We start from the raw sequence: 57,671 nt of genomic DNA on the forward strand, positions 1-57,671 counted from the left end.
ATATGCCCCGATGAAGAACATTATTGACATCATGCCCATGGAGCGGGATACCCTTGAATTTGCTGCGACAGAGCCGGGCGGGGACTGGTTTTTCCACTGCCATATTCTCTACCACATGATGAGCGGTATGGGAAGAGTTTTCAGTTACGAGAATTCAGCACCAAATCCCGAAATTCCGGATCCTAAGCTGGCCCAGCGCAAACTCTTCAGTGATGACAGGGCTTTTCATCCAATGGCACGCATCGGAATCGAAACCAATGGTAGCGACGGGGAGGTTATGCTTGCCAATACTCGTTACCGTTTTACAACCGAATGGCGCATTGGGTTTGACAAGGAAATGGGTTATGAAAGTGAAAGTCATTTTGGAAGATACATCGGACGAAACCAATGGCTATTACCGTATGTTGGATGGGATTTTAGAAAAAGGACGGTTGACCCGATGGACAAGAATATTTTTGGACAATCTTTATCGCCTGGAAACAATCTATTTGGGCAGGGAAATACCAAAAATTTCAGGCAGGTATTTCATTTGGGAGTTCAATATACCCTACCACTGCTGATCGTTGCAGATGCTTCCCTCGATCACAAGGGGAATGTCAGGTTTCAGCTGATGAGGGAAGATATCCCTGTTTCCAAAAGGTTGCGTTTCCAGTTTATGGTCAATACCGATAAGGAATACATGGCCGGATTCAGGTACATCGTTACGAAGTACTTTGGGCTTTCAACACATTACGACAGTGATATGGGCTATGGCGCCGGATTGACATTAAGCTACTAACAAATCAAAACATGGAACACACCTATAAAATAACCGGAATGAGCTGTCAGGGCTGCCGGAGCAAAGTTGAAAATGTGCTGAATGCGATTGATGGCGTTTCTGCACATGTAACCCTTGAACCTGCTGAAGCCGTCATAACTATGCAAGAACATATCCCAACGGAAAAGCTGCAGGAGGCTCTTTCTGCCGCCGGAAATTACGGTATTGAAATGGCAGTTCAGGGAAAACATGTTCTAAAATCGTCAGAACATCATAATCATGATCACTCAGCCAATGAGCAAAGTCCAGCGGCTCAAAATGATGATAAAAATGAAGCGGGAGGCCTGTTTTATTGTTCGATGCACTGTGAAGGTCAGAAGACTTATGATAGGCCAGGTCATTGCCCTGTATGCGGTATGGACCTGGTAAAACAGCCTGAGAAGAAACAGGCATCGCAGTTTACCTGCCCCATGCATCCCGAGATTATCAGGGACAAACCAGGATCATGTCCGCTTTGCGGAATGGACCTGGTACCTACGGGGACAAACCTTGAAGAAGATAAAACTTATGATACCCTGCTCAAAAAGTTCAAGATAGCAGCAGGTTTTACCATACCCATTTTTGTTATTGCCATGACGGAAATGATTCCCAGCAATCCTTTGTTTGATCTATTGGAACTTAAATACTGGAACTGGGTTCAGTTTTTTCTTTCCATTCCGGTAGTTTTTTATGCTACCTGGATGTTTTTTCAGCGTGCATGGCAATCGATTGTTACCTGGAAACTGAACATGTTTACCCTGATCGGGATTGGTGCGGGGGTAGCCTGGTGCTTCAGTATTGTTGCCATTCTATTCCCTGGAGTTTTTCCTGATCAGTTTAAAACACATCATGGTACCGTTTTCGTTTATTTCGAGGCGGCAACCGTGATACTTACACTGGTACTGCTCGGTCAGCTTTTGGAAGCCCGGGCCCATGGCAAAACGAACGGCGCCATTAAGGAACTGTTGAAACTGGCCCCTAACACCGCTACAAAAGTGATTGGAGATAAGGAATCATTGGTATCTATTGATGATATCCAAAAGGGAGACCTGCTGAGGGTAAAGCCTGGTGAAAAAATCCCGGTAGACGGGAGTATCAAGACCGGGGAAGCTATAATTGATGAATCCATGATCTCGGGAGAACCCGTTCCTGTCGAGAAAAAAATAGGGGACAGTGTAAGCTCGGGTACAATCAATGGCAATAGGACCTTTGTAATGCTTGCGGAAAAGGTTGGATCAGACACACTTTTATCCCAGATCATCGAAATGGTGAATTCGGCAAGCCGCTCAAAAGCGCCAATCCAAAAAATGGCTGATAAAATCTCAGGTTATTTCGTGCCTGTTGTGGTATTGATTTCTATTGTAACGTTCGTGGTATGGGCTGTATACGGCCCCGATCCGGCCTACGTTTATGCTTTTGTAAATGCAATAGCTGTATTGATTATCGCATGTCCATGTGCGCTGGGCCTGGCTACGCCAATGTCAGTAATGGTGGGAGTAGGTAAGGGCGCTCAGTCTGGTATACTGATCAAGAATGCTGAATCCCTTGAGAAAATGAATGCGATTGATGTAGTGGTCATTGACAAGACAGGTACGGTAACCGAAGGTAAACCTTCGGTAGAAAAGGTGCATAGTATAAATCCGGATTTTACGGAGCATGGTATACTTGAAAAAATTGTGGCTTTGAACAGCAGTAGTGAGCATCCGTTGGCTCAGGCAACCCTGCGTTACGGGCAGGAGAACAAAATAGATGTTAAGCCCATATCAAGCTTTGAGGCCATCACTGGGAAAGGGGTAATGGGTCTTTTGAATGGAGAAAGGTTGGCTTTGGGGAACCAGAAATTAATGCAGCAGATTAAAGCCATAATTGATCCTAAATTAGAGAAAGAAGTTAGTGCCGCTCAAAAGCAGGGTAAAACAGTTTCTTATTTAGCCGTAGGAAATAAAGCTGTTGGCTTTGTTGTTATCTCTGATAAGATCAAGCCTTCCAGCGCAGCTGCCATCCGAAAACTCCAACATGAGGGCATCAAGGTAATCATGTTTACCGGCGACAACGGGGATACTGCGAAATCAGTAAGCGAAACTTTGAATTTAGACGGTTTCAAAGCTCAGATGCTCCCAGAGGATAAACTGAATGAAATAAAAAAGCTGCAGGCCGAAGGCAATAAGGTAGCCATGGCAGGCGATGGCATCAATGATGCACCTGCACTTTCCCAGGCCGATATCGGGATTGCGATGGGCACGGGAACAGATGTCGCCATTCAGAGCGCAGCCATCACATTGGTAAAGGGAGATTTAAACGGGATCGCAAAAGCCCGTTTGTTAAGCCATAAGGTTATGGCCAATATCAAAGGAAACCTGTTTTTTGCTTTGGGATACAATGTATTGGGGATTCCCATAGCTGCAGGTATTTTATATCCGGTTTTTGGGATTTTACTTTCACCAATGATAGCTGCACTCGCGATGAGTTTTAGTTCAGTTTCTGTTATCTTGAATTCTCTGAGATTGAGAAATGCAAAAATTGACTGATATTTTTTTCAAGCCCACCAGAAAAAAGGTAGTTGCTGTTCCTGATAGATGTTTTTGAAGTATTTAATGTTCGTACAATTTGGTTTTTCCAAGAGGTTGAAAACGTAAATTGCCCCTTTTGATTTCATCGCCACATGATGGACGAGTTTCGAAGGGTAGGTAAGCTGATCAAGGTCTTTTTAGCACATTTGCAAACTAGTACATAAACAAATAAACAATGAGCCACTAACATAAAAACAGTACGTACGTCTGTTCTCCGAAATGGGCCAATAGTTCCAATGGACACTGTTCTCATGCTCTTGGGAATTTTCATCTATTTTTTTCCCTATTTTTATTTGTTCGAAGTAAAAACATACAAATAAGGTTATGGTGAATTTTAAAAGCAGTATTCCGGCGCTTCCAGTTGTTAGCATAAAAAAGGCAGTAGACTTTTATCAGATAAAAATGGGCTTCCAAACCCGCCATCAGGAAGATACTTTTGCCGTGATGGTAAGAGGTGGAGTTGAAATACATCTTTGGCAAGCCTGCGATCAGAGCTGGAAATTCAGGAGTTTATTACTTTTTCTAAGACTTATCCGGAGTGGGGCCGAAACATTCATCGCAGGGACTGCAAGCTGCAGGATCAAGGTTGAAGGAATTGAAGAACTTTATCAGGAATACAAGGACCAAGGTGTCCTGCATGGGGAACATAACACCATTGAAGAGCAATACTGGGGAGACCGGGACCTATCTACCTTGGATCTTTATGGAAACCTTCTCACTTTTTATGAAGAGATTGGCTAGCCGCAGCAAGAGGTTCCCTGTTGGATCGGCGGACACTTGATCGTTCCATAGCTACAGAAAACGCAGCAGTCTCCAGCGTTTGGCTTGAGGATGGTGCGGCAGTGAGAACACTCGTAAAAATATTGGCAGGAGTCGGTAGACATCTCTTCCTTTTTTGCAAAGCCGCACTTTGGACAGGTAATTGTTGAACTGAGTACAATTGTCATAATTAATTTTTCTCTATAAGGCTATTTCGATAGCCGATCTGCTTGATTTTTTTACTGATACTGTCTGCCGAAATACTATCAGGGTTATAGATGACAGTAGTCATTGCCTTTTCAAAGGATGTTGTCGACCTGGCAATTCCGCGAATGCCCGAAAGTCCTTTGTCTATATGGTCTGTGCACCCAGCGCAGCTCATTCCATTTATAGACAGGCGTGCCGTTTGAAGTTTTTCCTGCGTTGTTATGCTAGATTTCATCCCTTGGCCGGCAAACAAATTTGAATAATACGGAAAGGCGATCAAAAGCCCGCAGACAACCGTTACGATCCCAAGGAATTTTTTTGATCCCATGAAGTTTTTCCGCTCATTCTCACACCCGCAGTTGTCGCTTGGCATTGGCTTTTTTGTCAGTATTTTATACCAGGAAAGTCCAAATAGTATAAATGTCAGAACGATCATATAAGGACGATACGGTTCTATCCAGTTGAAATATATTGAAGCACTTCCAGCTGAACCTCCTACGGCAGCGATAAAGGGCACGATGCAGCAAAGTGAGGCAGTACATGCCGATAATAGTCCGGCAATCCAGCTTTTTTGGATTTCTTTGTTCATATCTGTATAGATATAGGTTTTTGAAGTTGATCGAAAAATGGTTGTAACAGTCCAAGCTGGCTGCCTTTGATAGAATAGAATATAGTCTGGCCCGATTTTCTTTGGTGGACCATATTTCCATCCTTCAGCTTTCGAAGGTGCTGCGATATTGCAGGTATAGTCATTTCCAATATATCGCTAAGGTCGCAGGGACAAAGTTCGCCTTCCCTGTTCAGCATGAACAGTATCTTTAGCCTGACCTCGTTTCCGGCGAGGGCCAATAAGCCCGAGAGGTCAGAAAAAAGCCCATCGCTTCCGTTTAATAACTCTTTACAGTTATTGATCTGGCCTTGGTCAGCGAAAATTCTTTTACAGGTATTCATAGGGAGTCAAATATAAGTATTTAAGCAATTACTTAAATATTATTTTGAAAATAATTTTGGAAGATCTGTTTTTTCAATTTGATTTGGTTATTAAATATAACTATCGTAATATTGCGATATAAAATTATGGGACTTACAAGATCAGAAATATTCACCGACGAGCAGAACCAGCTTTCTACATTGCTGAAAGCAATTGCGCATCCTGCCCGCATCGCCATCCTGCAAAGAATCCTTATATCAAATACCTGTATCTGCGGGGATCTGGTAGGGGAACTGGGCCTGGCTCAGGCGACCATTTCTCAGCATTTAAAAGAACTTAAAATGGCAGGGATCATACAGGGGACAATTGAAGGCGTGAGTGTCTGCTATTGTATCAACCCCAAAACCTGGAAATTATTGGAAGAACAGTTGGGAACCTTCTTTGGCTCGTACAAAGGCGAAACCAGCTGCTGCTAACCTTTTTTTATTTATATCAATCGTTAAATTGCAATATTATGAACAATGCAGAATTGACCAACTGGCAAACCTTTAAAGCCACATTAGAACATCATCCAGATTTAACCTTACAGTTCCAGTATGCGGAAGGAAAATGGGTAGATGCTTCATATCACATCACCGAAATCAAACAGGCACCGATCGTATCTGTGGACTGTGGTGGGAAAATGAATACCTGGACAGAAATCATTGTGCAGCTTTGGGAGCCATCGGTACAGGATAGCGAAAGGGCAATGCAGGTCAGCAAAGCCTTGTCAATTGTAAGTCTGGTAGAAAAATCTTTACCTCTTAACCCGTTGGGAACGGTTAAGATAGAGTTTGGAAACTCACAGTTTGATACCAGACAGATGTATCCCGGCGAATTTTTGATCGATGGCGATAACCTGATCGTTAACCTGATCCCTGATTTTACGCAGTGTAAAGCAATCGGACGTGGGGGAAGTTGTGGAACAACAGAAACTGATGAAGAATGCTGTGCACCAGCGGTGAAAGAAGAAAAACCAAAATTACAGATGGTAAACCTTGCTGGGGCGGGACAGACCTGTGAACCCGGTTCGGGCTGCTGCTAATCAGCGTATGGAAATTACAGCATTACTCCCCTTGCACTGGAAAGAAGTTAGAATTATTTATCTACAAGGTATCGCCACTAAGCAGGCTACCTTTCAGACCGATGCCCCAGCATGGGAAGAATGGGACAAAGGCCACCTGGCTGGTCTCCGCTATGTCGCTATCATTGATGGCAACGTGGCAGGCTGGGCAGCTTTAACCCCTGTTTCAGGCAGATGTGTCTATGCAGGGGTCACAGAAGTGAGCGTTTATATACATGAAGCTTTTCGGGGCAAGGGGGTAGGTAAGGCGCTATTGCAAAAGCTGGTCACCGAAAGTGAGGCCAGTAACATCTGGACGCTGCAATCAGGCATCTTTCCTGAAAATACGGCAAGTATCGCCCTCCACGAAAAGCTCGGTTTTAGAAAAATCGGTTATCGCGAAAAGATCGGCAAGATGGACGGGGTGTGGCGGGATACAGTGCTGATGGAACGAAGAAGTAAAATAACAGGACAAGAATAAAAACATGAAAAAAATATTAGTACTATGCACAGGAAACAGCTGTAGAAGCCAGCTGGCAGAAGGTTATTTAAGGCATTTTGCCGGAGACAATGCAGAGGTCTATAGCGCAGGGATTGAAACACATGGCGTAAATCCGAAAGCTATCGCAGTGATGGCTGAAGATCATATCGATATTTCGGGACATACCTCGAACCATGTGGATGAATATGCCGGAATTGATTTTGATGCAGTGATCACCGTTTGCGATAATGCGAATGAAGCCTGCCCTTTCTTTCCGGGCAAGGTAGACCGCTTCCACCAGAATTTCCCTGACCCTGCAAAGTCAACAGGAACGCCAGAGGAAGTGATGGACGAATTCAGAAGGGTACGCGAGCTGATCAAAGCCTATTCAGCAGATTTTGTAAACCAGTATATAAACCGATAAACCATGAGTGCAAACAATTGTGCCCCCGCTGCAGAACGAAAAAAACTGGGATTCCTTGACCGTTACCTGACCCTGTGGATCTTTATCGCGATGGCGATCGGGGTTGGCATCGGATATTTTATCCCCTCATCTTCCGGCTTTATCAATTCCTTTTCCAGCGGTACAACCAACATCCCATTGGCCATCGGCCTGATCCTGATGATGTACCCGCCACTTGCCAAGGTAAAATACGAAAAGATGGGCGAAGTATTTAAGGATACCAAAGTGTTGAGCGTTTCCCTGGTACTGAACTGGGTGATCGGCCCTTTGTTGATGTTCTTTCTTGCCATTACTTTTTTAAGGGACTATCCTGAATATATGGTTGGCCTGATCCTGATCGGTCTTGCCCGTTGTATCGCCATGGTGGTGGTATGGAACGAACTGGCAGAAGGAAACCGCGAATATGCCGCTGGCCTGATCGCATTGAACAGCATTTTCCAGGTATTGTTATACAGCGTGTTTGCCTATATATTTATTACGGTACTGCCACCTTTCTTTGGCCTAAAAAGCCTCGAGGTAAATATCACCATCGGTGAGATTGCAAAAAGTGTCGGTATCTACTTGGGACTACCTTTTGCAATGGGTATTATTTCCAGGTACACACTCATTAAACTCAAAGGTGAAGACTGGTTCCAGAATAAGTTCGTGCCATTTATCTCGCCTATTACCCTCATTGCACTGCTGTTCACCATTGTCATCATGTTCAGTCTGAAAGGTAACCTGATCGTGCAGATACCAATGGACGTGGTTCGTATTGCCATACCGCTGGTGATCTATTTCTCTATCATGTTCATCGTCAGCTTTTTTGCAGGCAGGTATTTCGGGGCAGATTATTCTAGAAGTACTTCCATTGCTTTTACAGCTACCGGGAACAATTTTGAACTGGCGATTGCTGTGGCCATCGGTGTATTCGGCATCAACTCCGGACAGGCCTTTGCAGGGGTAATCGGACCTTTGGTAGAAGTTCCCGCATTGATTGCCCTGGTGAACCTGGCCTTCTGGTTCAGGAAAAAATATTACGCACCGGTACAGGCACCCAATTAATCAAACTGAATAAACCTCAAAATAACTATGAAAATTGCTTTATTCTCTGACATCCATGCCAATCTTCCGGCACTGGAAGCATTCTTTAAAGACGTTGAAACCAGAAATACCGATGTCATTTATTGCCTGGGCGACCTTGTTGGTTACAACATCTGGCCCAATGAAGTGATAGATGAGATCCGCAGGCGTGGCATTCCGACCATTGCGGGAAATTATGATTGGGGCATTGGCCGATCCAGTGATGATTGCGGCTGTGCCTATAAAACTAACGAAGAAAAAGAGATGGGCAAGGTGTCTATATCTTATACAAATGAAATTGTAAAAGATGAACAGCGTGCTTACCTGAAAACCTTGCCTGCCCACATCAGGCTTGAATACCAATTAAACCACGACAAACGGAATATCCTGTTCGTACATGGCAGTCCAAGAAAGGTAAACGAATACCTTTTTGAAGACCGTGAGGAGAAAAGCATGATCAGGATCATGGAGCAGGCCGATGCAGACATCATGTGTTTTGGTCATACCCATCAGCCTTACCACCGCATTTTAAATTCCGGAACTGATGGTAACGATCACTTCAGGCATGCGATCAATATCGGATCGGTCGGTCAGCCAAAGGACAAAGACCCGAGGGGCGGTTATGTGATCCTGACCATTAACGCGGACAGTACGGTAACGGTTAAAGACAGCATCCAGGTTGAATTTATCCGCTTTGACTACGATATCGAGAAAGCTGCAAAAGCAGTTGAGGACAGCCCGCTTCCCAATGGATATGCTGATATGTTACGTAACGGATAGTGATCAGAAATGAGTTATTCCGATAAATATAATTCGGTTCCGGAGCAAAACAGCTTTGGGAGATTTATCAAGGAACAACGTTCCTTAAAAATGATGACCCAGAATGATCTCGCCAGCATGCTGGGACTTAACAGGACGCTTATTGCGAAGATAGAAATCAATAGGGTTCCTTTTAACTACAAAAGGCTGGATAAACTGGCAGAGATATTCGGGGCCGATCTTACTGAGGTTAAGCTTAAGTTTTACAGCTGGCATTTTACCAGCTTAATTAAAGAGGGGGCTGCCCATTAAAAGCACTTGATCTGGCAAAAGCAAATTTTAAGAAACCGGATTTAAAATAATAAAAAAATAAAGGAAATGAAAGTCGCATTATTTTCGGACGTACATGCTAATATCTTTGCTTTTGAAGCTATGCTCATGGATATGGACAGCCAAAAGCCCGACGCCGTTTATTGTCTAGGGGATCTTGTAGGTTATCACATCTATCCCAATGAAGTCATCGACGAAATCCGCAGGCGAGGGATTGCAACCCTGAAAGGCAATCATGACGAAAAAGTTGAAAATATCATTACCACTCCTGAAAGTTTAAGTGAACCGGGCAAAAAATATGCTTATCACCTAATCCGTGAGGATAACAGGGAATATCTGAAAACACTTCCGGGACATATCAGGTTAGAAAATAAGCTGAATAATGAAAAACTAAATCTTGTTTTTGCCCATGGCAGCACCAGAAGCATAGATGAATACATACTGATAGATACCGATGCAGGTTATGTTTTGGAAATGCTTAAAGAAGCGAATGCAGATATGCTTTTTGTCGGACACTCGCACAAACCGTATCACCGAATCTTAGAGTCACGAGATGGAAGGTTTAAACATGTGATCAACCTGGGGGCAGTCGGAAAACCCAAAGATGGCAATCCAGATGGATGTTACGTCATACTCCACCTAAATGCAGAAAGCTCTACAACTAATAAAAATAGCATTGAGATAGAATTCAGGCGTGTTGAGTACGATGTGGAAGCATCCGCCAAAGCTATTGAAAACAGTCTTCTGCCCAAAGAATTTGCGGATGCATTGCGCTTAGCAAATTAAAAATTAACCGCCGGTAGAAATGATGGCTTTTTTATTTTATAGTTGATAATGCTGAATTTTATTTCAGAGTTTACGAGGATATGTGCAAAAAAAAAATTGTACAAAGCTTATACTTAGCTTATTTTAGAACCTACGCTCAAATATATGCATACCTTGGAAACGCCTTCAAAACCCCGTGGGTGGAACGACCTGACCCTACAAGAATTTAAATCAATATATCCTGTCATAGAGGAAAATGCAAATAGGCATTTCCGCTGCGCTGAAATACTTGGGAAATCTGACGAACCTCAGAATGCAATCGCTCATTTGATTTTGGGTACGGAAGAACTCATAAAAGCTTTTGCCTGTTTGTTAATGTCTAGAAAAGTACCCCTGAGACAGCAATCATGGTTTAAGAAGATTTTCCTTCATCACAAGGTAAGGCATGATCTGGTTAAGGATTTTTTTTCGATGTATCTTTTGTTTCGCTTTTCTTCGTCTACAAACTTAAGGCCAACTGGAATATTCTCCTTTTTAAGGGCAGCATTAATGAATACTGCCATGGCTACAGCTAATTACTTTTGGTGGAGCAATGCCGATAGTTTGAAACAGAGGGCTTTCTATGTTGATTTTATTAATTCAATTGTCGATCCCTCTACTATTACGGCTGGCGACTATCAGGTAGCCAAAGCTTATGTCAATCTTTTCCAAAAAGACATTGCTAAACTTATGAGATCCATTGAGGTAATGTCCGATAAAGAATTAAAGTCTTGGACTCCATTTAACATTAACGAGTTGGAAAGCTTCGGGAACAGGCATACAAATTGCAAAAAGAAAGAAAAAAATCATGAGGCCATGGAACGTTTGCTTTCCGTATTTTGCAGAAAATTATTTTGCCATTTTGGAGTTTTTCAAGTCACTCAATAAATCAACGATAAAGAACAGGTTGGTAGCTTTTTCTAAGATAAGCTGAATAATTCTTATAAAGACATCTATAGGTTTATGTGCTGGAATGACTTTCAAAAGCAATTTATGGGTGGAGTGGAGGGAATTTACGACATCAAAACTTTTGCTGGGGTACTAACTGGCTACTCATTAGAGTAAAAAAGCTGCAAAAATAAAACCGGGCTTGTAATAATCCTATTGGACAGCTCTGTTTTACGAACAGTTTTTTGTTGCCTAAACAACTAATTCTGGTTAATATTTCCTAGATTGGGATTCACGCTTACCTCAAATTTGACTTTTTATGACTCTAGTAATTGCACAGAGGAACGACAAAGGTGTATCGTTCTCTTCAGATTCCAGGATTTCGTTTGGTGAGGCTGGTTTCTTTGATAAGGGGATCAAGATATTTACTGTTCCTTTTAAATTAAAAGGGCCTGCAAAATCCAGGGAGGATTTCAATAAGTATGAACATGAGCTAAGCTATGGGCTTGCGGTCGTGGGAAGTTCCATTAATGCGAATACAGTTAAAGACTCCATTGCCGAAATTCTCCCGAATGTAACCTATCTAACAAACATGTCTGATGTATCTATCATAGGGATCAGCTCCCTTGTTCTTAAATACTATAGGGAGGTTTCTCAGGAGCTAACCGCTGTTCTGGGAAAAACAGGCCTTTCGGAAATTCTACTTGGAGGCTACTGCATCGTCGAGAAGCGGGTGCGTATAGTGCGTTTTTATCCGGATATAAAGGAAGATCAAGTCGATTACCAATTTGAAGAGATACTGCCAGAACATGGAATGATGTTTTTCGGCTCGGGTAAAGCGTATGCTGAACAGGTCTTTAAGGAAAACGAAACTCTAGATCCATTGCAGATATTAAAAAAGGTAATTGAATCCAAGGCCGATGCTGCGGTAGGTGGAAACATGCAGCGCGGAAACTTTTATGGTGAAAATTTTAAAATCAGTGGAGTCGTAGAGGTCCAGCTAGACGAAAAAGGTAATTCAATTAAGAAGACAAATTACAGAAGAGCCTTTCTGGTTGAGAATGAAATTGAAGAATTCAAAAAGCCACCATATTTGGCATTAACATATGGATATACTTCGGTCAAACTGATACCCTGAAGCTAAAGCAGTATGGTACTGGCTAAGAACTAGCCTGCAGTAAAATTTGCCTCCATGCGGATTATATATAATACTGATTTGCAAAACCAATAACAAACGATATGAAGAAAGGATCTCTGGAAGAGTTGTATGACTACTTTAAAAAATTCCATTTATCTGATACGCTCTATTTATTCGGGGCAATTAATGCTGTTTTGAAATATGGTGAGCAAAAGCTCCACAGCTCGAATGTTCCAGAGCATCTGTATAGATGGATAGGTCGGTTGTCAGAGCAGGAAAGAAAGTTTGTTGGATTAAATCTGACCCGGATGGCAAGATTTATGATCTTGAGCGGGGCAAATGATCATAAAGGACAACGTATGTTGCTTGATACCCCAGCATTTCATAAGGCTTACGAAATGGTAATAGAGCTTTACGATACGGACGTTGACATTCCAATCGACCAAGGTCCGGAGGCCATATCTCAATATTTCTCTCGCATTGGTCAAATCCAGTTCCCCCTGCAAGCAAGGCAGCATACCGTTATTGGAAGAGGTTATGCCATGTTCATATCAAATCCTTCTATTGCAACTTCTGCATATGATTTTAACAGAAAGCTAATGGAGTTTTACAAACTGGATTGTTTTCAGTTTATGGCTACAGGTATTGCGATGTGGTTATTGGTAAATGGGATATTAGACTACGAAATGACCATAGAGATCTCCAAATTAAAAGATATCGTCACCCCGGAAGCAATATCTATTTTCACAGAATTGGCAACAGGAACTGCAAAACAATACAGGGAAATGGTTCGTGGCCCAGGTCGAGGCAATCAGATGGATAAATTAAAAGACATTTATGGACATGACCCCTTCACCGCCATGCCCGCAATACGCGTAGATAGATCCAGCGTTCTCAGGGCTGGTACCGTAGTCGTCCCTCAGCCTAAATATTTTCTGGAAAAGGCAAGTGCTGGGATATTTTATTTATTGGCAAATAAAGAACAACAAATCGCAAACGTTGCTGGAAAAACGGGCGAAAATCCCTTTCGGAATGCGTTTGGAATCGTTTTCAGGGAATATATTGGACGGCACCTCAAGACGCCAAGCAAAGCACACACATTTATTGATCTGGACGTTGATTTTTCCGAGCCTTGGACTGGACTTCTTCCTGATTTTGCACTTATTAATGCTGAAGTATGTTTGCTTGTGGAAGTTAAAACAACCTTATTAAAACTTCCGGCAAGGAGTTATTTTGAACCTGAAATCATCAAAGGGGAGGTTCAGGCTGGAAACCTAAAAAAGGCCGTACGGCAATTGGATTCATTTAGGAAGGCTATATTAGAAAAAAAAGTTAAAGATGTTAGGTTTGGAAAAGTAACGAGAATCCTAAATATCATAGTCGGATATGATCAGGTATATGTTTTAAACTCTGCTATTCTTCCAGATCTAACCGCAGCTCACAGGGAAATCTCTTATGATCTACAGCTCGCAAGTATCGCTGATATTGAAATGATGGGCAGCGCATTGGAGCAAGGATTCAACCTAAATGAGCTCATGGGCAAGAAAGTTGCGGACACTGGTGCCGTCCGATGGTCTATCGCTACTTATTTACAACATTGTCATGTAACATCAAAAAATCAAATACTGAATGAGGCTTTTCTTCAATGTATGGAAAGGTTAGGGCTGAACAAGTAAACCTTAAAAGGCCCAAGTTTAGTAAAACCCCTAGTGATCACGTATCTAGAAGGAGGAAAGAATCAACAGAGAAATGGAAAAAAATTAATGGCATTTATAATAAATCTGCTCAAGTTACGTCTTTATATATGAGAGCGTTAATTTAGAACGGGGAATGATCATCACGATTGTTCCCCGTTTTTTATTTTGTGTCTGAAAGTTAAGCGCTTGACTACTATTAGTTTCTTGGATTTTTTCCTTAATTTTAATCGTGAGGAAAATTGAACCACCATTTGAACTAGTGCTTGATGGGCGGCAGATTATGGTCTCTGAACATGAGTTCGGTTCGAACAGGGTGTTCCATGTTAACTTTGGCGGTTGGAAAAAGCCGCTGGTGATTGCTATCGGAATTGGTATCCGGGATCAGAAGTTCTGGACTTCAATCCCTCAAGGTAGACAGGCCGAAGCGCAGGAGATAGGGAAATTAATTGCGGAGCATATCCGCGCTAATAGGAAATAATCATGTGTTATTACAACGGACAGAAAGTGACCAGAGCCGAGTTTATCCAACTCAAGCAATTGGAAAAAGCGGTCAGAAACTATGATTTTTTGGACAAGGGGGTACATAATGGGTTCAACTATGCGCCATGTGCAATTGTTGTTGCGACTGATGACCGCAGGGATTTTGAGATCCAGCAGGCCGAATGGGGATTTATTCCAGGTTATGCAAAAGACCGCGAAGAGGCCAAAAAGTTTAGGGGCATGTATACCACGCTCAACTTTAAGGCGGAGAATCTTTTTACTAATGAGGCTGGTAAAAAATCCATGTGGGCAGAGGCTGCGCGCCAGCGTCGATGTCTGGTGCTCTCAACTGGTATCATCGAATCAATGCATGTACCTACCTATGGTAAGAAGGGTCAGTTGCTGAAGGCAACAGATAAAGTTCCCTATATGATTGGTATTGTGGATAAAGAATATTTCTGGTTTCCCGGAGTATATAATGATTGGTTTGATAAGGAAGCCGGGCAATGGGTGCGCACGGTTGCCTTTGGAACTACCGCGGCAAATGGAATCATGCAGCAGATCCATAATTCTAAAAAAAGAATGCCAACTATCCTTACGGATGATTTGGCCTGGGAGTGGCTAATGGAGGAACCGAGCGAAGAACGCCTGACCGAAATTGCACTTACCCAAATCCCATCAAAATTAATGGAGGCATGTACCATCGATAAGGATTACCGTTTTGCAGGCGAGGCTACGCCGGCTGATTATCCCGATCATCCAGCTCTTGACCTTACCTTTGTGGATCAGGAACAACTGGATTTTGATCATTGGAGAAACTAGCGGTTCTTTTTTAATTTAGCACAAAAGATAGAAACGAAATGTCAAGCCAAAAGCCGCTCCAACCACAGATGGCAAGCCAGGGATGGAAACCGTTCCTCGCCGCAAAAACCCGAATGCTTGCTGCCTATGATCTAGCGAAGGATCTGGAAAACAATAAGCTGGTAAAAGTCAGACATGGTCTTGTAGCAGAGGCCGAATTTCGAAAATGGCTAAGCGAATTTCTGCCAAAAAGATATGCGGTAACATCTGGATATATCATTTCACCCGGGATTTCCAGCAAGGAGCATATGGTGCATTATGATGTGATCATATATGACCAGTTGGAATCTCCTGTGCTTTGGGTCGAGGATAATCCAGATTCTTCCGGTCAGGGAAAGTCGCTGGCAATACCTGTTGAGTATGTCCATGCGGTATTTGAGGTGAAATCCGCATTTAACAGGCATTCAGCGAAGGAAGCGGTCGACCAGCTTTCCAAGCTTAAGCCATTATTGGCGCGGGTAGACCCGCCGACCAGTCGCGCCAAGATGTATCTTCCTGCCAATTTCTTCTGTGCAACTGTATTTTTCGAACTCCGTAAAGAGCATGATAAAGATTTTGCAGCTATGGATGAACTAGTTAATGCCACAATGATTCGAAGATTCTACGGGGGAATTATACTCCGGGCCGAAACGCTTGATAGATACAACTGCGGAAAAATAAGCTTCAGAAATGAAAATGTCGATTCTAAGCCAAACAACAACTCATCGTTATCCTTTTGGACAACATCGAAATGCCTAAAGTATAAGGATGATCAATATTTCAGCCTGCTGCTGACATTCTGGGAACAGCATTTTTCCGAGTTTGCCTTTGACATCTTAGCGCTTTTGAAAAACACCTATCAGCCCAATGTTCTGTCCAGTCTATATTGCACGGGTTCCACCTCTTTGGAAAATGGCAGTATCGTAGAAACCAGGTACTCTGATCCGGAGGGCTACAAGCGATACCAGGAAGAAACGGCGGCAATTCTTAAAGCACAGGGTTTCGTTGGATTGGAGCCATCGGATATCTAATTTTACGAGTTTTCTTATTTAGCAACACAAGGGGATACTTATTTTTCTTTTTGCAAGATAAAATAGCAATCTGTGTGCGCAACATTAGGCTATGTCCTAATTGGAGTTCTCCACCAAAAGCACAATCTTTTCAACATTTTGTATTTCGCTAACAATTTTAGCTTTATGTTTGTTGTATAATTTTATAATACTAAAAATAATAGTATAAAATTAACTCGAATACCATGGATGCTAAAAGGGAATTGTTTCAAAAATTGCAGCAGGATATTCTGTTGTGGCAGGGCTTTAAGCCCGTTGCCTCGGGCAAGGCTGAGCGAATCGGCCTAGGAGAGATTGAAGATGCTTTCCCTGGTGGAGTATTCCCCAAAAAAGCGATCCATGAGTTTATTACTGTAGTCCCGGAACAATCAGCGGCAAGCGATGGCTTCATCGCAGGTCTGCTGGCCGTGCTTATGGAAAACGGTGCGGCATGCGTATGGGCAAGTACTTCGCGTCGTCTTTTCCCTGCCTCGCTCGGCCTGTTCAATGTCGAGCCCGAGCGCATTATTTTTATGGATGTACAGACCGAAAAGGATGTGCTATGGATTACAGAAGAGGCCCTCAAGTGCGAGGGGCTCGCGGCCGTAGTCGCTGAGGTAAATAATCTATCACTTATCGAATCTCGAAGATTGCAGCTGGCTGTAGAGTCAAGTGGCGTAACAGGATTTATCCTTCGAAAAGATGAAAATAAAACCGCAAGTACAGTGGCCACCGCTAGATGGAGGATCAGTCCCCTACCTTCGCAAACAGAAAACGGAATGCCAGGCCTGGGTTTTCCACGCTGGCAGGTTGAGCTGCTAAAGGTGCGCAATGGGAATCCTGGAAACTTCGTGTTGGAATGGGCGGGAGAAAAATTCGAAGAAGTTAAGAAAGTTAAAAAAGAAAGTGTTTGGTCTGAAATGGAGGGCAGGCAGATTGGATAGAGATCATGCAAAGGCGTTTTGTTTCCATATGGTTCCGCCAGCTGCTGGCTGATTGGCAGCTTATCCGCAGGCCCGAGCTTTCCGGTGTACCTTTTGTTTTTGCTGCGCCCGACCACGGCCGAATGATTATAACAGCGGTGAGTGAGCTCGCGCTCGGATTCGGTGTCGAGGTTGGAATGCGTGCGGCAGATGCAAAGGCCATTTGTCCCGGACTTGAGGTGTTGGATGATAAACCTGGAAGGTCCAGAAAACTGCTCAAAGGGCTTGGTGAGTGGTGCGTGCGCTATTCCCCGATAGTAGCCATCGATGAATTTGCTATGGATGGGCTTTTGCTTGAGGCAACCGGATGCAGCCATCTTTGGGGCGGGGAAAGCGGATATCTAAAAGAAATCGTTTCCAGGTTAAAAAGCAAGGGTTATACCGTCCGCGTAGCGATAGCCGATACGCCCGGAGCCGCATGGGCAATATCCCATTACGGAAAAGTAACACCATTGATTCCCGTCGGCGGGCATGTGGATGCGCTGCTTAATCTTGTGCCTGATGCACTGCGACTTGAGGAATCGGTGCTGGCCAAACTTCGAAAACTTGGATTCTATCAGATCAAGAGTTTTATCGGGATGCCCAGATCGGTTTTGCGCAGGAGGTTCGGTGAGGATTTTCTGCTGCGGTTGGGCCAGGCAATAGGCACAGAAATCGAAGTGCTTGCTGCCCTTCAGGTGCCTGTGCCGTTCAGTGAAAGGCTCGCTTGCCTGGAGCCAATTAAAACAAGAAACGGGATAGAGATTGCTATCAATAAATTACTGGAAAACCTGTGCAAGCGTATGCAGGCTGAGGGAAAGGGACTGCGATTCGGTGTGCTTACCTGTTACCGGATCGATGGCAAAATGGTACAGGTTGATATCGGTACAAGCGGGGCATCGCATAATATCAGCCACCTTTTCAAGCTATTTCAGCTGAAGATCGATCAGATCAGGCCAGCCCTTGGCATTGAGCTCTTTGTGCTGGATGCGCCAAAAGTGGATGATGTCGAGGTTCCACAAGAAGAAATGTGGACATCAAAGCCGGGCCTGGATGATCAGAGCGTAATCAAATTGCTTGACCGCGTAGCTGGAAAGGTAGGTTTTCAGGTGATACATCGCTATTTGCCTGCCAAAAGATACTGGCCAGAACGGGCAATACTCAAAGCGGTTTCAGTAACCGAAAAACCAAATGCGCCATGGCGGGTGGATAAGCCAAGGCCTACAGAGCTGCTAAAAACTCCGGTTGCAATTGAGGTAATGGCAATTATCCCAGATCATCCCCCTAAGTTTTTTATCTATGAGGGAGTTCGACATATCGTTGCAAAAGCCGATGGCCCGGAGCGCATCGAGCGGGAATGGTGGCTGGATCATGGCGAGCATAGGGATTATTACCAGGTAGAGGATGAGCAGGGCGGCCGATACTGGCTGTTCCGGTCTGGACACTACGGAGGAGAAAATAAATACAAATGGTTTATCCATGGATTTTTTGCGTAAGGAAGATAAGTTATGGCGTATAGCGAATTACAGGTTACATCAAATTTTAGTTTCTTGCGGGGTGCATCCCATGCACATGAGCTGGTGGAACAGGCGGAGACCTTTGGCTATCAAAAAATAGCGATCACGGACCGTAATACCTTGGCGGGGATTGTCCGCGCACATGCGGCTTGCAGGGAAAAAAACGTGAAGCTTATTCCGGCTTGCAGGCTGGATCTGCTGGATGGGCAAAGCCTTTTGGCATATCCAACCGACAAGGAAGCGTACGGCAGATTGTCGGCGCTGCTTACCCTTGGCAATATGCGCGCCGATAAAGGTTCCTGCCATATTTCAAGGGCGGATGTTTATGCCCATAGCAAGGGGATCATCTTCTGTGTAGTGATGCCCGGCGAGCTCAACCGGAGGTTTGAATATGAGGCTGGTTTTATTAGTGCGCTTGCAGAATACAGTCAGGCACTGAATGGCCAGTTATATTTAGCAGCTACCAGATCTTATATGGGAAACGATGATAAGCTTATCTTCCGGACCTCGCAGCTTTCAGATTTTTACGGAATTCCTGTTGTAGCAACGGGCGATATCCATTACCATGATCCCTCGCGCAGGGAATTGCAGGATGTGCTAACATGCGTACGGGAGAAATGCACCATCCAAGATGCCGGGTTTCGCTTGCATCAGAATGCAGAGCGATATATGAAAGAGATCGCCGAGATGGAGCGATTGTTTAGAAAATACCCAAGTGCTATCAAAAATACGATGATCATTGCCGAGGCCTGTAATTTTTCATTGGATGAGCTAAAATATGTTTATCCCGAAGAGATCAATCAAAGCGGCAGAAGTCCAATGGAAGAACTAGAGTTCCTGACATGGAAAGGAGCGCATGAGTTTTACGGTGAAGAAATCCCTGAAAAGGTGGTTAAAATGATCCACCATGAAATGGAATTTGTGAGGCAGATGGATTATGCCAATTATTTTCTTTTTGTTGAAGATATTGTACGCGAAGCCAGATCGAGAGGGATTCTTTGCCAGGGAAGGGGTTCTGCGGCCAATTCTGCGATATGTTTTGTTCTGGGAATTACTTCGGTTAATCCCATGAAATTCGATCTGCTTTTTGAGCGCTTTATTTCGCCCGCCAGAAACGAGCCACCCGATATCGATGTGGATTTTGAGCATGAGCGTAGGGAAGAAATCATCCAGTATATCTACAATAAGTACGGGCGTGACCGGGCGGCCATCGTAGCGACAGTCACCCAGCAGCACCAGAAGGGCGCAATTAGGGATGTGGGAAAAGCGATGGGACTTTCAGTGGATACCATCAATAGGTTGTCGAGTTCTATTTGGGAGTTTACCGATGAATGGTTCGAGGGAAAACGGGTTACAGAACAGGGCTTAAACCCGGATGATCCGCACCTTAAAAAAACGCTGGAGCTTACTTCCCAGATGATGGGCTTTCCTCGGCAGCTCGGCCAGCACACCGGGGGATTTGTGGTAACGCAAGGCAAGCTTACCGACCTGTGCCCTATCCTAAATGCGCGGATGGAGGACCGAACAAATATCGAGTGGAATAAAGATGATATTGATGCGCTGGGCTTTTTAAAAGTGGATGTATTGGCGCTTGGCATGCTTACCTGCATACGAAAGGCATTTGACCTTTGCCGTGACCACTATGGAAAGCAGTTTACCCTGGCAAATATCCCGCAAGACGACCCCGAAGTCTATGATATGATCTGTCTGGCTGATACATTAGGGGTATTTCAAATTGAGAGCCGGGCGCAGATGTCGATGCTTCCAAGGCTTAAGCCTAGGGAATTTTATGATCTGGTGATCGAGGTCGCAATTGTCAGGCCCGGGCCAATACAGGGAGATATGGTACATCCATATCTGCGCAGGCGAAATGGCGAAGAACCCGTGGTGTATCCATCGCCGGAACTCGAAGAAATATTGGGACGGACATTGGGCGTTCCGCTGTTCCAGGAACAGGCGATGAAAATTGCTATTGTCGCAGCTGGATTTACCCCGGCCGAAGCAGATGGACTGCGGCGGAGTATGGCAACGTTCAAATTCAAGGGCCTGGTTAATCAATACGAGCAGAAGCTAATAGATGGAATGCTGGCCAAGGGATATACTTTAGAATTTGCTAAGCGAATATTCAAACAGCTGGAGGGATTTGGAAGCTATGGTTTTCCTGAGTCCCATGCGGCAAGTTTTGCGCTGCTGGTATATGTATCCTGCTGGCTAAAGCATTATTATCCGGATGTTTTTGCTACGGCATTGCTTAACAGTATGCCGATGGGCTTTTACCAGCCCGCGCAGATCGTTATCGATGCGCAGAAACATACCGTAGCGGTGCGCGAGGTGGATGTTAACCATTCGCTGTGGGATAATAAGCTCGAAGAAAAATCGGGCAAATATTTCGCGCTGAGGTTGGGATTCCGGCAGATCAGTGGCATCCGGTCTGATGATATTGAGACCCTGGTGAATGGTCGTGGCGAAAGATATAAATGCATTACCGCGCTTCGCGATGCTGGCGTTTCACTAACGGCGCTTGAGAGACTGGCCGATGCGGATGCTTTCCGATCCATGGGAATGGATCGGAGAAAGGCCCTATGGGAAGTTTCGGCTTTGCAGGACATGCCGGTGGAACTTTTCAAGGGACAGGCATCTGAAAGCGTGCTGGAAACGCAGGTCGAGCTTCCGCTTATGGGAAAGGGAGAACACGTGGTGCAGGATTATGGAACGGTTGGACTTTCGCTCAAAGCTCATCCGGTGAGTTTTGTGAGGCCGCAACTGGATATGCTCAATATCCGCAGTTGCCACCATATCAACAATGATTCTACAGATGGCCAATTGGTAAAAGTGGCGGGATTGGTACTGGTACGCCAGCGTCCAGGAACTGCGGGTGGAGTTTGCTTTATCACTATCGAAGACGAGACTGGGTATTCTAATCTGGTGGTCTTTGAAAAATTGTTTGAAACCTATCGCAAGGAAATATTGCATGCAAGGCTGCTGATGGTAGAAGGCCGATTGCAGCGAGAGGGAAAGGTAGTACACGTGATAGTTAGCAAATGTTTTGATTTCACGAAGATGCTTGGAAAGCTGGTGCAGGGTGAAGTTGATGACCTGCCTGTGCTGACTTTGGCTAAGGGGGATGAAAAAAGTGCACCATATACTTCGCAAAACAAAAGAGCGCAGGTTCGTAAAGAAACGCCGAAGGATGCATTTCATGGGGGTCGCAATTTCAAATAAACCCTAGTTAAAATGTTAAATGAATTCTATTTACAAGTTGTTGACATTAGGAAGCAAATCATCGTCATAGAATTATTTTTATTCCATTGTATTTGCTTTGATAATTAAATCGATATAAAAATGTAAACAACATACTTTCTCGCGGATATGTGAAATCTTAAATAAATATACTTACTTTGATAATAAAACTTAATACGCGTTCAAAAACCAAAATGAATATTGCTAATAACCCGCACTCACTAAATTTGATTCCTAAACACTGGGCTATAGCTAAAATGAGCGATTTGGTAGTCGATCCAACCGTCGATCTAGTTGACGGCCCGTTTGGCTCAAACTTGAAGGCAAAAGACTTTAAAAAAGCCGGAATACCTGTTTTTAAAATCCAGAATATAAAAGCAGGATATTTTTTAGATAAGAAAATTGATTTTGTAACTGAAGAAAAAGCGGTGGAGCTTTCTAGACATAGCTTTAATATTGGAGATATAATAATAACAAAGCTAGGGGAACCCCTAGGATTGTGTTGTAAAGTTCCTACAAAATATCCCTACGGAATTATTGTTGCTGATTTAATTAGGTTAAGGCCAAATTCAGAGATTATAAATTCTGACTATCTTGTATATGCTATCAATAGTGCAGTATTGCAGCGACAATTTGAAGAAATTACCAAAGGAACAACCCGTTCAAGAGTTAATCTAGGAGCTGTTCGGGAATTGTTAGTGCCCTTACCGCCATTGTTAGAACAAAAAGCAATAGTAGATAAAATTGACGAGCTTTTTAGCGATTTAGATAATGGAAAGCGAATCTTAGAAAAGGCGCAGCAACAAATTTCACCGTATAAACAGTTGATATTGAAGAAAGCATTTCAAGGAGATCTTACTGCTGATTGGCGAGTGAATAATCCAGGTTTTACGGGCTTTAGAACAATCGTTTCAAATTTGCTCAACTATGATAATTATGTTGGAGGAAAAAAATATGTTGGAAAGAAACAGGTGTTGTTAAATGCGGATTTTCTAACCCCGAAAAGGACGGATTGGGAACGGTGGCCGAAACTACCTGAAAATTGGGGTTACGTATATAATGACTTAATGCTTCGATATGTAACAAGTGGTTCGCGTGATTGGAAAAAATATTATAGCTCTACAGGTGCGTTGTTTATTAGGACTCAAGATATCAATACGAATGCTTTATCGAAAGAGAATATTGCGCACGTGAAGCTACCAGACACAATCGAGGGGAAGAGGAGCCTTGTAGAACAATTTGATTTGCTAATGACGATAACGGGGGCAAATGTGGGGAAAGTTGCTCATATAGATACAGAAATTGAGGAAGCCTATGTTAGCCAATCCGTGGCATTAATGAAATATCGCATAAAATCTTTTTCAAAATTTGCCTATTATTATTTTCAGACTACAGATTTTGGAAAAACTTTCGTCGAGAACATGGTCTATGGTGTAGGACGGCCAGTTTTAAATTTGCAAAATATGAGAGATGTTCCGATGGTGATTTGTAGTGAAGAGGAGCAATTGGAAATTGTAAAAATTATTGAAAGTAGGTTTAGCTTCATTGAAAAAGTAGAAGAAACGCTTTCCCGTCACTTTCAATCGGCAGAAATTTTAAAAAAAAATATACTAAAACAAGCTTTTCAAGGAAAGCTTGTGGAAGAAATGACAGAAGAGTTATCTGGATACAAATTAATAGAAAAGGCTTTAACTAAACGCGAATTGCATTTAAAGTCAAAAAATAAATCAAAGAAAAAAATGGCTAAAAAACCCGTAAAGATTTTACCCAATAAAAGTACTATCGATTTGATTTATGAATCATTTTCATATGATTCTTTTGAATTTAAGGACCTAAAAGTAAGATCAGAATTGGAATACGAAGACTTGAGGGACGATCTCTATGCTTTGTTAGAGAATGGTAGCGTTGAAAAGTATTTTGATGAGAATGAAGAGGTAATGAAATATAAAATTATTGTTTATGAAAATACTCCGGTTAAAAATTCATAGTATCGCCCACCGCCCTCTATTAGACAATCTTGAGTTATTTTTTAATCCGGAAGAAAAATTTCCTGGAGAAAATAGTCCAAATTGTTTCATCGGAGTTAACGGATCAGGGAAATCACAGGTTTTGGAAACTATCGCCGAGATATTTTACTATTTAGATAAACTTTATGGGGGTCCTAGACTAATCTTATATGCAAATTCACCTTCATTGTTTGAACTGGATTATGTTATAACGTTCCAGAAAAAGGAATATTTAGTAGAAATCAAACAATTGGAAATTAAAGCTAAAGCCCCAAAAATTACCATAACGCATAATGGAAAAGAAATAGAATGGTTCGTAGAAACATTTAAAGACTTTTTACCATCGAAGATAATTGGATATACTTCGGGCGCCAATGAGACTTTAAGTTTTCCATTTATGGACTACTATGATGAATACGCAGATTATACTGCAAAGCGAGCATTCGGAAATAAAGATTACAAAGAGGATTATGATCCTCGTTTTTATTTGATGGATTATACCACCAATATTGGTGTCGTGATTGCAAATTTACTTTATCCCCAAGAAAAAAACGTAGCGTCAGTATTAAAGGTAATTGGCATTAAAAACCTGAAGTCATTTCAATTAGTCATTCAAACAAAACATTCTGCAGCGCCACAAAAAGGGATTCGGCTCACTGAAGAATTACAAACTTGGATTGAATCATTAGTCAAAGTAGCAAGTTGTTACGAATATGTCAGCTCCGAAAACCGTTATGTTCTAGATTTTTATAACGATCCAAGCACAAGAGATGCAATAAAGTTATATTTTAAACATCCAATAGACTTTTATACAGCTCTTTACAAAATTGAACTTCTGAATAATCTTATTATAGATGATAACTATTTAAAAGAAATTAAAAGAAAACGACGTTTGCGGAAATCGATGATAAAAAATCCTAGCGTACAGGACAAGGATAAAGTATTAAATTATTCTGAGATTAAACTTGGCTTATCTACAGGGCAGGTCATTAATTATTTAGAGTTGAGCGACGGGCAACATCAATATATGAATGTTTTTGGCACAATTCTGATGACTGGATTTGAAAATGCATTGTATCTTTTAGATGAACCGGAAACCCATTTCAACCCTAAATGGCGAAGAGAATTTATTCAAATTCTAAATACTATAACGTTAAAGCGCAAACAGGATTTTTTCTTAACAAGCCATTCTCCTTTTATTGTAGCCGATAGCCGAAAAGAAAAGGTTTTTATTTTTAAAAGAGACACGAAAAAATTAATTGTCAAGCAACCTGATAATGAAACGTATGGTTCAAACTCTGATTATATTCTAAAAATGGCATTTGGAATGGAATCAACAATAGCCGAAAAATCTTTGTTGGAAATCCAGAAACTACAAAAATCTACTGATATTGATAAAATTGAAAGTGAGATAAATGATTTTGGTGAATCAGCAGAAAAATTTTATCTATTGAGGCGAATTGAAGAATTAAAATCTGAAGAATAATGCTCTTTCTCTATCCATTTTTACGCAATCATTCTGCCAATAAGCTTAATCAGCATCTAATATTTTTTTTTCGACAACTAAGGAAGGTCAGTAGGACAAGTTCTTTCCTGCCGTATAATACTTATTTTCATCCAGACTTTGTTCTACATCTAGACAACTCTCCAACGTTGGTAGAGAAGTTTCAAAGTTTTTTCAATGCATTTAGAAATCTTTCTGCAACAAACAAAGGCATTGTTATTAAATGTTTTTTTGATTGCCAGTCGATTTCCAAAATAATAGAGGATGAACTCTTCGATGCAAGCCACTTAAAAATTAGTGCAATGCCTGCTTCTATTCGCAAATCGATTAAGGAACTATTTGCGCACATGTACCCAAGTACTTTAAATAGCATTGGGAATTTAAGTGATCACTGGCAACAAATTTATGGTGAAATATTCGGGGTTAGGAAGTTAAAAGTTTGCCCTTTTTGTAGTATAGAGCCATTATATCCGCCTAAGATAAGACGACAGGATTATGATCACATCCTAAAGCAAGAAACCTATCCATTTGCGTCATTAAATATGAAGAATTTGGTTCCTATGGGAAGAGATTGCAACCAAATTTTTAAAGGTAGAAAAGATTCGATATATGATGGGGCAACTCGCAGAGCATTTGCAAATCCGTACAAAACATTTGCTAATATAAGCATTGATTTAAATGGCAGCATATTACCAAACAGAACCACTGCAGCTTATGGAAACTGGAGCATTACCCTAAGTCCCGCAAATAAATTCACGTCAACCTGGGATCAAGTTTTTGATATCAAGAAACGATATTCCGAAACAATGTTAATGCGATATTTCGATGATTGGCTGGGATATTTTATAGATGTTAAGAAGAGAAATAACGTTGTGATTACTACTCATCAACAGTTGATAGCACATCTTAACGACGAAGCAGACCTGTTTTCTAAACAGCCCTTAATCGAAGCTCATATTATTAAAAGCGCACTATTTACGTATCTTGCAGCTTGTGGTGATGCCATTTATTACAACACCATTTTAGCTCAGTTAAACAGTTAGAATATTTATGACAAACAATAATAATATAGTTCAAAAAGTTTGGAATTTTTGTGATACCCTTAGAGATGACGGAGTAAGTTATGGGGACTACCTCGAACAAATTACTTATTTGTTATTTTTAAAAATGGTGGACGAGTATTCTGGTCCAAACTTCCTAAAGGAATTCAATTTACCTGAAGGATGTGATTGGAATTCACTTTTAATTAAAGAGGAAGATCAGCTCATTAGCTTTTATAGCGCTAATCTTAAAATACTTTCTTCTGCTGGTGGTATGTTAACAAAAATCTTTGATGGGGCTCAAAATAAAATTCACGATCAGAATAAATTAAAAAAATTAATAGAATTAATTAATGCAGAAAACTGGGTAGACGAAACCTTTGACGTAAAAGGCGAAATATATGAATCACTTTTACAAAAAAATGCCGAGAGTAGTGGTGCTGGCCAGTATTTCACTCCTCGAGCAGTAATACAAACGATGGTGGAGTGTTTGCAACCAGAACCCTTACAGACTATTGCAGATCCGTCTTGTGGAACTGGTGGTTTTTTTCTTGGGGCGCTAAATTATATTACAAAGCATAAGAAGAAGTTTACAGAGGAAGAAAAAAGATTTCTCAAATTTGATACTTTTCATGGATGGGAAATAGTCCCTTCAACAGCCAGACTTTGCTTGATGAATCTGTTTCTTCATGGAATTGGAGATCTAAAAACTACTCCCGAAATTGAAATAGTTGATAGTCTTAAAAAGGTTCCATCGAAACAGTTTGATATTATTCTTGCAAATCCTCCATTTGGGAAAAGCAGTAGCGATATTGCAACAAATGATGAGAAGAAAGCTAAGCAAAGTGGATATACATTTCGGAATGACTTTTGGATAACAACTGGTAACAAACAACTGGCATTCCTACAGCACATTTTTACAATGTTGAAGGAAAATGGTGAAGCCGCTGTTGTACTTCCTGATAATGTTCTTTTTGAAGGCGGAGCTGGGGAAACTATCAGAAAGAGGTTGTTATCGGATACTAACCTTCACACAATTTTAAGGTTACCCACCGGTTTATTTTACGCGCAGGGTGTTAAGGCAAACGTATTGTTTTTTACAAAAGTACCTGTTTCGGCCAAACCGTCGACCGACGCAATCTGGATTTATGATTATAGAACTAATATTCATCATACACTTAAGAAGAACCCTCTGAGAAATGATGATTTGTCAGATTTTGTGAAAAAATTCTGTCCAGGGGATATAAAGAGACGTGTTCAGGAATATGATGCGATTAAAAATCCAGAGGGTAGATGGAGAAAGTTCAGCTATGATGAGATAATATCAAGAGAAAAAACAAATTTAGATATTCAATGGCTTTCAGATGATGAAAATTCTCTCGAACTTTTTGATGATCCAGAAGATCTCGCAAATAACATTATTGAAAATCTAGAAACAGGATTAGAATACTTTAAATTAGTAAGGGATTCTTTTTCGAAAAAGCAACTATGAGAAATTTTCTGTTTGGAAATTAAAAGTCTTCTTTAATGCATGAAAACGGAGTCTATTTTACAGCGCTGGTATTGACAGGTTAATTTATACCAACAATTACAAAGTAGGCGTCGTTTTCTTTCTTAATAATGAGGTCTAGATGTTCTTCAAACGTTACAAGGTTCAGAACCTCATCTTTTAAAAAGGCAGTGAATACTTCCATATCCGTATTCTCCTTGAGAATTACTTCAAGAGTTTCACTTGTCTTCCAGTCCGTCGCAAGTATTTCTGGATAGGTACCCATCAGAAGTGAAGGAAACCCTTTCCGCGAAAACGCTTCAGAAAGATGCACAGAAATTTCCCACATGTTAGGCTCTAAATTTTTATCTTCAGTTTTCCATTGCATGCCCTTGGATTCATCCTGCCACATCGTGCCGGCATATTTACCGTTCAGGTTTACGCTATAACAATCGCCAGCCTGTTCTACAACGGCTTCGATGGTTCCCTCATCGCTCGCCAGGATAAATTCATATCGTTCCATTCCTAAATTTTCTGAGTTATGATTTTGTGAAGACGCTCCCTGGGCTCCAACTTTCTTTAAGCAATTATCCAATACAATGCAACTCCTAGCTAGCCCAGCTAGTGTGCCAATGATAAATGTCTTTTTGTCGAATTTAAAAGATTTATCCATATCTCTCAATGGTTTTTTCTAAATAAACAATGCATTTTGAAGTTAAGTTTGCAAAAGTGAAGTTGCCATACAATTAACTATTAGATGAAATGCTGTTGTGCAATAGAAAGCACATGGATAATATCCATTCCCTTACCAAGTACTCCTGAAAATAGATCGCTAGTTTCTTTCAATTTATCTATTGACTCAACAACACTTCTAGGGTTCCTTCTTTAAAACTTACAGATTCAACATCAGCTTCACATCAAAGTAATTTTTATCTCTTTTGCCAAACATAAATGAGAATTTATCACCATATGCTAGACTAAGTCGCTTCTCAATATTCTCCATCCCCTTATTGAAACCTGATTGGTGGATTTTGGTGTTAATAAGATTCGATGTTTCTATTAACAGCTTCCCTTTGCTTAAATTAATAGTTAGTATTCCAGGGTTGCTAGGTTTTTGTAAATTCCCATGTTTAAGCATATTTTCGACCAGTGTTATTATGACCAGTGGAATAGAGCGAAGGTTTTTCACTTCCTCGGGAAATGAAAAATCAATGTACTGTTCCTTATCTTTTCTGATTTTATTCAGTGAAATTAAGTTGTAGATCTGATTGAGCTCTTCTTCCAACTTTGGAAAGTTGTCGTTTGATTCTCTTGTATCTAAACTGAACCGCATAAGTTCAGCAAGATTAAGGACAGCCTCCCCTGCATCCTCGTTGAACTTTCGCACACTATCATATAAAAAACTCAATGTATTGAACAAAAGGTGCGGGTTAATCTGAGCCCGGAGATATTCATATTGAGCAACATTCAATTCGTTCTGTATTTCCTTCGTTCGAATATTATTTAAGTATTCTTGCTTTTCTGCCTGCTCACGTTTGTTTCGCTCTTCCTTATATTCTATAAATAAAAAGTAAAAGCAGGAAAGCCCAATAAAGAACAATCCTCTCCATAGCGATTGGAAGAAGCTTCGATAATTTTCAACAATGGTAACCACATTAAACTCCTTACTCGAATCTGATAAAATATAATTAAGAATGGATCTTAAAAATATATATAAGCCAATCTGAACCACCATCAGAAAACATACCCTTGTCCACGAGTTTCTCATCTTAAAGCTTTTCCCGAGGACCAAATGTGCATTTGTATAAAAGAGGATGATATTTAGCACGTAATGGAGCAAATAATTTAATGGTTTGCCAAATGCTCCCGCCGCAAGACCTATAAGCGTTATTTCAAAAAAGATAAAAAGCGCCCATCCAATTAAATGGATTCTCTGGGTTTTTGACCACTCAAAAATTTTCTTTGTCATGCTATAAACTGTATTGGTGTAACTCCATATTATCACGGTGTAATAACTTTTTTTACCATATCCAATTGGGCTAGTTTCAAAATAAAAAACATGAAACACATCCCTCAAAAACTGATTAAAAAAACAGCATTTGTTTTTAAATCACAGAAAAACCAGAGGTTGTCATCAACCGATCCAACCAATTCCAGTATTACGATTATTGCAACTGAAACTTTCGTTGCATTGAAAAAGTAGACTGAAGACAATAAGACTACCGGCCGGATCTTAAGGTTTTTCGTTCTAAAAATTCATTAAAGCTATCTTTGTAACTATTGCCCATTGGAACAACATAAGAACCCATTTTTAACGTATTTCCAATGACTTTCTCCACCTTCTCTGCATTGACAAAAAATGATCGATGCACCCTATAAAAAAGTGTTCCCCAAAAATCCTTTTCTACCTCCTTCATGGTCAGATAAACCATGTATTTAGTCTCCTCTGTGACGATGTTGATATAATTCTTTTCGCTTTCAAAAAACAGTATTTTGGATTTTTTGATTTTAAGCCTCTGCCCCCTGTCGCCAATACTTACGAAGAAAAATTTTCTTCCTGACTGTTTAGACTTTTCTATTTTTTTTGTTTCCGATTCGAGGATGTCCCAGACAGTTTTTATAAACTTGGGTTTAGATATGGGTTTGACTAAATAACGGGATGCATCCACCTCAAAAGCTTCTACTGCATATTTAGTAAATGCCGTAGTAAATACTATAAACCTAGCTCTATTCACCAATTTTTTTGCAAGTTCAATGCCAGTAATATCAGGCATGTCTATATCTAGAAAGATAAAGTCGATCTTATCCTTTATGCTAATTTCGGATAGGGCTACCAGCGGATCTGTGTAGGTCTTGACTAAAGTAAGATTTTGATTTGTTTCTATATAATCTGATAAGATAGAAATAGAATGTTTTTCATCATCGATAACGACGCAACGTAATTGTTCCATATGTCAAAGTTTAAATTGTTCAGTCCTTCTTGACCTCTCAATTACTTTGCATTTTCAAATTAACGTTCTGATTCTTCTTTTGGTTCGATTTTTATTACCTCAGTAGTTTTCTTCTGGGAGATGGAACCGTCTCTGTTAATTTTATTTGTCCTTTTTAGAGTTAATCTAACCATATCATATTGCGGTTGCTCTAGTGGAAGGACATCTTGAATCTTGCAATTGAGAGCGATAGCTAACAAGTGAATGTGCCTTATACTGTATTTGGCCCTTTCGGTATAAAGTTCAACTTTTCCTACAAAACCTTCAGATAAACCCATCTTTTGTGTGAGTGAAACTTGAGAAAGACCTAACTCTAATCTTAAGTTCTTGACATTGACAATAATTAAATAATCCAAATGAGAAATTTCAATAGTTACAATTTCTGGGTTGGAATTCCGGTTCTGCATTGTTTTGCAAGGAACAATAAAATGAAAATTTTATCACAGGTGCATGTGGAAGTGAAAGTTTTTATTTATATTAGCTTAATAAATTTATTGTTGGTTAAAAGACATTTAACTACAAGATTTGATTTTTTTATTACTGAAAAACCTTGTGACGAAAAGTAGGACGTTTGAACACAAGCAGTAGGTGAAAACTCAAATCCTGTGCTATCTTTGCATAGCATAAGGACTTGGGTCGCCTGCTATTCTGTGTTCGACCGCTGTAAAGCGGTGGTGGTCCTACACCTTCGTCTCAGAAAAGCTAAGGGCGGCCCTTTTTATTTTCTAAAGGTTTTTTGGTGCAAACCAAGAAACGTGAAAGACCAAGTTGAAAATTCATTTCTTCTAACATCCCTATCTTACGAGAAAGGTGGAAACTACCGTTTTCAAAATTTTCGTGGTAGAAGGGTTGTTGTTATTGGTGTAGCGTTCATAATTCTTATCAGCTTGGTAATTTGTTCTCCTGAATAGGATACCAGGCTAGGGCAGGTCACCTTAGTGGTTAATGATAAAAAATAGGTTCTTTAATAATGCACCTGCCTTAGTTTTCTTCAATATTTGAGTTTCCTCATTTAATTTCCGAATCAACTAACTAAACCAACCATGATGAAAAAAACGATATATTTTATCGCTAAGGCATTGCTATGTAATTTTTTTAAACCTAAAATTAGCATAGAGACTAATTTTTCTGAAAATGCACTGAATAAGTTTTCTAAACACGTCCTCGATTTTACAGAAAGCGAAAAGCTGATCAAAAGTGTAGCAGCCCTTTCCTTTAACGAAATTAAGCTCGAACGGTTAAAAAGAAAAAAAAATCTCGTTTTACTTTTTCTTTTAATCAACAGTATTTCGATCCAAGCACAAGAAAAAAGTCAGAATTATTCCATAGGTATAGATAAAAAGATCCCTAATGTGTTTCTCTCGAAGGTTATTAACTATTCAGCGACCGGAATCCGTCTTTCAGACTTAAAAGGTAAAGCGGTAATTCTCGATTTTTGGGCTACGTTTTGCTCCGCTTGTTTGATAGAATTTCCTAAAATGGATAGCTTCCAAAAGCAGTATAACAAAAACCTACAGGTGATATTGATCAATACTTATTCGAAAGATACCGAAAAAGTACTTGGCGATTTTCTGGTACACCAAAAGTCTAAATTGTCGGGTTTTTCTTTGCCGATTGCTCAAAGTGATAGTACACTACGCGAGATCTTCCCCATCAAAAGCATGCCTCATTATATATGGGTAGGATCTGACGGAAGAATCAAAGCAATCACTCGAGCCGAACAGGTTACTGCTCCAAATATTGAACGGTTGATTGCAGGACTGTCCCTCAACTTAAAAATCAAAACAGATTAAAAATGAAAATAAATAATTTTAACGCCAGAAAAATGAAATGGAATTTCTTCCTATTAGTTGTGGCAATATTACTTATCATGCTTTCTGCATTTACTGCCTGCGCGCAAGATAACCAAGAAGTTCGTGGGAAGGTGACTGATCTTGACGGCAAGTCTATTATCGTTTCAATTCGTTTTAAGGGGGGGGTAACCCTTGCTGATAGAGACGGAAGCTTTGCTATAAAAGGGTTAAAACTTGGTGATACTATTCGTTTTACTGCCACAGGATTCAAAAGTGTGACCAGGACCAATGAGAAACCTGGCTCTTTTATGTCCATCAAAATGACAGAGGAAATCCAGCAACTGGAGGAAGTTTTAGTGCAGACTGGTTATCAGAGTGCGAAGCCAAATGAAATAAATGGAACAATTTCCTTAATCGATGAAAAAGCTCTGAATGCTCGATCCGGTACCAGTATACTTGACCGCCTCATAGGACAGAGTAGCGGGTTGATGTTGCAAGTAGGGAAAAGTAATAACAATCCTCAAAACAATACTAATATCAGTATAAGGGGGCTTGGAACGATTAATGGTCCCCTAGATCCCCTTATTGTTTTAGACGGTTTTATTTATGAGGGCGATATTGCCAACATAAATCCAAATGATGTTGAGAACGTCTCGATATTAAAGGATGCGGCCTCAGCTTCTATTTGGGGTGCAAGAGCTGGAAATGGGGTCATCATTATTACAACTAAGAAAGGTAAACTAAACCAAGCCATGCAGCTTTCATTTAACGCTAACTTTCTTTTACAGGATCTTCCAAAACTTACTGCGGTAGGACAAATGGAAAACAGTGATTATATCGCGGTAGAAAAACAGCTCTTTAATGCAGGCTATTTTAATGACAGGATAACCTCCACACCGTGGGCAGCCATTACTCCAGTTGTGGAAATTTTGTTAGCCCAGCGGGATGGCAAAATTTCGCAATCGACTGCCGATGAACAAGTACAAAATTTGCTGAAGAATAATACTCAGCAATCCTATTTGGATAACTTTTACACTCGTGCCCTAACCCAGCAATACAATCTTAACATTAAAGGTGGGGGAGAAAGAAATAGCTATTTATTTTCTGCAGCTTACGATCATGTTAAAGGAGAGACTTATAGTAATACCGATAAGTTAAATCTGCATCTTGCGAATGATTTCAAACTTCTAAAAAAACTTGACCTTAATACAAATATCTATTTCACAAATGTTGATAGCAAAACAGGAAGGCCAAGTTTCAATTCGCTAAGCATTGGAAGTCGTTACCCAACCTATATGGACTTTAGTTCGCTGGGCGGTATGGCGACGAGCTATCGTAGCATTTACACGGATACTTTAGCCTCTGGAAAATTTTTAGACTGGAAATACTATCCAACTGAAGATTATAAACATGATTACAATAGGCGTAAAACTCAAGAACTTTATGCAAATTTCGGTCTAAAGTATCAAATTTTAGATGGGTTAAACCTACAGTTAAATTACCAATACCAGCGGCAAAACTCAAGTGATGAAAGAACCTCAGACGCTGAAAGTTATGCTGCCAGAAACCTGGTAAACACTTTTAGCCAATTCAATAGGGCAACTGGGATAGTGACTTATCCCGTTCCGAAAGGAGGAATTCTGTTAGCTAATACATCAGTTGTGAATTCACAGACTGGGCGAGCACAGTTCAATTATAACAGGATTTTTGGAGTGCACAGTATTACCGCCATTGCTGGGAGTGAGGTGAGATCCTCAAATACTTCTGCAATGGGAAACAGGCGGCTTGGATATCAATCCGATCCCCTTTATTTTAGTCCCGTCGACGAAGTTGGATATTACCCTGAATATCTTACAGGCAATACTAACCAGATTGGTGGAGTAAACACTTTACTTGAAACTGCCTATCGTTTTTTAAGTATGTACAGCAATGTTGCATACAGTTATAAAGGGAAATACCTGATTTCTGGAAGTGTCCGTAGAGATGGTTCCAATATTTTTGGTGCAAATACAAATGATAAATGGAAACCGTTATGGTCAGCTGGTTTGGGCTGGAAGGTCTCTGATGAGAGTTTTTATAACATCGACTGGCTACCTGTTCTCCGCCTAACAGGTACATTTGGCTATAGTGGAAATGTCGATCTAAGCAAAACAGCGCTACCAATTGCCGGATATGGAACGAATTCAATTACCCGTTTTCCAATTACAAGGATCAATACTATAAACAATCCTGATTTGCGCTGGGAACAGCTCTCACAGCTTAACCTAAAGATAGATTTCGAGCTAAAAAAACAAGTTCTAAGTGGATCTCTGGCATGGTATGTCAAAAGGGGGTCTGATCTATATGGAAGGGATTCTTACGATTATACATCTTGGGGGGCGAATGACGAAATTGTTAGGAACGTAGCGGATATGGTTGGACATGGTTTTGATGCCGATTTTCATAGCCGCAATATCCAGGGTAAAAATTTTAGCTGGAACAGCGATCTTTTCTTTAGCTATAACCTAAGCAAGACAAAAAAATATTACTCTAAAACTTTGGCAAGTATTTATTCGATGATATCTGGTGGTAATTATATAACGCCTTTAGAGGGATATCCGCTATATGCTGTTGCGGCATATAAGTGGGGAGGACTCGACAATAAAGGAAACCCGCAAGGGTATCTGAATGGATCCTTAAGTACCGATTACGCAGCTATGTTAAATGAAGCTAGCAACACGGGAAGCAATTTAGTCTACCTTGGAGCTTCAAGTCCAGCTTATTTTGGATCGATAATCAATACTTTCAGATTCAAGGGGCTAAGCTTCTCTTTCAATCTCAATTATAAATTGGGTTACAGGGTCAAAAAGCCAACGATAAGTTATTCACAGTTGATTAGTAATGGAATTGGTAATGCTCAGTTTTCCAACCGATGGCAGAATCCTGGGGATGAGCAAAAAACCAATGTCCCTTCATTCATATATCCTAATTCATCATTAAGGGATGCATTTTTCTATTCATCAGAACCTAATGTAATGCGTGGAGACCATGTTAGAATGGATTATCTGCGCATAGGGTATACCTTGAATACCTCGCAATGGAAATCCCCGTTCCGAAACCTTGAACTCTATTCAGGTATGCAGAATATAGGAATCTTATGGAGAGCAAATAAGGATGGTTATGATCCCGATTATGCAAATGTAATTTCCCCTTCACTTCAATTTTCTTTCGGTATAAAGGGCGCATTTTAATAGATCTGTTATAAAAAATAAAAAGAGATGAAAAGATTAAAAGTTTTGAGAATATTTATTACAGGTATTGGTATTCTTGCCATATTCTCAGGTTGTAAAAAATTTCTCGATGTGAAGTCAGATAAGCAGCTTGTCGTTCCAAATACCCTTGTAGACATTCAAGGACTATTGGATGATGCAAATTTGATGAACATCCGTACATCACCCTCTTTCGGAGAGGCTTCGAGCGATGATTTTTTTCTCCCCTCGGAGAATTATAAATCACTGATCACAAGGGGGCAGGAGGCCTACACCTGGCAGCCAACACCCTATAGATTTCAAAATGACTGGAGTTTGGCTTACACGGCAGTTTTCAACTGTAATTTAAGTTTAGAATTACTGGAAAAGATAGACAGGACATCTTCTAATTCTGCCGCCTGGGACAATGTGAAGGGTAGTGCATTGTTTTTCAGAGCGTATTATTTCTTAATGCTGACGAATCAATTTGGATTGGCATATGATGAGCAGTCATCTAAAACCGATTTGGGAATAGCGCTTCGCCTAAATTCAGATTTTAATATTCCCTCAATTAGATCCTCAGTCAGTGATTGTTATAGCCGAATTATAGAAGATGCGAGTCAGGCACTTAGATTATTGCCAGATTACCCTCAGCATGTCATGAGGCCATCTAAAGTTGCGACTGCGGCTTTGCTCTCACGATGCTTTCTGTATATGCGGAAGTATGATCTTGCGATGAAATACACTATTGAAGCGCTGGCATTAAATAATAAGCTCATGGACTTCAATGGTGACGCTGATTTACTGGCTCTTACCAGTGCAGTACCAGTGAAAAAGTTCAATAAGGAAACCATCTGGTATGCGGAACTTTCAAGCAATTTTGGTGTAAATACTGTGTCGAGATCACGTATCGACTCTAACCTGTATTCATCTTATTCCGCAAACGACCTTAGAAAAGTTGCATTTTTCAAATCCGCTGCGCCGTATCAGCAGTTTAAAGGGAACTATACGGCGAACGCAACGGTTTATTTTTCTGGCCTAGCGACCGATGAACTCTACCTCACAAGTGCGGAATGCAAGGCCTGGCTAAACGATTTACCTGGAGCAATGGATGATTTAAATAAATTGCTAAAGTCACGCTGGAAAAGTACGACTATATATTCTCCAATTGTTGCAAGCGATAAGCAGGATGCTTTGTCCAAAATCCGATTGGAAAGAAGAAAAGAACTGTTAATGAGGGGGCTTCGTTTTGCAGATATCAAGCGATATAACAAAGAAGGGGCGAATATAATTTTAAGACGGATTATCGACGGCAAAGTTTACAGCCTTCCGCCAGATTCGCGGTATTATGCTTTGCCGCTTCCCACAGACGTAATCGAATTGTCTGGTATGACTCAAAACTAATTGTTTAACATGGGGAGGATCTTTTTCTGCCCCATGTTAAATTCACTAGACAGAAAAATTATTGATCTGCGCGATTGATAATTTCCATGTCTTCATCAGCACTTCCAATTACGTAGGCTGAACTGGTTGTGTATGGAGACGCATTAAGGTTTAAGGTTGATTTAAGAGTGGGCGTACCTCCTGTGTTGACAAACGCCTGATCTACCTTGATAGTACATGGTGCTTGTAGATCTTCTTCACAGCTGGGAGCCGAAGGATCATAAGTCCAGTTGCTTAACGTTTCTACATCACCTTCAGCATGAGGAATTGCGTTATAACGGAATTGGTACTGAACTCTTTTACCAATTGAGTCCGATTTGAACGCAGAACCACCAACTACTAATACTAATCCTAAAGCGGCGGCCATTAGGCCTTTGCTTAAATTTTTTACTAATGTTTGCATAATTTAAGGATGCTTTTTACTTTGAAAAAACAAGCGAAAAAGTTAGTTTAAGATTTGGGCACTATGCCCTGGTTAATTGTGTTAATTAGTTTAGGTACTTTTATTTTTTTCTTTGCCGGTTAACCTCCTTTCTCTCTTCTCGGTATGAACTAAACAGAGTACATTTATGGAAATTAATAGCAGATTAAAATATAGATGGTTTTTCCAGCTCATCTTGGAAATAAGACCGCCACAACTACAGGGTACTTTTGGGAAAACGTGACTTAAGATCAGAATTATATAGATTGTAAATCCTAAGAGAAGGGAAAGTGAAATCCATAACCCCAATCTGTGTCTATTTAAAATTAGTAGGGTAGCAGAAATTAACTCAAGGGTTGGAATTAGGTATGTCAGTGCAATAGTAATAACATTAGAGAAAGGCTGCTCCTCCATCTGGCGCTGATAAAGTTGCAAATCTGCCAGTTTTGCAAATACAGCATACGACCAAAGTAATGTTAAAAGAAATAACCCGCTTGAATTCAGGTATGAAACTAATCTTGCGTTTTTCGTTTGCGCCCCTCTATTTAAATAAGTATTTTCCATTTTTCTTTATCCTTTCTAACAACCATCAGATTGTCGATTAAAGTTCGAAACAATAGAAGTATGAATCGCTACCCGAATTCGGTGATTTTTGCTCTTTTTGCACCCCATAGTAGGTGTAATAATGATATTGTTATTTGTGTATTTATATGATTGTCAATTCATTGCTTTCTGTATTTGCGTTTAATCTTAAAGAGGTATTTTGACTCTATAGCAAGTAACGAGGCCAGTATTTTATGGATGGGGAGGTTGATTAGCTCTGGATGTAGATTTCGGAAATGCAGAAATCTTGTTTCTGCATGCCTGATCCTTAGCATTTGCTCTCTCTGCTTTACATTCTGTATGTTTTCCTCGTATATTTCTAGTAGTATTAGTGAAAATTTGGGATTTACTTTTGCATGCTCATTCCATTGGATAAGATTTAAAGCGTAACCTGAACTATCTTTTAGAAAATTTATATATTCAATTGATTGGCTAAACGAAAAAAAAGAAGTTGTGGGTAGTATGAATCCATGCTCTAATATCCATGATGTATGTTCCTGCCCCTCATGTATAAAGTACCCTCGGGCTAAACCATCTTCTATAAAATAAAGTTCCGGATAGGAGTGGTCGGGTGTGCTAAGTAGTAGACCCTTGTTAAAAAACTTGGGAACAAACATTTCGGCAATCTGCATTGCAAGATTTACGTTGGCATTTTGAAGGCTTTGAAGTTTTTCGATGAGTCGTTTCATTTGATAAATGATTTTTAGTGAACCTTTTGTGGGTGCGATAAAATGATAATTAATAAGTTTTAGCGGACGTGATACTTTTTTTGAACCGGCTACTCAGTTTTATTAATTTTAAACAGGATTGTAAATAGTCTGTTGAAATGAAATGATGTGAAGTTTAGGTCAAGCAAGTATGCATCGAAGAACAATTTCATCAGATTGGAGAAGTGCTTTTCGCTTATTGCGATTATAGAACAATCTTCTAAAAATTCTACATAAAGCTCATACCTTGATCCAGGAATTATTTTAGCAAAGTGATACAAAAAATCGTTTGTGCGGTTAGTACCAATAATAATCTCCTCATCCGTGTCTTTATCAATGGCAATTATGTGCAGTGTCCCTTTTTCAATTAGGGGAAAAAACAGATTCTTCTCCCGCGATATAAAAAGCGCTTGACCTTTTAAATAAGGTATTTTTTGTGCGATAGTAGCAATGTATGCTTTGAGACCTGCTGAGAGGGGATTGAAAGCACTTAGTTTCAATGTGTAATCTTCACCGTTCATAATCTTTTTGGGATAAAGAACGGTGATTTTAATATTTTGTCAAGTTGCAGAATTTTTAGCCGAGTGCAACCCCCACTGCACATATCAATACACCAGTTTTCCTCTATTAGCCTTAATATCGCTCCTGGGCCAGAGCCAACATTTCGCTTAGTTTTGCGATAACTTTTTTGATATCTTCACTCGCATGATTATAATGCGCGTTTCTTGCGCTCTTTTCTGAGATTGATTCGCGTTCTACAGTGCTAAAATGTCGAGCTATATACTGGTGCGCAAATTTTGCCCTTTGCCATATAATTATTCCAGTTTCCATCTGCAGATGGACAAAAAATGCCAATTGTTTTACTGAGAATGATACCTTATAGTTGGCATTCATAATTCCGGCTTCCTCAACTTCATGATTGACAAACTCCATCGCTCTAAGTAAAAGCAGTTCTTCCCTCAAGAATCTCTTGATTGCCCTTTTAACATCAGGGCTATTCTCAAATTGAAGCTTATGATCCTGAATGAATAAAACGCGCATTTCTTTTCGAAAAAGGCAAACTGATGAGATTTGCTCACCTAATGTTGTTTTGTTTTCGATCTCCTTTGATATTAAGAGTTTTGCATGATTGTACAATTGGCTATGATTTATACCGTTTTCTAGAAAGATTTTTACTAATCCAAATTCATTGGTAGAATTGGTTTCAATAATTTTTCTATGTATTTCTCTAAAGCTACTCTTCCAAAATCCCAGATCCCTAAAACTAACTATTTGCCCCACGTCTAATATAGCGCTGGTCAATTCCAATACTTCTTTGGTGAAACACCGTTGCTGAAGCTCGTCGAGAATTAGACTCAACACCTCTTTTATTCCAGATTCCTCTGAATAAATAATTCTTTTGGGCACTTTACCTTTGTGATCGAAAATTCCGGGAAAAATTTCTCTCATCCAGTTTATAAGACTTTCCAATTTGTCCAACAGAATTTCCAGTGAGCCCACTATTATTTTTTTATTCGTTTTGGCTCCCTGTTCCGAAATTTCAGCACTGACCTTATCCATCAATAAGGTGATATTCTGCTGGTGGAAATTAAAATATGTCTTAACTTTTTCCCTATTGTTTAGATCTATAGCAATATCCTTAAAAAATCTGATCAGTCTGGCATATTCTCTTTCGAGGTTTTTCTTCGATTCTACGGTATAGTTTTTTGCAAAGCTGGTCTTGGTCTGTAAGCTCTGAAAATGCTCCTCAAAAAAAGTAAATTGATAGTTCATACGTGATTTTTATCTACAATTTAGGTTCAATAATGTTGCTGTTAAAGGTTTTTACACCGGGGCCTATTGGAGTTACACCAATAGGCTTTTAACAAGGACGAAGATATTTTCAGGCCTTAATTTCAAGAAGGAAATAGTAATCGGATTCTTTGTAAATACTATTTTTTCAGGGGGTTGAGAATTTGTGCAACCGATAGGCAACTTGATTCTATGCCTGCAATAATTCAATTTGCAGCAACGCAGGCTGAATTTTAGCTGCCTAAAATAAACCTATTTTTCATCTAAATCCTTTGTGTATGTTAATCCCCCAATCCGAACACCTGTACCTGGAAATGACCTCTAAGCTTCATGCTGGAAAAAATGAACTTATAAGTGATCTGCTTAGGTTATCCTCCTCCCTTGAAATGATAGAAAGCAGCACAATCCGTTTAAATTCCCTGGCAAACCGATTAGGTTTTTCCTCGGAAGCAGAAGAGATTTTTTTCTTTAAACAGATCAAGCCCAAGTTTTACAGTTGGAAAATTTTTATTGTAGAACAGTTCAATATTGTCTCGAATATTCCAGTAGATACGGATGAGGCAATCCGAACTTATTACATAAGAGAAATGGATTTCTTAAGAAGATATTTTGAACAAAATCAATTTCTTTACCAATATTATCTCAATGACCAGAGCGCACTAGATGAAGAATACTTTTTAAGGCGCAATAGGCAGAAAATACTTCCCGCAATGAATTTTGGTGAATTCGAGACAAAGGGAGATTATACCTTTGCTAAATTCCGTGCGTATGAACATTTGCGGGAGTTTATATTGACACGCATCAGACTGGTATACAGCAATCCAGAATCCTCAATATTTCAATTGTTGTCAAAAAACTCAAACCTGAGATGGACAGACGATAAAGTGAAGCTTGTAGAACTTGCCTATGGCATATATTTTATGGGGTCATTGAATAATGGAAAAGCAGATATATCCCAGGTCGTTGATATTCTTGAAAAGAGCTTAAATGTAGATCTGGGTGTCGCTTATCGCAAGTTCATTGATATTTCTAGAAGGAAAAGCAAGGGATATACTGTTTATTTAGACAGTATGAGAAATGCCATAAACGATCATATTGCCAGAAAACTTAAGTTTAATTGATAATCAACCAAATTGCCAATTTCACTTTGTATAATTTTTCTCATATCGCAGGATATCCTCAAAATAATCCAGATTAAAAAAATTACACACCTAAATAAAAGTGTTATAGTTTTTGTAAATAAAATGCTAGTGATGTAATGAAAATTCTCTTCTGTTTAATAAAAATGGATCAGTAATCAACTAAACTGATGAATGTAAAATTTATAACAAATCTGATCTCCAACAAATAACTTTCAGATCAAGGCAAAAATAGCCTTATAAAAATCGTTCACACTATTTTCATAGTGTCAATAACACGTCTTGCACATACTGAATTTTGAGCCAACAAAAGAGTTGGTCTTTGACATTCAGGAATGAAACATTACCCTTTAAATTGAAGGGAATTTTGCGAAGCTTTGAGATGACGTCAAAAAGGTGAAAGCGCATTGGCAGACAATAAGTCCGGTTTGTAGAAATCGACGCGAGTAGTTCCGAAGTTACAATATATAGAGGCCCTTCTTTTTGGGTTCTATCTTAAAGGGGCGATAAGCCCCTTTTTTGTTTTCTGAAACTTCTAAAACTAAATCGTTATGTCAGCTTTTTTAAACGTTAATGAGATCAAGGAGAAAGTATCGCTCCTCGATCTTTTGAAGAACCTTGGGTTCAGCCCCCAGAAAGTATCGGGGGGAGAGTATTTTTTTCTAAGTATGTTGCGTGAAGAATATACAGCCTCACTTTGTGTAAATGATAATCTGGGAGTTTGGTTTGACCATGGCGGCGCAGGAGTATCGGGAATAAAAAGTGGAAGCATAATCGATTTTGGCCTTGCATATTGGTATCCCTCAAGCTTTCCTGAGGTTCTTAAAAAAATCGTAGAGTATGCAAAAATAAACCTCGAGAAAACCGCGGATGTGCCTGTTGATAACTCCCGAAGGACCTTGTCCGTCAAAGTTCCAAGATATGAAGTAGAAGCAGTAAATGAGGCAATCGGCAACGATGTCATCAGCTCTTATCTTAAAGGCAGGGGAGTGCACAGCGTTGCAGGTGGTCATTTATATGAACTTTATTACTCGGTCATGGACAGCAGCAATCATCGCAGGAATTACTTTGCTTCAGCCTGGCCAAATGAGAATGGTGGCTGGGAGGTACGGAACAAATATTTTAAGGGTTGCCTGGGGCATAAGGGGATGAGTTTTTTGCAGGGGTCTGTTGACCGCCTAGGTGTTTTTGAAGGTTACTTTGATTTTTTGAGCTGGAAAGTCGAACATCCGAATGATCCCGCTTCCATATTGGTATTAAATTCCCTTTCCTTTCTACAGGCTGCCAAAGCCAGAGCAAAACAATTTGGTTCCATTGAACTTTACTTTGACCATGATAAGGCCGGAATTTCAGCTACTCAAGAATTTATTGTTGATATTAATGGCAGTATAGACTGTTCGTTCAAATATGCAGGGTTTAAGGATTATAATGAAAAGCTTGTGGCTGATCTAAGGAAAATTGAAAAATCTATTGTTAAGCCTATGCCTTTTAGTGTAGAGAATGGTTTTGGTGTAACACGTTGATATATGAATATATAAGTATGTAAATATTGAGCTATATAGATATAATTATATCTATATATGCTTAAATATCAATATGCCTCTATCGGTATATGTGGATATTCTTATATATTAATATGTGGATATATGTTTAGCTAGTTAGACTCAATGATAAGTTTCATCATTTTTAGTCTTACTAATAGTGGCTTATTGATTTTACTTTCCGGATTAGCCCTAAGTGGCCCGAAGTGGCTCTCTAGAAATAAATCGAAGTCCGTTACTTTTGTTGCCTCATTTAAAAACACCGGCATTTCCGGTCTCTGGCAATTCTTGAAAAACTCTTCTAATTCCTGCAGCTCCATCTGGCAAAGATAGCTTTAGGCTTTCTGTTTTGCCGGAATACTTTTTAACAAAATCCTAATAAACCAAGCTAAGTTTTTTGGTTTTTCTCCTTTCGTTGTTGTAGGTGTATTTTGGTTTTTTAGCCTGCAAGTTGTGTTTTTGTTGCTCAAAAACCCTATAACTTGCCCGCTTTTTTTTCGCCTTGGGGCGTAGCGGGATGGAAAAAACGTCGCAACTAGTTTTTTCTTCTTTGGAGGATGTCCCTTAATTGTTGAATATGACCAAGAAAAAGAATGGGAGGCCTTTAAAATTAGATGGTAAAAGAACCAGGTTCATTAAGGCCAGATTTACCGAGGAAGAATATGCTTTACTCCGAAACCTTTGGCTTTCCCTTGGACTGAAAGAAAGTGATTTCTTGCGGCAAAGGCTTTTAATCTCCTCTGCGGTTTCAAATAAAATCAATGCTGTTGAAGTTTTAAAACACCTGAACCAGATCGGTGCGGAGATCGGTAGGTCAGGAAACAACATTAACCAGCTTGCCCGGCATGCGAACTTTTTAAATAAACGAGGAATGCTCTCTGCTGAAATTGTACTTCAGTTCAACACGATTTTTACTGATTACATTTCAATATTTAGAGGAATGGAGAGAGCAACCAGGGAATTACTCAGGTTATTAAAGGCTTAATTTATGATTGTAAAAATTCTTTGGAAGTCAAAGACTTTTAGGGCAGTTAGGTATAATACCAATAAAGTTGAAAAAAATAAGGGAGAACTGGTAAAGGTATCCGGTTTTGGGGCGCTGCAAGGACTATCTGAGATCAGGCCTGGAGATTATATAAACTACCTCTCATCCCTGGCGAGCAGAAACCGCAGGGTTATATATCCGCAATTTCATGCAATGATATCTCCAAAGGGCAGAAGCTTGGACAAGGCTGAGTTGGTTATACTGGCCGAAAGTTGGCTAGTGGGGATGGGTTATGGGAAACAGCCTTACCTTCTCATTTTTCACAAGGACACGCAGAATAATCACATCCATATGGTCTCTTCAAGAATAGACCTGGAAGGGAAAAAGATTTCGGACAGCTTTGAGAAGATCAGGGCTTATAGGGTACTCAATAAACTTATCGGTAATGATGAGAAACAAGCTGCCGAAAAAGCTTTGACAAAGGCACTTCAATACAGCTTCTCTAATAAGGCGCAGTTTATGATGTTGCTTGAAAGCCAGGGATACGGATTGAAAGTTCTGGAGGATAAGCTTCATCTGTCAAAATATGGTGAAAAAGTGGGCAGTGTAAGCTTAACCAGGATAGAACAAAAAATTGCCCGGTTTTCACCCGACCAGAAAAGAAAGGAACAGTTAAAACAGATTTTTGAAAAATATAGGCCAATTACCGATTCCAGAATCCAAGCGATTAGGGAAGATCTTCCAGGTGGCGAGAAGGGAAAAGTAATAGGCTATACCTCTGAGTTAAGCGAAAAATTATCTTCTTCATTCGGGCTTCAGTTTGTATTTCATTTTAAAGGTGACAAGCCTCCATATGGCTACACCATTTTAGACCATTCCACCAAGGAGGTTTTTAAAGGTGGCGATATTATGTCTCTTACTAAGTTTATGGAGACTTTACTCCAAACCGAAGAAGTAAAAATGTTAATGCCTATTTCGGAGGGTATTTATGAAAATCAGTTTTCTCCAAATGAAGAGATGCTCCTTGAAAATCCATCAGAGTCAATATTTCCTGCTGGCCAGGGAGAAATGCAAGATTGTATATCCATTGGCGAATTCTCTTTGGATATAGATATCTCTGATGACATTGATGATGAGCAGATCCTCGGACGGAACAGGCGCAGGCAAAAAAAGGCAAGAACCAATACACGTTAAATTTTTATGCTTATGGTTATATTAATTGGAAATCAGAAAGGGGGAGCCGGTAAAAGTACACTCTGCCTGTTACTGGCCTATTTCCTCTCAATGCTCAAAAAAAAGAAGGTTACCGTTCTGGATATGGACTACCAGGCTTCGATTTCAGGCAAGTTTGAAAAGGCAAAGATTCTGGAGAACGATCCCATCTATGAGGTTATTCCCTCTGATCTTAAATACTTCCCTGCCCTGCTGGAACTGCTGAACCAGAACAGGGACGAGTTTGTGCTCATAGATCTTCCAGGTAAAATGGACGATGATCTATTGATTCCCATTATCAGTTCCGCGGAACTCATTATCTGCCCGTTTAATTATGATGAATTTTCTGTAGACAGTACAGTGCTCTTTTCGCTTGTCTGTCGGGAGATCAATAATTTATCTCCCATGGTGTATGTGCCAAACAGGATTAAAACAACCGTAAAGTATGACACCAGGGAAGAGGTAGATAAGGTACTATCCAGATTTGGAAAGATTTCTCCCGGTATTTCTGATCGCATCGATTTTCAGCGGGTAGGAACCATCCATATCCCGGCCTCTTTAATTCCAGTTTTTATGCCGGCAATGGACTTTATCTATGGCAGCTTTATGAAGAAAGGTATATCAACATGAGCGAAATCAAGTCCCTTGCCGATCAATTGAAATCAAGGATCCAAGAAGAAAAGGGATTGCCGGAAAAATCCCAGGCCAGTCGTGGAGCTGAAAAGATTGGTGTAAAAAAAACTGAATCCAAAGAAACGGCCGTGAACGCCAAGCGTCTTGCTAGTTTTCTCTCATCCCTGCGGGACTTTAATATGGATGGGCAGGAGAAAATCCTTATCCGGATTGATAATCGTACAATGAGCAAGCTGAGGCAATTAAAGGCCGCATCCAATATCGATATGACGCGGGTCATTGTTTTTTCCCTCCACCAGTTTTTAAAAAGCCACCCCTGGCTAAATGAATATATTTCTCAAACCCTAAAAAAAATGACCCATGAGCTGGACTAATTTCTTGACCATAATCTTTATTGTATATCTGGTTTATTATTTGCTGAACTTATTTTTTGATCTTTTTCTATCTCAAAGAGTTAGTGTAGATGAAACTCCGGAAGACGAGCTTTTCTTTGCACAAACATTTACCCCTGAGCTGATCACCCTGGAAGAGAAAGCAGAGGAGGCTGTTGCTACGGATTCAGAAAAAAAGGAGAAACCAGCCCCTTATTTGCCAACAGGTCCAATTAGCTCAAGTGGAGGCATTGGGCTAAAACAGCTTTTTTCCCTTGCGAAAGACAACCTCATCGAACATACGCGGGCAATACCTTACTAAACTCCATGAGGTTTTTTTCATTCTTTTTAAGGGCAGCGTCAGCTGCTTTTTTTTTGCTCTTTACTTTTTGCGCTAATGCTCAGCCAGGAATCTCCGAGTTTTATTCCGCCTCGGCAGAGGTGAAAGGCTGGTATTTTTCGCTCTCGGATCTGGTCCTGGTTATTGGCGCAATCGCAGGAATCCTAGGTGGGCTTAGGGTTTATGCCAATTGGCAGATGGGCAAGCACCACATCGATGCGCAGGTTATGGGATGGTTCTTTTCATGCCTCTTTTTATCTCTCATCGGTGTATTCCTCCGAGGTCTTTTCGGACTGTAAATACAATTTTATTCAATTTAAATCAATTTTTTTATGACAAGAAAAAGCAAAAGACTTTTGTCATTGGCCGCGCTATTGGGTTTAGTGCAGGCAGTTTCCGCCCAGACTGGGGGAGGAACAACAGGAATTAATGCGGCGACTTCCTCGCTGACCTCTTATGTAGATCCGGTTTCTACACTCACCCTTGCGATTGGTGCCGTGGTAGGTATTATCGGTGGGGTCCGTGTCTACATCAAATGGAATTCCGGCGATCAGGACATCAACAAAGAAATTATGGGCTGGGGCGGTTCCTGCCTTTTTCTGGTTCTGGTATCGGTAGTGATCAAGGCTTTCTTTGGCGTATAGCATGAGGATGCATCCAGTTTACAAGGGGCTTCAAAAGCCCCTTGTTTATCGCGGTTTCAAAGGGAAGTATATTGCTTATGGAATTTCTTCCTTAGGTCTTGGGCTGGTCACCGGAGGCCTAGCCGGTGCGCTCCTCAATATGTATATCGGTGGCCTCTTAACCATTCTTTCAATAGCCGGTGGGCTCCTCTATACGCATTCCAAGCAGGCATCCGGTCTTCATGATAAGACCAGATCCAGGGAGATATTCATTCATCGTATTTATTTAAGGCGAGGTTATGGGAAAACAGGAATTTAAACTGCCATATGCCGGAATAGAGGAGATAAGCGGACTTTCGTTTCTTTATGGTGAGTCGGGCGATTTTTCGGTAATTCTTTCTATCGAAAATCCGGTACTTATTTATTCCGCTGATCCGGCAGGCTACCAGGCCTTTCATCTTTTGCTTCTTAATGTGATCAAGATACTGGGAGAAGGGTACATCATTCAGAAACAGGATGTGTTTGCGAAAAAGACTTTTCAGCCAAAAGTGCAAAGTGAACCCCTTCAGCAAAAATACGATGAGCATTTTTCAGGGAGGGAATATATTGAGCACTCTAGTTATCTGGTTATAACCCGTCAGGTCAAACGAAGGGCAATGTATGTCTATGACAGGAAAGCCCTTTTGGATTTTGTATCCAATATTGCCAAGGTCTGTGAACTATTGAAAGGAGCATCGGTATCCCCAAAAATATTGTCCCGGGGTGAGATAGAGCGTCACATATCGCGGATGCTGGCAATGGATTTCTCCTCAGACCATTTTTCGCTCAATAACTTAAGGGCCGGAGATACTGAAATCGGTATTGGGGAAAAGGCGATCCGCTGCATGAGCCTGGTCAATATCGATTCCATTGACATGCCTGAATCCATTGGGCCATATTTAATGGCCAGCGACGGGAAAGGACTTCAGGAGTTTCCTATGGACAATCTTTCCTTCCTGTCATCAGTTCCTGGAATTGATAGTCTTATTTATAACCAATTAATTGAAATTCCTTCCCAGGGCATTACCCTGAACAAACTGCAGCTGAAGCGCAAGCGGCATTCCGGAGTTCCTGATCCAGCCAATCAGATGTGTGTGGAGGATATTGATAAGTTGCTCGTAGATGTGGCAAGGGAAAACCAGTTGCTGGTCAATGCCCATTATTCTTTATTGGTCTGCTGCGAACTTCCACTTCTGGATACCAGCTGTAACTTTATTGAAGCTTCCCTATTTCAGCAGGGGATTATCCCCTCCAAGAATGCCTATAACCAGATGGAACTCTTTAGGAGTGCCTTGCCTGGAAATGCAGTGGAACTGAAAAAATACGACTGGTTCCTCACCACTTCGGATGCGGCCCTTTGCCTGTTCTACAAGGAACGGCTGATGCGGGATGAGCCCTCCAAGTTTCTCATGCGCTTTACCGATAGGAGAGGAATCCCTGTAGGCATAGATCCAGCTGATCTCCCTATGGAATCTGGCAGGATTACCAACCGTTCAAAATTTGTTCTGGGCAGCTCTGGTACTGGTAAATCCTTTTTTATGAACAGCCTGCTTGAACAGTATATGCTCTACAATTACGATATCGTGATCGTTGATGTAGGACATTCCTATTCCGGGCTATGCAATTATTTTGGAGGAAAGTATTACACCTATACCGAGGAGAATCCGATCACGATGAATCCCTTTCTTATTTCTGAAGCAGAATATAACATAGAAAAGAAGGATTTCCTCAAAACACTTATCGGACTGCTATTAAAGGGTGCAGAGGGAAGCGTATCGCAGATTGAGGATACGGTTTTCTCAAATGTACTCTCGGCCTACTACTCAGACTTCTTTTTAGGAGAGGCTGATTATGTCCTTTGTTTTGATTCTTTCTACCATTATTCGATCCTTAAGATTTCGGAGATCAAGGAAAATGAGAAGATCAGTTTCGATCTCGATGAATACCGTTACGTACTTAAAAAATTCTGTCTTGGCGGGGAGTATGGTAGGCTCCTCAATGAAAGCGCTGATCTTTCAGATTTTACAGAGCGTTTTATTGTCTATGAAATTGATTCAATCAAGGAAAATAGGGTTCTTTTTCCAATCGTGACGCTGGTGATTATGGATTTGGTACTGCAGAAAATGAGGCACCGTACGGGCCAGCGAAAAGCGATGATTTTGGAAGAAGCGTGGAAGGCAATTGCCTCTCCGCTAATGGCAAACTACATTCTTTACCTCTATAAAACGATGAGGAAATTCTGGGGAGAGCCGATTGTGGTGACGCAGGAACTGGGCGATATTATCGGGAATGCTGTAATAAAGGATTCCATTCTTGCAAGTTCCGACACCATCTGCCTGCTCGATCAGTCCAAGTTTAGGGGAAATTATACAGAGGTAGCAAAGCTCCTAGCGCTCAATGAGGTGGAGCAGCGAAAGATATTTACCATCAATGCGCTTGAAAATAAGTCCGGCCGCGGGAAATTCAAGGAGGTTTACATTAAGCGCGGAAGTATAGGGGAGGTCTATGGTGTTGAAGTGTCGATTTTTCAGTATTTAACCTTCACAACCGAAAAACCCGAAAAGACTGCTGTTGAATCTTATGTCAAGCGTTACGGTTCTTATCCTCTGGGACTGGAACATTTCGTTGCCGATATGAAAATGAGCGCAATCTCACTTCCCGAATTTGTCAAGAAAGTCAATTCATCTCTCACAAGTTAAATTCTATTGTTATGCAAAAAATATTCATCTATTTTTTATTTGGAATCTTCATGCAATCGGCCTCCGCACAAATATACGTCGACCCAACAACCGCTGCGGCCACGGCCGCCCATGCAGGGGTGATGAACAGCGGTCTGTCCCGAACCAGTGACAACCTTACTCTGGTGCAGAGAGCCCAGTTAGCGGTAACCGGTCAGCTTGGAATTGTAAACGACCTTCAATCCACTATTTACAGAGGTTTATCTGAGGTTTCAGGGGTAATGAGGTCTCTGCTTTCTGTTAAGGATATTTATGAGATTTCTCAGGATATTGTCATTGATGTGAATAAGGCGATTAATCTAGCCTCTGGCGACCCGGTATTACTGCTGTTTGCCGAAGGAGGCGCTAGGGAGTTCAAAACCCGTTCGATCAACCTTGCTACCGAGGTTAGCTCTTTTGTATTAAAAGACGGGAGGGAGGCACTGATGGATTCCGGTGAACGGGCAAAGCTTCTCAATAGGATCGTCACAGAACTTACCATCCTCCGGGGAGTAGCCTATGGCATGTACCGTACGATGTACTGGGCAAAGCAGCGCGGAATCTTAAATTCCCTAAACCCTTATGCCGGATATATCAATATTGATAAACGCATAGCGGATGATATTATCAGGAATGCCAAGATGCTCAAGCAATGAAAAGCGCAGCATTTATCACGGCTATGATTTTTATATCAATGGCTGCTCATGCGCAGTTGAATGTCGGGCTTTTGCACCAGCTCGTGGGTAATAGCAAAACAGAACACGGAAAACAGTCTGATGCGAGGGACAGGCAGGCGGGATCCACTGCAAATGAGGAGGTAAACAAAACCCTGATGGTAAGATTAAAGAATAAATACAGGGATATCCAGTCCAGATTCAAAACTTTGGGACTTGCTATTGATGCGGCGCAGATCGGAATCGAAGCTTATCCATTGATCGCTGATATTACCAGAAGCCAGGGGACGATTTTTGATTTATGCAAGCACGATCCTGTACTTTCCGTTCTGGCCATACAGGCAGAGCTGGATATGGGGGATCGGGCACATGCACTTTTGAATTTTTTGTACGGACTTGCTCTTTCTATGCAGGACATCAACCAGATGAAGCAGAGTGACCGCAAAATGCTCTTTTCCCATGTGCTCACTGAACTCCGCCTGATAGCCGGGGCATCCAGAGGACTGGCGGTAACCCTTCAATATTCTTCAAGAAAAAAGACCTTGAATAGATTAAATCCTTTCTCGGAATTTATCAATACCGATAAAAAATTGGTAGATGAAATTCTGCGAAAAAAAGATATCCTAAAAAACTGATGTTATGAAATTGCTTATTTTAATTTTTTTAATGCTGGTCAATCACTATTGTAGTAAGGCTCAAAGGGTAGTTTTTGACCGTGGGCATTTTAATATCGTAAATGAAAATGGCGCAGTACGCCTGGCAGCTGAAAATACGTATAACAGTTATTTAAATACGATCAACAACCGCCTTTCGGATATTAATCTCAATCTGGGCGCGGTCGTTATGGTTCAATCATTAATCCTGTCTTCCTTAAGAGAAGTTGATCAGGGGCTCAAAACCGCAATCGCGGTCAGACAGATCGGCTCGCTGGTTGCCGAGATTTCATCGGAAAGTGCCGGGATGATTGATATAGCCAAATCAGATCCCCATCTGCTGCTTTTTGCAGAAGACGTTTCCCGCCAGGTAAAGGATAGGGGGGTAAACCTTTTTTCAGAAGTCTCTGGTTTTGTATTGAAGGAAGGCGAAAATGTCCTCATGGATTTCGAAAAGCGCGATGCGCTGCTTAAGAAAATTGCCCTAGAGCTCCGCGTCATCCGTGCCCTGGTATTCAGCATGAAAAAATCCATGTACTGGGCAAAAATGAACGGTATGTTCCGCTCACTCAACCCTTATCAGGGCTTCATCAATCAGGATTTGCGCCTGGGCAATGATATTTTATTTAAGTCAAAACTTTTAAAGCAATGAAAAAATATTATTTGATTCTTTTTCTATGTTTTCCCTCTCGGCTAGTCATGGCCCAGAAAAAGATTACAGACAAACACATTACCTATCAACAGGAGCGCATGGTCTTTAAGCAATGGGACGCAGATAAGTTTACGCCCAAACCAGGGTTTTTAGGGCTCAACCCTGATTACTGGATTACCTGGGCACTTCATCCAAATTATCCCAAAACAGATCTTAGGCCCTTGGGGCCGGTTGGGCCACAGACGCAGCGGATGATGTTTGCTGCCGCCATGCAAAACACGGATAATCTCTACAAATTGCATGCGGATACCCTTCGCAATACGGCGCTGAGCGAGGCCTCCAATTATTCTTCGGCACTGGCTTTCGCCGATCCCCTTTGGCTCATGTACTATCGAAACGAGTTTGAAGGGTTATTAAATCAGATAGATTCCGATATGCTTGCAGGCCTTTCGTTTGCTGAACAGAAATACATGATCTCTACGGGGCTATTTGACTGGTTCAGGGAGGAAAGCCATGCGCTTCTTGAAAGACTTGAAATCGCGAGGTCGACTACCATAGACCGGGGATCAAGGATAATGGCCTATCATAGGATGCTTGCAGAGTTCAGGAAACTCTCGGCTAGCTGGGAAACCAAGAAATCCAGGGCAAGGACCTATCTCTCTATCCGCTCATCTGCCCAGAAGTTGAGGTCTGGTGAGGTTCCAAAACCAGCATCATCAAAGAGCGATATACAAATTGCAAATGATATCCTTAAAAAATCAAAACTATAAGCAATGGATATTTTAAATGTTATAACCGGCACAGCCGGTTTTTTTGTGCAGTCTGTCCCCGATTCTTTCAAGGACACTTTTAATTTTCTTCAGGGCAACGGTGTCTATGAGGAAGGGATGATGCATTTTCTTCATGAGATGAAAAATACGATCTGGACCCACTATGATGCCTTTATTGCAGATGCGCAGGCATTGGCAGCAATTTTTATGCTCATCTTTTTTGCTATTAAAAGCTACGAGATGATTTCGGGGGATAAACAGCTCGAAATAATGCCGCTACTTCGCCCTTTTGGGCTAACCATGGTAATCTTATGGTGGAGCATATTTACCAGGGTAATTGCCTATCCAACCGATGTGATTGAGCAAAAGACCTCGGCACTGTTCGATGGAAGCCAGACCGAGATCAATGACCTCAGGCTCCAAAGGGCAAAGCTCATGGTAGAGGTTTCTGATCAGCTCTATAAAATTCAGGCCGAAACGCAGACAGCAAAAACAGAGGCTGATACCTGGTATGAAAATGCCTGGGAATCTGTGAAATCCTCGGTAAAAGAAGGGTTTTCCGAGGTTTGGAATCCCATTGTGGAAATGAGAAACAGGCTGGAGGTTGGTCTGCAACTTTTGGCTACCTCTCTTTTGGAGACACTCGCTATATGGATACTCAGGGTCTGCACCTATATTATTTTTATCATTCAGATCATCTTTTCCACGATACTGATTATTTTAGGCCCCTTTTCAGTAGCCGTCTCTATTCTGCCAGCTTTCAGGGATTCCTTTTCGACCTGGGTGGCAAGGTTCATTTCCGTAAACCTTTATTCCGGTATTGCCTATTTAGTGATGTATGTAGCCTCTCTCTTTCAGCATTATGCGCTTGAGGCAGAAATTACCCGTTATCAGGAGCTTGTTGGGACTGGCGGGGCAAGCCTTGAAAAACTTGGATGGTTTGCCAGTAATGGAGTTCTCTCCTTTGGAATGGTAATCGTAACCTTTATCATCGGTGCACTAACTATGCTTACCGTGCCGAGCATTTCAACATGGATAGTATCCACATCGGGCGTATCTTCTGCAGCAAGTTCTATGGGAAGAGGTGCATCAAGCATGACCAGGGTTGCCGGACAGATAATGGGAGGATAGAGAGATGATGATAAAAAGTATCGAATCCAAAATCCGTCTAGCCACATTCCTTTCGCTGGGAAGTTTTTTGCTCTGTCTATCGGTAGTCGCTGTTGTTTCTTTTTTTGCCTATGGATATGTTAGGGATTCTCGTAAAAGTATTTATATTCTTGACCCCTCGGGAACACCAATCCTGGCGAAACAGACCGATGTGCAGCTAAACAGAGCAGCAGAATACCGCGCACATATTGCAAAATTCCATTCTCTTTTCTTTTCGCTAGTACCAGATGATAAGTTCATAGAATATCAGATGAAACAGGCCATGTACCTTATTGATGAAAGTGGTGCCCTTCAGTATAATAATCTGAAGGAAAAAGGTTTTTTTACCTCTATTCTCTCCTCCTCTGCTGTACTCACGCTCCGTACCGATTCTGTTTTTTTAGATGAAAAAAGAATGTATTTCCGGTATTATGGTACGCAGAAAATAGACAGGAGAAGCTCAAGCGTCACCCGCTCGCTTATCACGGAGGGAAGTTTGGTCGATCTTGAAACAAGATCTGACAATAATCCCCACGCGGTCTTGATTACCAGATGGAAGACATTAGAGAACAGGGATATTTCAACTATAGATAAAAATGCATTCCAATGAAAAAGACAACTGTGTTTTCAGAACTCAGAAATGAGTTCTCTGATCTGATCGAACGCTTCCTGGCCTCCATATCAGGTTTTTTTAAAAAATATCCGAAGGTTATCTTCTCATCTATGGTGCTGCTACTAGCCAGTTCTTTTCTCTTGTGCTTTACGCTGCTGAGAATGGAATCCAAAAAAGCCCCTGTAGAAAAAAAAGCACTGCTAAAAGTTGAGAGCGGGCTTAGCGAGATAGGAACAACTGTAAGTAAGCTTAAAAGAACTCTTGAAATTAGGGAAGCGCTGAAAGTTTTATTGGCCAAGAAAACCCTAAATACCCGAGACAGCTTGCTAATGGTCAGTATGGTTGCCGAGCTTGAGCGTGCCGGCCACACGAAGAATTAATTAAAATATATGAAAAAAATAGATTTAAAAAAGCCCAGGTACGCACTTCCCATAATCTGTCTGCCTTTTCTTTTTCTCTTCTTTTATGTCTATAAAAGCAGTTTTGGAAAAGAAGGTAAAATAGTCCTGGGAAGAGATTCGCTACAGACCAACGTGGCAAATGTTTCCGAGCAGGTTAGGAACCAGGAGCTTTCGGGAAAGCTGGATGCCTTTAGAAATAAATTCAAGCAGGCCGATGGATACACTGCTGTTAGTAGTATTGGTGAAGAAAACCAGCAGCTGGCAGAGGTAAGCTCATCCTACAATTCGAGGGAAAAGCATATGCTAGATTCCATTGACCAGGTAATGAAGGCAAAATATGGTCTGCCAGGCAGACCGGAAAATGTAAACCATGGATATGCTGCGGCAGGACAGAGCTTTGTAAAGTCGCGGAATCCTTCCAGAACTGAGCAGGACATCGCACTCGCCTCGGCACTGTCGAAGATAAAAATGCAGGAGAACAGGGTAAATAAGGAGGTTGATAACGCTAAAAACCCATCCGATCCCATGCAGCTTTTTCGGGCACAGATGGCTCTTGTCGACAGTATGGGGAAAGCTAATGATCCCGCTGTAAAGGAGAATATGGAAAAAGAACGGGCTCTGAAAATGGCCGAAGCAGAAGCCAAAAGCAAGAAAATCATTCCGGTCAAAAGATCGCATGGCGTTTCAGCTGGCTTCAATACCATAGTTTCAGGAGATGGCGAACGCCCTATTTCTGCGATCATTGATCAGGATATTACCGGCTTTTCCGGATCGCGCCTGCGTATAAGGCTGACTGATGATATCATGGCCGGCAAGTTTATGATCCCTAAAGGCACCTACCTCTATGCAACTATTTCAGGATTTTCTGCCCAAAGGGTTTCCTTGGTGATCTCATCAGTATTCTACGGCGGGGAAATTCTGCCGGTAAATCTTCAGGTTTATGACAACGACGGAATGGCCGGTATTTATGTTCCATCATCCGCCTTTCGCGAATTTACCAGGGACATGAGCAGTTCAAGCACGCAAGGGATTACCATACAGCAGATGGCGGAAAATAACAACCAACTCGTTATGGGGGTGCTTTCCAAGATGTTCCAGTCTACAACAACAGCGGTAAACAAGTTGATCCGGTCCAATAAGGTAAAGGTCAGATACAATACCCAGGTTTATCTCATTGATCCCAATGAGCTAAAAAGAAAACAACAATCTTATTAGAATTTCATGAAAAAAATATTGTTCCTAGCTCAAATTTTCCTGAGCTCGCTGGCGCTCTATGCGCAAGTGCCACACTCAGTTACCGTTGCCGATATTCCGGTAATCGGAATATCGGGTTCAGTTTCACTCCATTTCATCTCGCCAGAGAAAATTTCCTATGTAGACCTATCCAGCAGTTCGCTGATTGGTGACCTTCCGGAAAAGAACATTCTCAGGATCAAGGCGATTCCAGACTCTGTTGCCGCACTTAGTTCCAGCGGCGATGCTGGCCTGGTTACCATTGTCGGAGAAACCTTTATCGCCCAGTACAGACTCTCCTTTTTATCGCCTTCCAATCCTGAACTGATTTCCACACAAATCGATATAGTGCCAACCTATATGAGATCCCTTGACATTTCGGGGATAGGATTATCACAGAACGAGATGAAGAGCAATGCACTTTCCCTGCTAAAGCGTAGGGGGGATGTCAAAATTAAAAAGGAATCAGCCTTCGGGATATCTCTGGTTGTCAACCGGGTTTATACCCTTGGCGATTGTATCCTTCTTGACCTGAGCTTCCAGAACTCCACAAATCTCATCTTTGATGTCGACGAGCTGAGGTTTAAGATAGCGGACAGAAAGATCAATAAATCTACCAATGTCCAGTCCATAGAATTAAAGCCGGTTTTTCAGCTTTATCCCTTTGAAAGATTTTCGAAATCCTATCGTAATATTTATATCATTAAAAAAACCACCTTTCCCGGTGACAAGGAATTCAGTATTGAATTATCGGAAAAGCAGATTTCCGGAAGAAATCTTCGCGCTTCATTAAGGTACTCCGATATCCTAAACGCCGACACCTTTTAATGTTTCATT

60 protein-coding genes (1 of these 60 only partly in view) are annotated in these 57,671 nt (G+C 40.9%); 47 read left to right on the plus strand and 13 right to left on the minus strand.

The window, feature by feature from the left end:
- The 3 genes from DV942_RS17585 to DV942_RS17595 form a co-directional block, all read left to right on the plus strand.
- A protein-coding gene (locus DV942_RS17585) for a multicopper oxidase domain-containing protein (protein WP_145859719.1) crosses the window boundary here: on the plus strand, positions 1-778 show its 3' portion. 2,006 nt of this gene lie to the left of the window's left edge; 778 of the gene's 2,784 nt are visible here — the last part of the coding sequence; its start codon lies off the left edge, out of view; the stop codon is at positions 776-778.
- Between the two features lie 11 nt (positions 779-789).
- Positions 790-3,324 carry a heavy metal translocating P-type ATPase gene (locus DV942_RS17590; RefSeq protein WP_145859722.1) on the plus strand — a complete coding sequence of 845 codons (2,535 nt, stop codon included), beginning with the start codon at positions 790-792 and terminating at the stop codon, positions 3,322-3,324.
- A gap of 366 nt (positions 3,325-3,690) precedes the next feature.
- Positions 3,691-4,107 (plus strand): VOC family protein, encoded by a 417-nt coding sequence (locus tag DV942_RS17595; protein WP_145859725.1) that lies wholly within the window; start codon positions 3,691-3,693, stop codon positions 4,105-4,107.
- On the opposite strand, the gene DV942_RS24045 is transcribed toward DV942_RS17595, so the two are convergent.
- From DV942_RS24045 to DV942_RS17610, 3 genes are read right to left on the minus strand one after another with little or no spacing between them, the layout of a single operon-like run.
- Entirely contained in the window at positions 4,104-4,313 is a 210-nt protein-coding gene (locus DV942_RS24045; protein ID WP_317175279.1) for a GDCCVxC domain-containing (seleno)protein, read from the minus strand. The genes DV942_RS17595 and DV942_RS24045 overlap by 4 nt on opposite strands.
- Positions 4,314-4,315: 2 nt before the next feature.
- Positions 4,316-4,921 (minus strand): mercuric transport protein MerTP, encoded by a 606-nt coding sequence (merTP, locus tag DV942_RS17605; protein ID WP_145859728.1) that lies wholly within the window; start codon positions 4,919-4,921, stop codon positions 4,316-4,318.
- Positions 4,918-5,283, minus strand: a complete 366-nt coding sequence (locus tag DV942_RS17610) for an ArsR/SmtB family transcription factor (protein ID WP_145859731.1) — start codon at positions 5,281-5,283, stop codon at positions 4,918-4,920. Before DV942_RS17610 ends, merTP begins: the two co-directional genes overlap by 4 nt.
- 126 nt (positions 5,284-5,409) lie before the next feature.
- On the opposite strand from DV942_RS17610, the gene DV942_RS17615 reads away from it, so the two are divergent.
- The 21 genes from DV942_RS17615 (at position 5,410) to DV942_RS17715 (ending at position 28,117) form a co-directional block, all read left to right on the plus strand.
- Entirely contained in the window at positions 5,410-5,739 is a 330-nt protein-coding gene (locus tag DV942_RS17615) for an ArsR/SmtB family transcription factor (RefSeq protein ID WP_145859733.1), read from the plus strand.
- A gap of 38 nt (positions 5,740-5,777) precedes the next feature.
- A complete protein-coding gene (locus DV942_RS17620) occupies positions 5,778-6,347 on the plus strand; it encodes a DUF6428 family protein (RefSeq protein WP_145859735.1) in 570 nt (189 codons plus the stop codon).
- Positions 6,348-6,354: 7 nt separating this feature from the next.
- A complete protein-coding gene (locus DV942_RS17625; protein ID WP_145859737.1) occupies positions 6,355-6,846 on the plus strand; it encodes a GNAT family N-acetyltransferase in 492 nt (163 codons plus the stop codon).
- A gap of 4 nt (positions 6,847-6,850) precedes the next feature.
- A complete protein-coding gene (locus tag DV942_RS17630; RefSeq protein WP_145859739.1) occupies positions 6,851-7,270 on the plus strand; it encodes an arsenate reductase ArsC in 420 nt (139 codons plus the stop codon).
- A 3-nt stretch (positions 7,271-7,273) separates the two neighbouring features.
- Positions 7,274-8,353, plus strand: a complete 1,080-nt coding sequence (gene arsB, locus DV942_RS17635) for an ACR3 family arsenite efflux transporter (protein ID WP_145859741.1) — start codon at positions 7,274-7,276, stop codon at positions 8,351-8,353.
- A 27-nt stretch (positions 8,354-8,380) separates the two neighbouring features.
- Positions 8,381-9,151, plus strand: coding sequence for a metallophosphoesterase family protein (locus DV942_RS17640; protein ID WP_145859743.1), 771 nt, complete (start codon positions 8,381-8,383; stop codon positions 9,149-9,151).
- A 90-nt stretch (positions 9,152-9,241) separates the two neighbouring features.
- Complete coding sequence (locus tag DV942_RS17645) at positions 9,242-9,442, plus strand: helix-turn-helix domain-containing protein (RefSeq protein ID WP_186462337.1); 201 nt, start codon at positions 9,242-9,244, stop codon at positions 9,440-9,442.
- 66 nt (positions 9,443-9,508) lie between these two features.
- Positions 9,509-10,246: a metallophosphoesterase family protein gene (locus DV942_RS17650; RefSeq protein WP_145859750.1), complete on the plus strand. Its 738-nt coding sequence runs from the start codon at positions 9,509-9,511 to the stop codon at positions 10,244-10,246.
- Positions 10,247-10,390: 144 nt separating this feature from the next.
- A complete protein-coding gene (locus DV942_RS17655) occupies positions 10,391-11,152 on the plus strand; it encodes an AbiV family abortive infection protein (RefSeq protein WP_145859753.1) in 762 nt (253 codons plus the stop codon).
- 319 nt (positions 11,153-11,471) lie between these two features.
- The gene (locus tag DV942_RS17660) at positions 11,472-12,290 is read left to right on the plus strand and encodes a hypothetical protein (protein WP_145859754.1); all 819 of its coding nucleotides are present in this window, start codon (positions 11,472-11,474) and stop codon (positions 12,288-12,290) included.
- Between the two features lie 101 nt (positions 12,291-12,391).
- Complete coding sequence (locus DV942_RS17665; protein WP_145859757.1) at positions 12,392-13,966, plus strand: hypothetical protein; 1,575 nt, start codon at positions 12,392-12,394, stop codon at positions 13,964-13,966.
- A 250-nt stretch (positions 13,967-14,216) separates the two neighbouring features.
- Positions 14,217-14,465, plus strand: a complete 249-nt coding sequence (locus DV942_RS17670; protein WP_131538547.1) for a hypothetical protein — start codon at positions 14,217-14,219, stop codon at positions 14,463-14,465.
- A 2-nt stretch (positions 14,466-14,467) separates the two neighbouring features.
- Positions 14,468-15,289: an SOS response-associated peptidase gene (locus DV942_RS17675; protein ID WP_131538546.1), complete on the plus strand. Its 822-nt coding sequence runs from the start codon at positions 14,468-14,470 to the stop codon at positions 15,287-15,289.
- 38 nt (positions 15,290-15,327) lie between these two features.
- Positions 15,328-16,338 carry a DUF6602 domain-containing protein gene (locus DV942_RS17680; protein WP_145859759.1) on the plus strand — a complete coding sequence of 337 codons (1,011 nt, stop codon included), beginning with the start codon at positions 15,328-15,330 and terminating at the stop codon, positions 16,336-16,338.
- A 224-nt stretch (positions 16,339-16,562) separates the two neighbouring features.
- The gene (locus DV942_RS17685) at positions 16,563-17,300 is read left to right on the plus strand and encodes an ImuA family protein (RefSeq protein WP_145859761.1); all 738 of its coding nucleotides are present in this window, start codon (positions 16,563-16,565) and stop codon (positions 17,298-17,300) included.
- A 5-nt stretch (positions 17,301-17,305) separates the two neighbouring features.
- Positions 17,306-18,814, plus strand: a complete 1,509-nt coding sequence (locus DV942_RS17690; protein WP_145859763.1) for a Y-family DNA polymerase — start codon at positions 17,306-17,308, stop codon at positions 18,812-18,814.
- Positions 18,815-18,826: 12 nt separating this feature from the next.
- The gene (locus DV942_RS17695; protein WP_145859765.1) at positions 18,827-22,057 is read left to right on the plus strand and encodes an error-prone DNA polymerase; all 3,231 of its coding nucleotides are present in this window, start codon (positions 18,827-18,829) and stop codon (positions 22,055-22,057) included.
- Between the two features lie 212 nt (positions 22,058-22,269).
- A complete protein-coding gene (locus DV942_RS17700; RefSeq protein ID WP_131538542.1) occupies positions 22,270-24,063 on the plus strand; it encodes a restriction endonuclease subunit S in 1,794 nt (597 codons plus the stop codon).
- Positions 24,035-25,567: a restriction system-associated AAA family ATPase gene (locus DV942_RS17705; RefSeq protein WP_131538541.1), complete on the plus strand. Its 1,533-nt coding sequence runs from the start codon at positions 24,035-24,037 to the stop codon at positions 25,565-25,567. Before DV942_RS17700 ends, DV942_RS17705 begins: the two co-directional genes overlap by 29 nt.
- Before the next feature lie 167 nt (positions 25,568-25,734).
- Positions 25,735-26,628, plus strand: coding sequence for a hypothetical protein (locus DV942_RS17710; RefSeq protein WP_131538540.1), 894 nt, complete (start codon positions 25,735-25,737; stop codon positions 26,626-26,628).
- A gap of 7 nt (positions 26,629-26,635) precedes the next feature.
- Positions 26,636-28,117, plus strand: coding sequence for a type I restriction-modification system subunit M (locus DV942_RS17715; protein ID WP_145859767.1), 1,482 nt, complete (start codon positions 26,636-26,638; stop codon positions 28,115-28,117).
- Between the two features lie 79 nt (positions 28,118-28,196).
- Here the strand turns inward: DV942_RS17715 and DV942_RS17720 are convergent, their stop codons facing one another.
- A complete protein-coding gene (locus tag DV942_RS17720) occupies positions 28,197-28,787 on the minus strand; it encodes a hypothetical protein (protein WP_145859770.1) in 591 nt (196 codons plus the stop codon).
- Positions 28,788-29,006: 219 nt separating this feature from the next.
- Entirely contained in the window at positions 29,007-30,083 is a 1,077-nt protein-coding gene (locus tag DV942_RS17725; protein ID WP_145859773.1) for a sensor histidine kinase, read from the minus strand.
- 90 nt (positions 30,084-30,173) lie between these two features.
- Here DV942_RS17725 and DV942_RS23575 point away from each other — a divergent pair, with 90 nt between their 5' ends.
- On the plus strand, positions 30,174-30,317 hold the full coding sequence (locus DV942_RS23575) for a hypothetical protein (protein ID WP_186462339.1): 144 nt from the start codon (positions 30,174-30,176) through the stop codon (positions 30,315-30,317).
- A gap of 16 nt (positions 30,318-30,333) precedes the next feature.
- On the opposite strand, the gene DV942_RS17730 is transcribed toward DV942_RS23575, so the two are convergent.
- Together DV942_RS17730 and DV942_RS17735 are read right to left on the minus strand one after the other, a co-directional pair.
- On the minus strand, positions 30,334-31,065 hold the full coding sequence (locus tag DV942_RS17730; protein WP_145859776.1) for a LytR/AlgR family response regulator transcription factor: 732 nt from the start codon (positions 31,063-31,065) through the stop codon (positions 30,334-30,336).
- A 59-nt stretch (positions 31,066-31,124) separates the two neighbouring features.
- Positions 31,125-31,511, minus strand: a complete 387-nt coding sequence (locus DV942_RS17735) for a helix-turn-helix domain-containing protein (protein WP_131538535.1) — start codon at positions 31,509-31,511, stop codon at positions 31,125-31,127.
- A 636-nt stretch (positions 31,512-32,147) separates the two neighbouring features.
- On the opposite strand from DV942_RS17735, the gene DV942_RS17740 reads away from it, so the two are divergent.
- From DV942_RS17740 to DV942_RS17750, 3 genes are read left to right on the plus strand one after another with little or no spacing between them, the layout of a single operon-like run.
- Complete coding sequence (locus DV942_RS17740; RefSeq protein ID WP_145859778.1) at positions 32,148-32,897, plus strand: TlpA family protein disulfide reductase; 750 nt, start codon at positions 32,148-32,150, stop codon at positions 32,895-32,897.
- 2 nt (positions 32,898-32,899) lie between these two features.
- Positions 32,900-36,127: a SusC/RagA family TonB-linked outer membrane protein gene (locus tag DV942_RS17745; RefSeq protein ID WP_145859780.1), complete on the plus strand. Its 3,228-nt coding sequence runs from the start codon at positions 32,900-32,902 to the stop codon at positions 36,125-36,127.
- A gap of 27 nt (positions 36,128-36,154) precedes the next feature.
- Complete coding sequence (locus DV942_RS17750; protein ID WP_131538532.1) at positions 36,155-37,528, plus strand: RagB/SusD family nutrient uptake outer membrane protein; 1,374 nt, start codon at positions 36,155-36,157, stop codon at positions 37,526-37,528.
- Positions 37,529-37,586: 58 nt separating this feature from the next.
- On the opposite strand, the gene DV942_RS17755 is transcribed toward DV942_RS17750, so the two are convergent.
- From DV942_RS17755 to DV942_RS17770, 5 genes are all read right to left on the minus strand, one after another.
- Positions 37,587-37,970, minus strand: a complete 384-nt coding sequence (locus tag DV942_RS17755; protein WP_145859783.1) for a hypothetical protein — start codon at positions 37,968-37,970, stop codon at positions 37,587-37,589.
- A 90-nt stretch (positions 37,971-38,060) separates the two neighbouring features.
- Positions 38,061-38,552, minus strand: coding sequence for a MauE/DoxX family redox-associated membrane protein (locus tag DV942_RS24180; protein ID WP_403000865.1), 492 nt, complete (start codon positions 38,550-38,552; stop codon positions 38,061-38,063).
- A gap of 158 nt (positions 38,553-38,710) precedes the next feature.
- A complete protein-coding gene (locus DV942_RS17760; protein ID WP_131538530.1) occupies positions 38,711-39,280 on the minus strand; it encodes a Crp/Fnr family transcriptional regulator in 570 nt (189 codons plus the stop codon).
- A gap of 89 nt (positions 39,281-39,369) precedes the next feature.
- On the minus strand, positions 39,370-39,819 hold the full coding sequence (locus DV942_RS17765; RefSeq protein ID WP_131538529.1) for a cyclic nucleotide-binding domain-containing protein: 450 nt from the start codon (positions 39,817-39,819) through the stop codon (positions 39,370-39,372).
- Between the two features lie 112 nt (positions 39,820-39,931).
- Positions 39,932-41,071: a hypothetical protein gene (locus tag DV942_RS17770; protein WP_145859785.1), complete on the minus strand. Its 1,140-nt coding sequence runs from the start codon at positions 41,069-41,071 to the stop codon at positions 39,932-39,934.
- 296 nt (positions 41,072-41,367) lie between these two features.
- Between DV942_RS17770 and DV942_RS17775 the strand changes: the two genes are divergently transcribed.
- Positions 41,368-42,210, plus strand: a complete 843-nt coding sequence (locus DV942_RS17775) for an RteC domain-containing protein (RefSeq protein ID WP_131538527.1) — start codon at positions 41,368-41,370, stop codon at positions 42,208-42,210.
- A gap of 569 nt (positions 42,211-42,779) precedes the next feature.
- On the plus strand, positions 42,780-43,751 hold the full coding sequence (locus DV942_RS17780) for a toprim domain-containing protein (RefSeq protein ID WP_145859787.1): 972 nt from the start codon (positions 42,780-42,782) through the stop codon (positions 43,749-43,751).
- 131 nt (positions 43,752-43,882) lie between these two features.
- On the opposite strand, the gene DV942_RS24185 is transcribed toward DV942_RS17780, so the two are convergent.
- On the minus strand, positions 43,883-44,089 hold the full coding sequence (locus DV942_RS24185; RefSeq protein ID WP_131538525.1) for a DUF6965 family protein: 207 nt from the start codon (positions 44,087-44,089) through the stop codon (positions 43,883-43,885).
- Positions 44,090-44,346: 257 nt separating this feature from the next.
- Here DV942_RS24185 and DV942_RS17790 point away from each other — a divergent pair, with 257 nt between their 5' ends.
- The 17 genes from DV942_RS17790 to DV942_RS17875 all read left to right on the plus strand — a co-directional run bounded on the left by DV942_RS17790 (position 44,347) and on the right by DV942_RS17875 (position 57,662).
- A complete protein-coding gene (locus tag DV942_RS17790) occupies positions 44,347-44,754 on the plus strand; it encodes a plasmid mobilization protein (RefSeq protein WP_056095082.1) in 408 nt (135 codons plus the stop codon).
- 3 nt (positions 44,755-44,757) lie between these two features.
- Entirely contained in the window at positions 44,758-45,948 is a 1,191-nt protein-coding gene (locus tag DV942_RS17795; RefSeq protein ID WP_145859789.1) for a relaxase/mobilization nuclease domain-containing protein, read from the plus strand.
- 12 nt (positions 45,949-45,960) lie between these two features.
- Positions 45,961-46,596, plus strand: a complete 636-nt coding sequence (locus DV942_RS17800) for a ParA family protein (RefSeq protein WP_145859791.1) — start codon at positions 45,961-45,963, stop codon at positions 46,594-46,596.
- Complete coding sequence (locus tag DV942_RS17805) at positions 46,593-46,973, plus strand: hypothetical protein (RefSeq protein ID WP_145859794.1); 381 nt, start codon at positions 46,593-46,595, stop codon at positions 46,971-46,973. Before DV942_RS17800 ends, DV942_RS17805 begins: the two co-directional genes overlap by 4 nt.
- Positions 46,960-47,292 (plus strand): hypothetical protein, encoded by a 333-nt coding sequence (locus tag DV942_RS17810; protein ID WP_145859798.1) that lies wholly within the window; start codon positions 46,960-46,962, stop codon positions 47,290-47,292. The genes DV942_RS17805 and DV942_RS17810 overlap by 14 nt, the downstream gene beginning before the upstream one ends.
- Positions 47,293-47,297: 5 nt before the next feature.
- Positions 47,298-47,609 (plus strand): DUF4134 family protein, encoded by a 312-nt coding sequence (locus DV942_RS17815; RefSeq protein WP_145859801.1) that lies wholly within the window; start codon positions 47,298-47,300, stop codon positions 47,607-47,609.
- A gap of 33 nt (positions 47,610-47,642) precedes the next feature.
- Complete coding sequence (locus DV942_RS17820; RefSeq protein ID WP_056095071.1) at positions 47,643-47,954, plus strand: DUF4134 domain-containing protein; 312 nt, start codon at positions 47,643-47,645, stop codon at positions 47,952-47,954.
- 278 nt (positions 47,955-48,232) lie between these two features.
- Positions 48,233-50,671: a TraG family conjugative transposon ATPase gene (locus DV942_RS17830; RefSeq protein WP_145859805.1), complete on the plus strand. Its 2,439-nt coding sequence runs from the start codon at positions 48,233-48,235 to the stop codon at positions 50,669-50,671.
- 50 nt (positions 50,672-50,721) lie between these two features.
- The gene (locus DV942_RS17835) at positions 50,722-51,345 is read left to right on the plus strand and encodes a hypothetical protein (RefSeq protein ID WP_244950733.1); all 624 of its coding nucleotides are present in this window, start codon (positions 50,722-50,724) and stop codon (positions 51,343-51,345) included.
- The gene (locus DV942_RS17840) at positions 51,342-51,998 is read left to right on the plus strand and encodes a hypothetical protein (protein WP_145859809.1); all 657 of its coding nucleotides are present in this window, start codon (positions 51,342-51,344) and stop codon (positions 51,996-51,998) included. Before DV942_RS17835 ends, DV942_RS17840 begins: the two co-directional genes overlap by 4 nt.
- A 4-nt stretch (positions 51,999-52,002) precedes the next feature.
- Positions 52,003-52,668: a hypothetical protein gene (locus tag DV942_RS17845; protein ID WP_145859811.1), complete on the plus strand. Its 666-nt coding sequence runs from the start codon at positions 52,003-52,005 to the stop codon at positions 52,666-52,668.
- A 47-nt stretch (positions 52,669-52,715) separates the two neighbouring features.
- Complete coding sequence (locus tag DV942_RS17850; RefSeq protein ID WP_145859813.1) at positions 52,716-53,438, plus strand: hypothetical protein; 723 nt, start codon at positions 52,716-52,718, stop codon at positions 53,436-53,438.
- A gap of 3 nt (positions 53,439-53,441) precedes the next feature.
- Positions 53,442-54,569 carry a plasmid transfer protein gene (locus tag DV942_RS17855; protein ID WP_145859817.1) on the plus strand — a complete coding sequence of 376 codons (1,128 nt, stop codon included), beginning with the start codon at positions 53,442-53,444 and terminating at the stop codon, positions 54,567-54,569.
- Positions 54,570-54,573: 4 nt separating this feature from the next.
- Positions 54,574-55,197, plus strand: coding sequence for a conjugative transposon protein TraK (gene traK / locus DV942_RS17860; RefSeq protein ID WP_145859819.1), 624 nt, complete (start codon positions 54,574-54,576; stop codon positions 55,195-55,197).
- Positions 55,194-55,580: a hypothetical protein gene (locus DV942_RS17865; RefSeq protein ID WP_145859822.1), complete on the plus strand. Its 387-nt coding sequence runs from the start codon at positions 55,194-55,196 to the stop codon at positions 55,578-55,580. The genes traK and DV942_RS17865 overlap by 4 nt, the downstream gene beginning before the upstream one ends.
- 9 nt (positions 55,581-55,589) lie before the next feature.
- On the plus strand, positions 55,590-56,816 hold the full coding sequence (gene traM, locus DV942_RS17870) for a conjugative transposon protein TraM (RefSeq protein ID WP_145859824.1): 1,227 nt from the start codon (positions 55,590-55,592) through the stop codon (positions 56,814-56,816).
- 6 nt (positions 56,817-56,822) lie between these two features.
- Positions 56,823-57,662 carry a DUF4138 domain-containing protein gene (locus DV942_RS17875; RefSeq protein ID WP_145859826.1) on the plus strand — a complete coding sequence of 280 codons (840 nt, stop codon included), beginning with the start codon at positions 56,823-56,825 and terminating at the stop codon, positions 57,660-57,662.
- The last annotated feature ends 9 nt before the right edge of the window (positions 57,663-57,671 follow it).

The organism is Pedobacter suwonensis (genome assembly GCF_007833675.1).
Classification (GTDB): Bacteria; Bacteroidota; Bacteroidia; order Sphingobacteriales; family Sphingobacteriaceae; genus Pedobacter; species Pedobacter suwonensis.

What these genes read in the sequence shown, in the direction of transcription:
- DV942_RS17815 (WP_145859801.1), top strand. Translation starts at nt 47,298, where the DNA reads ATGAGGTTTTTTTCATTCTTTTTAAGGGCAGCGTCAGCTGCTTTTTTT.
- DV942_RS17685 (WP_145859761.1), top strand. Translation starts at nt 16,563, where the DNA reads ATGGATGCTAAAAGGGAATTGTTTCAAAAATTGCAGCAGGATATTCTG.
- DV942_RS17755 (WP_145859783.1), bottom strand. Translation starts at nt 37,970, where the DNA reads ATGCAAACATTAGTAAAAAATTTAAGCAAAGGCCTAATGGCCGCCGCT.
- DV942_RS17675 (WP_131538546.1), top strand. Translation starts at nt 14,468, where the DNA reads ATGTGTTATTACAACGGACAGAAAGTGACCAGAGCCGAGTTTATCCAA.
- DV942_RS17770 (WP_145859785.1), bottom strand. Translation starts at nt 41,071, where the DNA reads ATGAACTATCAATTTACTTTTTTTGAGGAGCATTTTCAGAGCTTACAG.
- DV942_RS17795 (WP_145859789.1), top strand. Translation starts at nt 44,758, where the DNA reads ATGATTGTAAAAATTCTTTGGAAGTCAAAGACTTTTAGGGCAGTTAGG.
- DV942_RS17650 (WP_145859750.1), top strand. Translation starts at nt 9,509, where the DNA reads ATGAAAGTCGCATTATTTTCGGACGTACATGCTAATATCTTTGCTTTT.
- DV942_RS23575 (WP_186462339.1), top strand. Translation starts at nt 30,174, where the DNA reads ATGAAACACATCCCTCAAAAACTGATTAAAAAAACAGCATTTGTTTTT.
- DV942_RS17655 (WP_145859753.1), top strand. Translation starts at nt 10,391, where the DNA reads ATGCATACCTTGGAAACGCCTTCAAAACCCCGTGGGTGGAACGACCTG.
- DV942_RS17760 (WP_131538530.1), bottom strand. Translation starts at nt 39,280, where the DNA reads ATGAAACGACTCATCGAAAAACTTCAAAGCCTTCAAAATGCCAACGTA.
- DV942_RS17645 (WP_186462337.1), top strand. Translation starts at nt 9,242, where the DNA reads ATGATGACCCAGAATGATCTCGCCAGCATGCTGGGACTTAACAGGACG.
- DV942_RS17820 (WP_056095071.1), top strand. Translation starts at nt 47,643, where the DNA reads ATGACAAGAAAAAGCAAAAGACTTTTGTCATTGGCCGCGCTATTGGGT.
- DV942_RS17625 (WP_145859737.1), top strand. Translation starts at nt 6,355, where the DNA reads ATGGAAATTACAGCATTACTCCCCTTGCACTGGAAAGAAGTTAGAATT.
- DV942_RS17750 (WP_131538532.1), top strand. Translation starts at nt 36,155, where the DNA reads ATGAAAAGATTAAAAGTTTTGAGAATATTTATTACAGGTATTGGTATT.
- DV942_RS17745 (WP_145859780.1), top strand. Translation starts at nt 32,900, where the DNA reads ATGAAAATAAATAATTTTAACGCCAGAAAAATGAAATGGAATTTCTTC.
- DV942_RS17660 (WP_145859754.1), top strand. Translation starts at nt 11,472, where the DNA reads ATGACTCTAGTAATTGCACAGAGGAACGACAAAGGTGTATCGTTCTCT.
- DV942_RS17810 (WP_145859798.1), top strand. Translation starts at nt 46,960, where the DNA reads ATGAGCTGGACTAATTTCTTGACCATAATCTTTATTGTATATCTGGTT.
- DV942_RS17865 (WP_145859822.1), top strand. Translation starts at nt 55,194, where the DNA reads ATGAAAAAGACAACTGTGTTTTCAGAACTCAGAAATGAGTTCTCTGAT.
- DV942_RS17705 (WP_131538541.1), top strand. Translation starts at nt 24,035, where the DNA reads ATGAAAATACTCCGGTTAAAAATTCATAGTATCGCCCACCGCCCTCTA.
- DV942_RS24180 (WP_403000865.1), bottom strand. Translation starts at nt 38,552, where the DNA reads ATGGAAAATACTTATTTAAATAGAGGGGCGCAAACGAAAAACGCAAGA.
- DV942_RS17840 (WP_145859809.1), top strand. Translation starts at nt 51,342, where the DNA reads ATGAAAAGCGCAGCATTTATCACGGCTATGATTTTTATATCAATGGCT.
- DV942_RS17720 (WP_145859770.1), bottom strand. Translation starts at nt 28,787, where the DNA reads ATGGATAAATCTTTTAAATTCGACAAAAAGACATTTATCATTGGCACA.
- DV942_RS17765 (WP_131538529.1), bottom strand. Translation starts at nt 39,819, where the DNA reads ATGAACGGTGAAGATTACACATTGAAACTAAGTGCTTTCAATCCCCTC.
- DV942_RS17725 (WP_145859773.1), bottom strand. Translation starts at nt 30,083, where the DNA reads ATGACAAAGAAAATTTTTGAGTGGTCAAAAACCCAGAGAATCCATTTA.
- DV942_RS17680 (WP_145859759.1), top strand. Translation starts at nt 15,328, where the DNA reads ATGTCAAGCCAAAAGCCGCTCCAACCACAGATGGCAAGCCAGGGATGG.
- DV942_RS17845 (WP_145859811.1), top strand. Translation starts at nt 52,003, where the DNA reads ATGAAATTGCTTATTTTAATTTTTTTAATGCTGGTCAATCACTATTGT.
- DV942_RS17640 (WP_145859743.1), top strand. Translation starts at nt 8,381, where the DNA reads ATGAAAATTGCTTTATTCTCTGACATCCATGCCAATCTTCCGGCACTG.
- DV942_RS17875 (WP_145859826.1), top strand. Translation starts at nt 56,823, where the DNA reads ATGAAAAAAATATTGTTCCTAGCTCAAATTTTCCTGAGCTCGCTGGCG.
- DV942_RS17800 (WP_145859791.1), top strand. Translation starts at nt 45,961, where the DNA reads ATGGTTATATTAATTGGAAATCAGAAAGGGGGAGCCGGTAAAAGTACA.
- DV942_RS17805 (WP_145859794.1), top strand. Translation starts at nt 46,593, where the DNA reads ATGAGCGAAATCAAGTCCCTTGCCGATCAATTGAAATCAAGGATCCAA.
- DV942_RS17610 (WP_145859731.1), bottom strand. Translation starts at nt 5,283, where the DNA reads ATGAATACCTGTAAAAGAATTTTCGCTGACCAAGGCCAGATCAATAAC.
- DV942_RS17730 (WP_145859776.1), bottom strand. Translation starts at nt 31,065, where the DNA reads ATGGAACAATTACGTTGCGTCGTTATCGATGATGAAAAACATTCTATT.
- DV942_RS17850 (WP_145859813.1), top strand. Translation starts at nt 52,716, where the DNA reads ATGGCCCAGAAAAAGATTACAGACAAACACATTACCTATCAACAGGAG.
- DV942_RS17700 (WP_131538542.1), top strand. Translation starts at nt 22,270, where the DNA reads ATGAATATTGCTAATAACCCGCACTCACTAAATTTGATTCCTAAACAC.
- DV942_RS17715 (WP_145859767.1), top strand. Translation starts at nt 26,636, where the DNA reads ATGACAAACAATAATAATATAGTTCAAAAAGTTTGGAATTTTTGTGAT.
- DV942_RS17620 (WP_145859735.1), top strand. Translation starts at nt 5,778, where the DNA reads ATGAACAATGCAGAATTGACCAACTGGCAAACCTTTAAAGCCACATTA.
- DV942_RS17665 (WP_145859757.1), top strand. Translation starts at nt 12,392, where the DNA reads ATGAAGAAAGGATCTCTGGAAGAGTTGTATGACTACTTTAAAAAATTC.
- DV942_RS17830 (WP_145859805.1), top strand. Translation starts at nt 48,233, where the DNA reads ATGGGAAAACAGGAATTTAAACTGCCATATGCCGGAATAGAGGAGATA.
- DV942_RS17775 (WP_131538527.1), top strand. Translation starts at nt 41,368, where the DNA reads ATGTTAATCCCCCAATCCGAACACCTGTACCTGGAAATGACCTCTAAG.
- DV942_RS17595 (WP_145859725.1), top strand. Translation starts at nt 3,691, where the DNA reads ATGGTGAATTTTAAAAGCAGTATTCCGGCGCTTCCAGTTGTTAGCATA.
- merTP (WP_145859728.1), bottom strand. Translation starts at nt 4,921, where the DNA reads ATGAACAAAGAAATCCAAAAAAGCTGGATTGCCGGACTATTATCGGCA.
- DV942_RS17695 (WP_145859765.1), top strand. Translation starts at nt 18,827, where the DNA reads ATGGCGTATAGCGAATTACAGGTTACATCAAATTTTAGTTTCTTGCGG.
- traM (WP_145859824.1), top strand. Translation starts at nt 55,590, where the DNA reads ATGAAAAAAATAGATTTAAAAAAGCCCAGGTACGCACTTCCCATAATC.
- traK (WP_145859819.1), top strand. Translation starts at nt 54,574, where the DNA reads ATGATGATAAAAAGTATCGAATCCAAAATCCGTCTAGCCACATTCCTT.
- DV942_RS24045 (WP_317175279.1), bottom strand. Translation starts at nt 4,313, where the DNA reads ATGACAATTGTACTCAGTTCAACAATTACCTGTCCAAAGTGCGGCTTT.
- DV942_RS17740 (WP_145859778.1), top strand. Translation starts at nt 32,148, where the DNA reads ATGATGAAAAAAACGATATATTTTATCGCTAAGGCATTGCTATGTAAT.
- DV942_RS17790 (WP_056095082.1), top strand. Translation starts at nt 44,347, where the DNA reads ATGACCAAGAAAAAGAATGGGAGGCCTTTAAAATTAGATGGTAAAAGA.
- DV942_RS17615 (WP_145859733.1), top strand. Translation starts at nt 5,410, where the DNA reads ATGGGACTTACAAGATCAGAAATATTCACCGACGAGCAGAACCAGCTT.
- DV942_RS17735 (WP_131538535.1), bottom strand. Translation starts at nt 31,511, where the DNA reads ATGCAGAACCGGAATTCCAACCCAGAAATTGTAACTATTGAAATTTCT.
- DV942_RS17590 (WP_145859722.1), top strand. Translation starts at nt 790, where the DNA reads ATGGAACACACCTATAAAATAACCGGAATGAGCTGTCAGGGCTGCCGG.
- DV942_RS17690 (WP_145859763.1), top strand. Translation starts at nt 17,306, where the DNA reads ATGCAAAGGCGTTTTGTTTCCATATGGTTCCGCCAGCTGCTGGCTGAT.
- DV942_RS17835 (WP_244950733.1), top strand. Translation starts at nt 50,722, where the DNA reads ATGCAATCGGCCTCCGCACAAATATACGTCGACCCAACAACCGCTGCG.
- DV942_RS24185 (WP_131538525.1), bottom strand. Translation starts at nt 44,089, where the DNA reads ATGGAGCTGCAGGAATTAGAAGAGTTTTTCAAGAATTGCCAGAGACCG.
- arsB (WP_145859741.1), top strand. Translation starts at nt 7,274, where the DNA reads ATGAGTGCAAACAATTGTGCCCCCGCTGCAGAACGAAAAAAACTGGGA.
- DV942_RS17855 (WP_145859817.1), top strand. Translation starts at nt 53,442, where the DNA reads ATGGATATTTTAAATGTTATAACCGGCACAGCCGGTTTTTTTGTGCAG.
- DV942_RS17780 (WP_145859787.1), top strand. Translation starts at nt 42,780, where the DNA reads ATGTCAGCTTTTTTAAACGTTAATGAGATCAAGGAGAAAGTATCGCTC.
- DV942_RS17630 (WP_145859739.1), top strand. Translation starts at nt 6,851, where the DNA reads ATGAAAAAAATATTAGTACTATGCACAGGAAACAGCTGTAGAAGCCAG.